Consider the following 55,844-nt stretch of genomic DNA (forward strand, 5'->3'; position numbering starts at 1 on the left):
GCTGTACGCAAGGGGTCGGGCCATGGCGGGCTTTGCGGAGCGCACCGCCCTCAGGCCCGTTACGCCATGCCCTTCAGGCGTTCCCGGATGCCGTCGAAGTGCCGGTGCATCGCCTCGACCGCACGGTCGCCGTCGCCCGTCTCCAGCGCGGTGACGATCTCCTGGTGCTGACGCCAGGTCACGTCGGGGTCCTGGCTGCTGTCGTCCAGGTCCTTGCGGACCCGGCGCAGCGCGTCCCAGAAGGCGTCCAGCACCTCGCTGAGCAGGTGGTTGCCGAGCGAGCGGTACAGCGCGAGGTGGAAGGCGCGGTCGGTGGCGCTCTCCACCCGGCCGGCCGCCGCCTCCTTCTCCATCCGGTCGACCAGGCCGCGCAGGACGGCCAGATCCTCGGCGGGCAGGCTGCGCGCGACCGACGCGACCAGCCCGGCCTCCAGCGCCTCCCGGACCTCCATCAGCTCGTACAGGCTGGCCTCACCCTGGTGGTGGCGGACCGCGGCCCGGAAGGCGATGCCCTCCACGAGCGGGTCGAGGGTGAGCGATCCGACGTACGTGCCGAAGCCGTGCCGGATCTCGACGATGCGCATGGCCTGAAGCGCCTTGAGCGCTTCGCGGACGGAGTTGCGGCTGACGTCGAGCAGGTCGACCAGCTCGGCCTCGGTGGGCAGCGGGTCGCCGGGCACCAGCTTCCGCCGCAGGATGAGCCGCTTGATCTGCGCCTGGACGTCCTCGGACATCGTGCCGCGCGCCATGTTTCCGCCTCTCCGTCTCCCCGCGGGGACCGCGACCGGCCCCCGCTCCCGGACCGGCGGCGGGGCGGGTGACCTGCCCCCGCGACCTCTTGACCGATCCCTTCGCTGCGGGTCTATTGTGACCCAGACATAGGACATCCCATGTCCAACGTCCGATCACCTGCCGTTCCCGTTGTTCGCCGGCCGTTCTCCCGTTCGTCACCGGACCGCGGCCGGCGGTACCGCACCACACCGCCTGGAGCCCGTCATGGCACTGCCCACCCCGCTGACCGGTGTCGTACCGCCGGTCTGCACCCCCCTGGACCCGCGCGGCGAGGTCGACACCGGCTCCCTCGGGCGGCTGGTGGAGCACCTGGTCGACGGCGGCGTGCACGGTCTCTTCGCCCTCGGCTCCACCAGCGAGGTCGCCTACCTCACCGACGCGCAGCGGGCCACGGCGCTGGAAGCCGTGCTCAAGGCGGCGGACGGCCGGGTGCCGGTACTGGCCGGCGTCATCGACACCACCACAGCGCGGGTCGTCGAGCACGCCCGCACCGCCGCGGGCCTGGGCGCCGACGCGCTGGTGGCCACCGCGCCCTTCTACACCCGTACGCACCCGAAGGAGATCGCCGGGCACTTCCGCGCGCTCCGGGCCGCCGTCGACCTGCCGCTCTTCGCGTACGACATCCCGGTGGCGGTGCACAGCAAGCTCTCCCCCGCGCTGGTGCGGGAGCTGGCCGAGGACGGCACGCTGGCCGGGCTCAAGGACAGCAGCGGCGACGAGGGCGGGCTGCGCCGGCTCCTCGTCGAACTGGGCGGCCGGGACGGCCGGCGCACCGGCCCGGCGCCCGGCTTCGCGGTCCTCACCGGCTCCGAGCTGACCGTGGACGCGGCGCTGCTCGCCGGCGCCGACGGCGTGGTCCCGGGCATCGGCAACGTCGACCCCGCCGCGTACGTCCGCCTCTACGACGCCTGCCGCGCGGGCGACTGGGCGGCGGCAGCGGCCGAGCAGGAGCGGCTGGTCGCGCTCTTCGGCATGGTCGACGCCGGGCCCGAGGCCGAGATGGGCCGCAGCTCCTCCGCGCTGGGCTCCTTCAAGGCGGCCCTGCACCTGCTCGGCGTCATCGGCCACCCCGCCACCGCGGCGCCGCAGCTCCCCCTCGGCCCCGAGGCCGTCGCCGAGGTCGCCCGTCATCTGACCGCCGCCGGCCTGGAGCCGGTCCGATGACCGGCCCGGCGCGCCCGGCGGCCGAGGGCGCGGCCCTGCCCTGGTACCGGGAGGTCACCCCGGCCCGCTGGAAGGCGTTCTTCGCCGCCTGGATCGGTTACGTCCTCGACGGCTTCGACTTCGTACTGATCACCCTGGTCCTGACGGAGATCAGCGCCGAGTTCGAGCTGAGCACCGTGCAGGGCGCGAGCCTGATCTCCGGCGCCTTCATCACCCGCTGGCTCGGCGGCGCGGCCCTCGGCGCGCTCGGCGACCGCTTCGGCCGCAAGGCGTCGATGGTCGCGAGCATCCTGCTCTACTCACTCGGCACCTTCGCGTGCGGCTTCGCCTGGGACTACACCAGCCTCTTCGTGGCCCGGCTGCTGATCGGCATGGGCATGGCCGGCGAGTACAGCGCCAGCGCGACGTACGTGCTGGAGAGCTGGCCGTCCCGGGTCCGCGGGCGGGCCAGCGGCTTCCTGATCTCCGGCTTCTCCATGGGCTCGGTACTGGCCGCCGAGTGCTACAAGTGGGTCGTGCCGGCGCTCGGCTGGCGCTGGATGTTCTACATCGGCCTGGCACCGATCCTGATCGCGCTGTGGGTACGGCGGGCCCTGCCGGAGGCCGAGGAGTGGAGCGCGACGGTCGCCGAGCGGGAGACACGGCCGAACCCCTTCCGCCCGTTGTTCGCGACGCCGGTGCGCGCCACGGTCAACACCGTGCTCACCCTCGTCGCCACCCTCGCCCTCTTCGGCGTCTTCACGCCGGTGGGCGCGGGCGCGATACCGGTGCTCGCCGTGCTCGCGACGCTCGCCCTCGGCGGGCTCGCGGTCCAGCTCGGCGGGCGCCGCGGGTGGCTGCTGTACCTCTCCCTGATCGTCACCGTCTTCGTCGCCTTCCTCTACACCTGGCCCATCCAGGCGCTGCTGCCGACGTACCTGAAGACCGAACTGCACTACTCGCCCGGTGAGGTCACCAACGTCCTCTTCTTCGCCGGCTTCGGCACCATGGCCGGCTGCTGGCTGGCGGGGTTCGTCGGCGACTGGATCGGGGCGCAGAAGGCGTACGCGTTCACCCTGCTCGCCTCGCTGGTCTTCGTCTTCCCGGTCTTCGCCGCACGCGACAGCCTGCTGGTCCTCGGCGCCCTGCTCTTCGTGCTCCAGGCGCTCAGCTTCGGCATCTCCGGCCTGCTCCCCCGCTACATCGGCGGCCACTTCCCGACCGAGAGCCGGGCCGCGAGCCTGGGCTTCACGTACAACGTGGGAGCGCTGGGCGGCGCGGTGGCCCCGGTACTGGGCGCGAGCCTGGCCGAGGGCCGCTCCCTGGGCAGCTCACTGGCGCTGCTCACCTTCGCGGGCACGGTCCTGGTCGTCCTCCTGGTCGGCTTCGACATACCGGCCCGCCTGAACCGCCTCCTCGACCCCGAAGCCCCACGCGACCACCTGGCGGCGGAGGAGTCGGCGGTGGAGGGAGCGGGAGCGGGGGCGGCCGGCGACGTCCGGCAGAAGGCGTAGGGGCCCGCTGCCCCGCCCCGCGCGGGCATGCCTCGTACGAGTGACGGTGTTCGAACGGCGCGGTGGCGCGGCGCGTACGGCGGCAGGATGCCGGCATGGATGCCGTACGTGTCGCGCTGCTGCGTGAAGTGCTCGCCGGGACCGAGTGGATTCAGGCCACCCGCCGCTTCGCCGGGTCGCTGCGGGCTTCCGTCGCGCCGCACGGCGGTGGGCTGCTGCTGGTCGGCAGCGCGGAGTACGAGCCGTGGCATCTGGCGGCGCATCTGGACGACGAGGCCGCCTGGTCCGGGCTGCCGGAGCTCTCCCCGACGCTGGTGCGGCACCGGGTACCGCTGGGTGTCCCGGCGCATCTGTCGGTGGGGCTCGGGCGGCTGGAGACGGCGCGGCGGGGTGAGACGCTGCTGGTCGTGGCGCCGGACGCGCCGGGGGGCGGGCTGCTGGAGCGGGTGCACGACGCGCGGCGCAACGGTGCGACGGTGCTGGCGCTGGATTCGGGTGACCGGGAGCTGGAGGCGTTGGCACATGACGCGCTGTCCGTGCCGTTGGCGGCGGTGCCGGCCGATCTGGATCTGGACACCGTGCAGCATCTGGTGAGCGCGGCTGCCGGGGAGAACAGCCTGCCGGCTCCGCGGCGGCACCGGCGGTTCCGTGACCGGCTGTCGCGGCTTGCGGATCAGTTGACCGCGCCGCCGCCTGCGCGGTGGTGAGCGCCCCCGGCGGGGGTCCGTGAGCGGCTTGCGGTGGTGCGGGATGCCCCCTGACGTCGGTGTTGGCGGTGACGGTCCTCCGGTCGTGGACGACGTGACCGTTCGCTCTGGTCACGAGTTCCGCCCCACACGGTGAGCTGTCCGCTCCCCGTAGAATTCGTCAAATGCACGAAGAACTGCGCGGGGCCCTGGGCGGGCTTCTCGACGGGCTGCCTGCGAAGCAGGCCTCGGCGGCCGTCGAGCGGCTGATCGCCAATTACCGGGGGCGTACACCGACCGACGCGCCGGTGCTGCGGGACCGGGCGGACGTCGCCGCGTATGCCGCGTACCGGATGCCCGCGACGTTCGAGGCCGTACGGGCCGCGCTGACGGAGTTCGGGGCGCGGGTGCCCGGCTGGGTGCCCGGCTCGCATCTCGACATCGGCGGCGGTACGGGCGCGGCGGCCTGGGCGGCGGCCGATGTCTGGCCGGGGCTGCGGACGACCGTGTGGGACTGGGCCGAGCCGGCCCTCGCCCTCGGCCGGGAGCTGGCCGAGGGGCGGCTGTCGGAGACGCGCTGGGAGCGCCGGGTGATCGGCGCCGGGCTGGACATGCCCGAAGACATCGACCTGGTGACCGTTTCGTATGTGCTCGGCGAGCTGACCGCTGGGGACCGGGAAGCGGTCGTGGCGGCGGCGGCCACGGCGCGTACGGCCGTGCTGATCGAGCCGGGGACTCCGGACGGGTATGCGCGTATTCGTGCTGCCCGCGAGCAACTGGTGGCGGCGGGGATGCGGGTCGTGGCGCCGTGCCCGCACAGCGCGGAGTGTCCTATTACTCCCGGTGAGGACTGGTGTCACTTCTCGGCCCGGGTGAACCGGTCCTCGCTGCACCGGCAGGTGAAGGGCGGGTCGCTGCCGTACGAGGACGAGAAGTACGCGTACGTCGCGGCGACCCGCGTGGCGGCCGAGCCGGCCGCGGCCCGGATCGTGCGGAAGCCGCAGCTGCGCAAGGGGCAGGTGCTGCTGGACGTGTGCACGGCCGAGGGGCTGGGGCGGCATACGGTCACCAAGCGGCAGGGCACCGTCTACCGCGCGGCACGGGACGCCTCGTGGGGCGGCACCGTGCCGGGTGAGGAGTAGGCGTGGACAGGAAGGCCCCGGACGCCGCGCGCCGCAGTGAGCGCTCGCGGCGGGCGATCTTCGATGCCGCGCTGTCGCTGGTCGGGGAGGTCGGCTACCAGCGGCTCACGATCGAGGGGATCGCCGGCCGGGCGGGTGTCGGCAAACAGACGATCTACCGGTGGTGGCCGTCCAAGGCCGACGTGCTGCTGGACGCCTTCACCGCGGAGGCGGACGTGGAGGGGCACGCGACCGGGCTGCCGGACACCGGGGACCTCGCGGCGGATCTGAAGGCCGTGCTGCGGGCCACGGTGGACGAGTTCCGGGACCCGGCCTTCCAGGCCCCGTACCGCGCGCTGGCGGTCGCCGGAGCGGCCGACGAGCAGCTCTCGGCGCGCTTCGTCGAGCGGCTGCTGGAGCCCGGCGTGCGGGCCTACGTCGAGCGGCTGCGGGTGGCGCAGGAGGCCGGGGAGATCGCGGCCGGAGTGGATCTGCGGATCGCGGCGGAGATGGTGCTGAGTCCTTTCTCACAGCGCTGGCTGATGCGGACCGGCGAACTGACGTACGCGTTCACCGACAGCCTTGTCGATACGGCGCTCGCGGGCATCCGTCCGCGCCCCTCTTGAGCGCCGGGTGCGCCCCCTTTACAACCCGTCCCGTACACCCCGAATCTCCGCTCCGGTCACCCCCGGAGGAGGATGGTGGCAGCATTGATCCCAGACCACCGCTCGAAGTGAGGGGATAGATGGAACGCAAGAGCAGGTTCTCCCAGTGGCTGCGCCGGCCGAGGAGCGGTACGGACGGCGTCGATACGGACACGGGATCCGCGGCCGGCGGCGGCCGCGAGGACCTGCTGCTGGCAGCGGCCGACGCGGGATTCCCGTTGGCCCCGGCGGCGCACCCCTCCGGCTACGGCTGTTCCTGTGAACGCATCGGCTGTCCCACCCCGGGCCGGCACCCCATCTCCTTCGGCTGGCAGACGGTCGCCACGACCGACCGCGAGAAGGTCCAGCAGTGGCTGCGAAAACACCCGCAGGCCAATTTCGTCACCGCCACCGGCATCGCCCACGACGTGCTGGACGTGCCCCTGGACGCCGGCCGGGCAGCCCTGGAGCGGCTGGAGGGCGAGGGCGTCGAGGTCGGTCCGGTCGCGCTGAGCGGCGCCGGGTACGGACAGGGCCGGATGCTGTTCTTCACCGCCACCCGCGGCACCCCGGACGACGAGGACGAGTGGTGGCCGTGCGAACTGGACTGCCACCCGGAGACGATGGACGAGCATCCGGGCCTGCGCTGGCACTGCCGCGGCAGCTACGTCCTGCTGCCGCCCTCCCGGCTCGGCGGGGACCAGCCGCCGGTGTCCTGGCTGCGCGGCCCGGAGCGCCCGCTGCCGGACCCGCTGTCCCTCCTGGAGGCGCTGACCGACGCCTGCGCCACGTACGCGGGCGAGCACGAGCACGAGTCGGCGGCCTGGCCCATCGGCCGCTGATCCCCGGCCGGCGTCAGCCTTCGACGGCGCCGGGCTCGCGGTCCTCCCCGCCGCGGGCGCCCGGAACGGCGGCCTTCGCGGCACGGGGCGCTCCCCTGCCGGGGGCGAGGAAGAGGGCGAGCGTGGGGATCAGGTAGAGGCACCAGACGACGACCTGGACGACCGTGGGGTCGGGCTGGAAGTTGAAGACGCCCTTGAGCAGGGTCCCGTACCAGCTGTCGGCGGGGATCTGTGCGCTGATGTCGAACGCCTTGCTGCCCAGGCCCGGGATGAAGCGGGCCTCCTGGAGGTCGTGGAAGCCGTACGCGAGGACGCCGGCGGCGACCACGACGAGCATGCCGCCGGTCCAGGTGAAGAACTTCGCCAGGTTGATCCGCAGCGCGCCGCGGTAGAACAGCCAGCCCAGCAGTACGGCGGTGAGCAGGCCGAGCACGACGCCGATGAGCGGCTTGGGCGTACCGTCCGAACTCGCCTGCACCGCCGCCCAGACGAACAGGGCGGTCTCCAGGCCCTCGCGGCCCACCGCGAGGAAGGCGGTGAGGACGAGCGCCGCCGTGCCCATCGCGAGCGCCGCGTCCAGCTTGCCGTGCAGCTCGGCCTTGAGGTGCCGCGCGGTGCGTCGCATCCAGAAGACCATCCACGTCACCAGGCCGACCGCGATGATCGACAGGGAGCCGCCGAGCGCTTCCTGCGCCTCGAACGTCAGGGTCTGCGAGCCGAATTGGAGCGCGGAGCCGAAGGCGAGGGCCAGGACGACGGCGGCCGTGATGCCGAGCCAGATGGGCTTCAGCGCGTCGCGGCGGTCGGTCTTGACCAGGTAGGCGATGAGGATGCAGACGACGAGGCTGGCTTCCAGCCCCTCGCGCAGGCCGATCAGATAGTTGCCGAACACGTCGGTTCCCTCTCGTGTGCGACGGAAGTCAGGCGAAGAGCGTCCGGCCCCACCAGTCGTCCTTGTCCCGGACGCCCGGCGGGACGGCGAACACGGCCGAACCCACGTGCTGGATGTATTCGTTGAGCGCGTCGTGGCGCGCCAGATTCGTCTGCAGCGGCACGAAGCCGTCCCGTACGTCCCGCTGGTACGCGAGGAAGAACAGCCCCGCGTCCAGCCGGCCCAGGCCGTCCGTGCCGTCGGTGAAGGAGTAGCCGCGGCGCAGGATGCGGGTGCCGCTGTTGGAGTCGGGGTGCGCGAGCCGTACGTGTGCGGTCGGCAGCATCGACTTCAGGTGCGGCGCGTCGAACTCCCGCTGCCGGCCGACGGCGGCGCCCTCGCCCTTGCTGCGGCCGAAGACGTCCTCCTGCTCCTTGAGCGAGGTGCGGTCCCAGGTCTCGATGTGCATGCGGATGCGGCGCGCGACGAGGTACGAGCCGCCCGCCATCCAGGCCCCGGCTCCGCGGTCGTCCTCCTCCCCCACCCAGACGTGCTTGTCGAGCGCGGCGGTGTCCGTGCCCGCGATGTTCCGGGTGCCGTCCTTGAAGCCGAACATGTTGCGCGGGGTGTGCGCGTCCGGCGTCGTGGAGGAGGTCTTGCCGAAGCCGAGCTGCGACCAGCGCACCGCGACCTTGCCGAAGCCGATGCGCGCGAGGTTGCGGATCGCGTGCACCGCGACCTGCGGGTCGTCGGCGCAGGCCTGGACGCACAGGTCGCCGTCGCTGCGGGCGGCTTCGAGGTTGTCGCCGGGGAACCCCGGCAGGTCGATCAGGGCCGCGGGCCGCCGGTCCTTGAGGCCGAAGCGGTCCTTGCCCTTCTTCTCGAAGAGGGTGGGGCCGACGCCGAAGGTCAGGGTGAGCCGGGACGGCTTGAGGTCCAGCGCCTCGCCGGTGTCGTCCGGCGGTGCCTCGGCGAGGCCGCCGACCGCGCCCTCGCCGACCGGCCGTCCCGCGGTCATCTTCGCGGCGGCGGCCGTCCACTCCTTCAGGAGGTCGATCAGCGCCTCCCGGTCGTCGGTGGTGACGTCGAACGCGGCGAAGTGCAGGCGGTCCTGGACGGCGGTGGCGATGCCGGCCTGGTGGGCCCCGTGGAAGGGTACGGCGTTCCCGGCGGCCGGCGCGGGGCCGTCGCCGGTGTTCAGCGCCGCGGCCGTGCCACCGGCCGCGACCGCGCCGAGCGCCAGCCCGGCGCCGCCCCAGCCGAGCAGCGCGCGACGGGACGGGGTGCGCGGGGCCGTGTCCCGGGCCTCCTCCGTGTTCCGGGTGATCTCCTCGGATTCCGGTGCTGCCATGGGGTCCTCCTACTCGGCCACGGCGGCGGCGAGCTTCGACAGCGGCTCGGCCAGCGCGCTCACGCCGTCGGACAGGTCCTTGCGGTCGTCCTTGGAGACGGTGTCGTACGCGACGAAGCCATCGCCCTCGCGGTACTCGTCCAGCTGCTCCCCGATCGCCTCGAACTGCTTGTCCAGCTCCCTGACCAGGGCCGGGTCGTTCTTCTTCGCGACCGGCTTCAGCAGCTCGTACGCCTTCTGCGCGCCCTCGACGTTGGCCTGGAAGTCGACCAGATCGGTGTGGCTGTAGCGCTCCTCCTCACCGGTGACCTTGCCGGTGTAGACCTCGTCCAGCAGCTCCTTGGCGCCGTTGGCCATGCTGGTGGGGGTGATCTCGGCCTTGCCGACCCGCTGCTGCCAGTCCTTGAGGTCCTTGATCAGCTGGTCGGCCAGCTTCTTGTCGTCCGCGGAGATCTTCTTCGTCTGCCACAGGGACTGCTCCAGCTTGTGCCAGCCGGTCCACTTCTGGCCGTCCTCCAGGCCGTCCTCGCGGACGTCGACCTTGGGGTCGATGTCGCCGAAGGACTCCGCGACCGGCTCGGTGCGCTCCCAGCCGATGCGCGAGGGCGCGTACGCCTTCTTCGCGGCCTCCAGGTCGCCGCTCTTGACGGCGTCGGCGAACTCCTTCGCCTTCGGCAGCGTCTCGTCGGCCTGCTGCTGCACGTACTTGCGGTAGTCGGCCACCGCGGCGTCCAGCTTCGGGTTCCGCTTCGCGGCGGCGCCCTTGCCGGTGACGGTGATCTTCTGCCGGATGCCGTCGCCCTTCATGCCGGGCTTGCAGGCGATCTCGTACGAACCGGCCTTCACCTCGGCGGTGATGGCGGCCTTGGTGCCGGGGCCGATGTTCTCCCGCTCGGTGACGATGCGGTCGCCGGGCGCGTAGACGTACACCTCGGTGACCTTGCTGCCCTTGTTCTCGACGGCGAGCTGGACGTGCCCGGCCGGGAACTCCGTACGGGACACCTTGCACGCGTCGTCGGACGCCGTCACCTGCACGGCACCGGCTTTCCCGGATCCCGCGACATCGCTCTTCGCGGCGCAGCCGGCGGCGGTGAGGGCGGCGGCCGCGGCGATCGCGGCAACAGTGGCGGAGCGGAGTGCTCGCATGCGGGCTCCAGGCAGGTTCGGACGGCGCTCGGACGAGGGGGACGGGTCCGGCGCACGTCGGTCTTCAACTAAGGCGCGCCTAACTTATCTGAGGCTTACCTGAACGCAACCCGGCTGTCCAGTGATCCCTCTCTCATGGAGAACGGGGGCATAACAGGCCTCCCAGCAGGGGGCAATGGCTTGGCAATGCGCTGGTCAAGGTAAGGGTCAGTAGCCCCGATGATCTCGGACCCTCTTGAATGGGCCCATGACCGATCTTCATGTGGTGCGGGTGTTCTGCGGGCCGGACGGCGGGGGCGGGAATCCGCTGGGGGTGGTGCGGGACGGTGGCGCGGTGCCCGGGCGGGCGGCGCGGCAGGCGCTCGCCGGGGAGCTGGGGTTCAGCGAGACGGTGTTCGTCGACGACGCCGGGCGCGGCACCGTCGACATCTACACCCCCACGCTGCGGCTGCCGTTCGCGGGCCATCCGCTGGTCGGCACGGCCTGGCTGCTGCGGCACCTCGGGGAGCCGGTGGAAGTACTGCGCCCGGCGGCCGGGGAGGTCGCGGTGCGGTACGAGAAGGAGCGCGTTTGGGTGCGCGCCCGCGCGGAGTGGGCCACGGGGCGCACACCCCAGCAGTACGCCTCGGCCGCCGAGGTGGACGCGCTGCCCGCGCCGCCGCCGGGCGAGGGGTGGCTGTACGCGTGGGCCTGGGCCGACGAGGCGGCGGGGCGGGTGCGGGCGCGGGGGTTTCCGCGCCGTATCGGCAAGCGCGGCGTCAGCCGCTCCGGTGGAGCCGGTGCCTGCACCGGGAACATCGACGAAGACGAGGCGACCGGAGCCGCGGCGCTGCAGCTCACGCACGAACTGGGCCGCGCCCTGGACGTACGCCAGGGCAGCGGCTCGCAGATCGTCACGCGGCCGGCGGCCGGCGGGTGGATCGACCTCGGCGGGCGGGTGGCGCTCCGCGAGGTACGGCGGCTCGGCTAGCGGTGCCGCACGCGACTCAGGCGCTCAGCGGACTGCGGCCGTCGCCGCCGAACTCCTCGCCGAGCTCGCGGAAGACCGCGGTGTTCAGCGCGAACGCGCGCTTGCACTCGTCGACCACCCGCTGCTTCTCCAGGTCGTCGACGGGCAGCGCGTCGAGCAGCTCGCGGTACTCGCGCTTGAAGGCGGCAGGGTTGCCGATGCCCTCGAAGACGTAGAACCGGACGCCGTCGCCCTTGCGCGCGAAGCCCCAGGTCTTCTCGGCCGTACCACGGATGATCTGGCCACCGGAGAGGTCGCCGAGGTAGCGGGTGTAGTGGTGCGCGACGTAGCCGGCCGGCCAGTCGCGGGCGCACTCGGCGACCCGGGCCGCGTACGCCTCGGTGGCCGGCAGCGGCCGGGCGGCATCGCGCCAGCCGGACCCGGCCAGGTGCGCGAGGTCGCGCTCCAGCTCGGGGGTGCGGGTCAGCTCCGGGCGGATGAAGGGGCCCGCGACCGGGTCACCGGCGAGGGCGTCGGCGCTCCGCTCCAGGGCGCGGTAGACGAACCACAGCTGCTCCGTGTAGCGGCGGTACGCCGTGACGCCGAGGCGCCCGCCGAGCATGTCGCCCATGAACGAGGAGTTCTCCGCCTCGGTGTGGGCCTCGTGCGACGCCGTGCGGATCAGCGTCGAGAAGGGCGTGGGCGGGGCGGAGCTGTGCGCGTCCATGGCGGGCCTCCAAGGACCGATGGGTAGCGGCCGGGAACCGATTGTGACAACTTAGGCTTACCTAAGTCAATCAGTTCCCGACAGCCTGTCGGTAAGAGCCTACCCGTCACCGCGCCCGAGGACCCCTTGTTCCGGGCAGCCCGTGGATCTCCGTTCAGGGCAGCGTGAGGATCTCCGCGCCGCTGTCCGTGACGACGAGGGTGTGCTCGAACTGCGCGGTGCGCTTGCGGTCCTTCGTGACGACCGTCCAGCCGTCCTCCCACATGTCGTAGTCGTAGCTGCCCAGCGTCAGCATCGGCTCGATCGTGAAGGTCATGCCGGTCTTGATCTCGGTGGTGTGGTGCGGGCTGTCGTAGTGCGGCACGATCAGGCCGGAGTGGAAGGACGTGTTCACGCCGTGGCCCGTGAAGTCGCGGACGACGCCGTAGCCGAAGCGCTTGGCGTAGGACTCGATGACCCGGCCGATGATGTTGATCTGCCGGCCCGGCTTCACGGCCTTGATGGCGCGGTTCAGCGACTCGCGGGTCCGCTCGACCAGGAGCTTGGACTCCTCGTCGACGTTGCCGCAGAGGTAGGTGGCGTTGTTGTCACCGTGCACGCCGTGGATGAACGCGGTGACGTCGAGGTTCACGATGTCGCCGTCCTGCAGGACGGTGGAGTCCGGGATCCCGTGGCAGATGACCTCGTTGACGGAGGAGCACAGCGACTTGGGGAATCCGCGGTAGCCGAGCGTGGAGGGGTAGGCACCGTGGTCGCACATGTACTCGTGCGCGACGCGGTCCAGTTCGTCGGTGGTCACACCCGGCTCGATGAGCTTGGCCGCCTCCTCCATCGCCTGGGCCGCGATCCGGCCCGCGACGCGCATCCGCTCGATGGTGTCGGCGTCCTGCACCTCGGGGCCCGTGTACGGGGTGGGCCCGGGCTTGCCGACGTACTCGGGGCGCGGGATGGAGGCGGGAACGGGGCGCTGCGGGGAGATGGTCCCCGGGACAAGAAGAGACTGGCCAGACATGCCAGCGAGTGTATCCGCGAGCCATCGGGCAGGATGGCGTCAGGCAAGGCGCCCACTGGCGGAGGAGGCCGGGATGGCACTGTTCAAGCGGGGTACGGCGGGAAAGCCCGGTGAGTGGTACTACTGCCTCAAGCACGGCACCGTCGAGGAGGGCCCCGAATGCCGGGCCGCCGACCGAATGGGCCCGTACGCGAGCCGCGAGGAGGCCTCGCACGCGATGGAGACGGCCCGGGAACGGAATGCCGAGTGGGAGAACGACTCCCGCTGGACCGACAAGAAGGCCGGGGACGGCGGTTCCTGAGCGCCCCGGCGGTCAGCCCGCCGACGCCCGCGCCAGATAGGTCGCGAGCCGGGCGCGGGGCACCGGCTCGCCGCCGCGGCGCGGGTGCACCGCGTTCGTCAGCAGCACGAAGAACGTGTCCGAGGCCCGGTCCAGCACCAGGCTCGTGCCGGTGAAGCCGGTGTGCCCCGCCGCGCCGCGCTCCGCCAGCTCGCCCATGAAGCCGGGCTGCGCGACGCGGAAGCCCAGGCCCGGCGGGGTGAGCATCAGGTCCACGGTCTCCGGGCGCAGGACCGGCCCGCCCCCGGTGAGCAGCGCCCGGCAGAGCACCGCGAGGTCCTGGGCCGTGGCGAAGAGCCCCGCCTGACCGGCGACACCGCCTACGGCGTAGGCGTTCTCGTCGTGCACCTCGCCGCGCACCACACCGCCCGTACAGGAGGGCCGCCGGGCCTTGAGCAGTGCCTCGGCCTCGGTGGCGGCCACCCCGGCCGGCGCCAGCGGCCCGTACGAGGTGCTGATCATGCCGAGCGGGCCGGTGATCCCGTCCCGGACGAGGGCGTCCAGCGGCTCCCCCTCGACCGCTTCCAGCAGCAGCTGGAGCGTGATGAAGCCGAGGTCGGAGTAGCGGAACGGGCCCGGTACGGCGCCGGCGGCCTCGGCCCACAGCGGCCCGAACCGGTCGTCCCCGGTGAGCGGCCCGTCGTACAGCGGCAGCTCGGCCGCCAGCCCGGAGGTGTGGGTGAGCAGGTGGCGGATCGTTACGGCGGGAGCGAAGGACGGCAGGTGGCGGGCCACCGGGTCGTCCAGCCCGAGCGCCCCGCGCTCCACCCGCTGGAGCACCGCGATGGCCGTGAACAGCTTCGACAGCGACGCGAGGTCGAAGACCGTGCCGGCCCGCACCGGCTCCCACCGCTCGCGGGCCAGCGGCACCCCGCGCCCCCGGTCCACGTCGTACGACCCGTACCGCAGCGCCCACCCCGCGGCCTCCTCGACCGCGACGACGGGGCCGCGCCCGGCCACCGCCACGACGCCCGCGCAGCACGGAGCGGGCCCTTCGGGGAGCGCGCGGATCTCCGCGACGAGCCGCCGGGTCCAGGCCGGATCGAGCCCCGCCTGAGCGGGGGTGCCGTGGCGCAGTGGTGCGGGTGCCTTCAGAGCCGGTTCCCTTCGCGGTGCGTACCGTCCTCCGTGGACTCCTCCCTACGCTGCCACGGACGGCACAGTCCCAGGAAGCACACGACCGCCAGAAGTGCGCAGGAACACTGGACGACGGCCATCGGCACGGCCGTCCCCTCACCCGCGATGCCGACCAGCGGGGAGGCCACCGCGCCCATGAGGAAGGTGGAGGTGCCCAGCAGGGCGGAGGCGGAGCCGGCCGCGTGCGAGGTACGGAGCAGCGCCTGGGTGTTGGTGCTCGGCATGACCAGGCCCATCGAGGCCATCAGCACGAACAGCCCGGCGGCCATCGGCACCAGGCCGACGTGCCCGAAGACGCCGGTGGACATCAGCAGCAGCGCGACGGCGGCGAGCGTGATCAGGCCCAGCCCGACCGCCAGCACCTTGTCCAGCGAGACCCGTCCGACCAGCACCTTGCCGTTGATCTGGCCGAGCAGGACCAGTCCGATGGAGTTGATGCCGAAGAGCATGCTGTAGGTCTGCGCGGAGGCGCCGTAGATCTCCTGGATCACGAACGGGGAGGCGCTGATGTACGCGAAGAGCGCGGCGAAGGCGAAGGCGGAGACCAGCAGGTAACCGGCGAAGACCCGGTCGGTGATGAGTCCGCGCATGGTGTGCAGCGCGGCGCCCAGGCCGCCCGCGTGCCGCCGCTCCGGCGGCAGGGTCTCGTGCAGCTTGCGCCAGACAACGAGGGTGAGCAGCACCCCGATGACGGTGAGCACGACGAAGACGCCGCGCCAGTCGGTGACCCGGAGGATCTGCCCGCCCAGGAGCGGGGCGACGACCGGTGCGACGCCGGATATCAGCATCAGCGTGGAGAAGAAGCGGGCCATCGCGACGCCGTCGTACATGTCGCGGACCACGGCGCGGGCGATGACGATGCCGGCGGCACCGGCCAGGCCCTGGACGAGCCGGGCCGCGATCAGGAACTCGGCGTTGGGGGCGACCGCGCACACGGCGGTGGCCAGGATGTAGACGACCATGCCGATGAGCAGCGGGCGGCGGCGTCCCCACTTGTCGCTCATCGGGCCGACGACCATCTGCCCGAGGGCCATGCCGGCGAGGCAGGTGGTGAGGGTCAGCTGGACGGTGGCGGCGGGGCTGTGCAGGGACTGGGTGACCGCCGGCAGGGCCGGCAGGTACATGTCCATGGAGAGCGGCGGTACCGCGGTGAGGCCGCCCAGGATGAGGGTGACGAGGAGGCCGGTGCGGCGGGCGGCGGCAGGAGCGGGAGAGGGCGCTGGGCCGCCGCTCGCGACGGGTATTCGGGGACTGGGGCGGCTCTGATGGCTCTCGGCCGTGGCGGGGCCGGGGTCCGACATGAGTGTCTCCATGGTTTGTAGATGTACGCACCATGGTGTCATGTCCGCGCGGACTCCGGCCCCTTTTTGCACGCCGGTCCCTTTCCTGCGGGCCTTCGTACGGCCTCGGTCAGTCGTATTCGTACGGCCCGGGTCAGGCGGACTTCAGCCCCGGGTCGCCCGCCTCGGAGACGAAGGACGCAGCGGTCGTCACGGGCGCGCCCTGCGTGGTCACGGCGGACACGGTCCGGTAGTCGGCACGTGCCGCGTCCTGCCCCAGCTCCACCCGCACATAGCCGCGACGACCGTTGTAGAACTTCATGTGCGGATTGGCGGACATATAGGCGTCCCAGTTGGCGGGCTTGTCGGCGCCGTCCTTGCCGCTGGCTATGGAGGTGGTCACGAACTCCACGCCCTGCGTCCGCGAGTCCTGGTCGGCGAAGTCCTTCTTGATGTCGAGCGCGTAGTGCACGTGCACATCGCCCGTGAGGACCACGAGGTTGTCCACACCCGCGGACTCGGCGCCGGCCAGCACCCGTTCCCGGGACGCGGTGTAGCCGTCCCAGGAGTCCATGCTGACCTTGTAGGCATCGCCGGGAACGGAGCGCCGCTCGGCGAAAGTGACCTGCTGCGGCACGACGTTCCACACCGCGCTGGAGCCGCGCCAGCCATCGATCAGCCAGCGCTCCTGCGTCGCGCCGGTCAGCGTACGGGCCGGGTCCGTGGACTCCGGGCCCGGCGCGTGCCAGCCGTCGCCGTACGCCTGGTCGGAGCGGTACTGCCGGGTGTCGAGGATGTCGAACTGGGCGAGCCGGCCGTAGTGCACCCGGCGGTAGAGCTGCATGTCGGAGCCGCTGGGCCGCTGCGGGCTGCGCAGCGGCTGGTTCTCCCAGTACGCGCGGTAGCCGGCGGCACGGCGGGCCAGGAACTCGGCCGGCGGCAGCTCGTCCTCGCTGACGTCGGACGCGTAGTTGTTCTCGACCTCGTGGTCGTCCCAGGTGACGATGAACGGGTGCGCCGCGTGGGCCGCCCGGAGGTCCGGGTCGGACTTGTAGAGCGCGTACCGCAGCCGGTAGTCCTCCAGCGTGACCGTCTCCTTGTTGAAGAGCGCGGGCAGCGTGCGGTCGGTGTAGTTGCGGGCGCCGCCGACGGAGTTCACCGGGTACTCGTACAGGTAGTCCCCGAGATGGAAGACGACGTCCAGGTCCTCCTCCGCCAGATGCCGGTAAGCGGTGAAGTAACCATCGTGGTACGCCTGGCAGGAGACGGCCGCCAGCCGCAGGCTCTGCGGCTGGGCACCGCGCGCCGGGGCTGTACGGGTACGGCCGACCGGGCTGATCCAGTCACCGGCGCGGAACCGGTAGTAGTACACCCGGTCCGGACCGAGACCGGTCGCCTCGATGTGCACGGAGTGGTTGAACTCGGGGTGCGCGTCGGCCTTGCCACGGCTCGCGATCCGCTGGAACTTCTCGTCGTGCGCGATCTCCCAGCGGACCGCGACCCGCGCGTCCGGCATGCCGTTGCCCGGCTCGTACGGGCGGGGCGCCAGCCGCGTCCACAGGACGACCGAGCCGGGGAGCGGGTCGCCGGAGGCGACGCCGAGCGTGAAGGGGTCCTCGCCGATCCGCTTCGCGTCCACCTCGGCGGCGTGCGCCACGCCACCGCCCGGCAGATTGGTCGCGAAGGCGAGCGTCGCGGCGGCACCGGCGGCGGTGAGAAAACGACGGCGGCCGAGGTGCTCGGCCGCGGCCCGCAACTGCTGGTCGTGCTGGGAGTGCTGAGTCATCTGCCCCTGCCCTGCCTGAAGTGTTCCCGGACTTCTCGTTGTCAGCAGTGATTGCAGAGGCAGGGAACGGCGCCGTGGCATCCGATGTACGACGCAACGATGACGGCGGGATGAGGACTGCGCCCGCAACGGACAATTCCCGTCCGTCCGGATGTAGGGGACGAAGAGCGGCTGGACGGGCCCGGCGGAACCGGGAGCACCCACGAAAGGGCAGGTCGCTGCGGGTGCGGCGAAGCCCGCGTCCTACGCTGCCGCCATGACAGACACCGAGAATCCGAAGGTGGCCGTGGTGACGGGTGCCGGATCCGGCATCGGACGCGCGGTGGCGCTGACGCTGGCGGCCGCCGGCTGGTCGGTGGCGCTGGCGGGACGGCGCGCGCAGCCCCTGGACGAGACGGCCGCCCTGGCCGGCGACGGCGCGGAGATCCTCACCACCCCCACCGACGTCGCCGACCCCGACGAGGTCGCCGCGCTCTTCTCCGCCGTACGCGACCGCTTCGGCCGGGTGGACCTGCTCTTCAACAACGCCGGCACGTTCGGCCCGCCCGTAGCGCTGGAGGACCTCTCCTACGAGGACTGGCGGTCGGTCGTCGACGTCAACCTCAACGGCGCGTTCCTCTGCGCCCAGGCGGCGTTCCGGGCGATGAAGGAACAGTCGCCGCGGGGCGGCCGCATCATCAACAACGGCTCCGTCTCCGCGCACGTGCCGCGCCCGAACTCCATCGCCTACACCGCGACCAAGCACGCCATGACGGGCCTCACCAAGTCCCTCTCCCTGGACGGCCGTCCGTACAACATCGCCTGCGGCCAGCTGGACATCGGCAACGCGGCAACCGAGATGACGGGCCGCATGCAGACCGGCATCCGCCAGGCCAACGGTGAACTGGCCGTCGAACCGGTCATGGACGCAGCAGACGTCGCCCGCACGGTCCTCCACATGGCCGCCCTCCCCCTGGAGGCAAACATCCAGTTCGCAACGGTCATGGCCACGACCATGCCTTACATCGGGAGGGGGTGAGGGGGCAGGGGGCAGGGGGTAGGGGGTAGGGGGTAGGGGGTAGGGGGACCAAAAGGCGGGAGGGCCGCCGGGGAACGGGGCATGGGCGGGCGCACCGGGGCACGGTGCCCGCCGGCCGCCCCGACGTGCACTCACACCCCCGTCACACGTCCCCCACACCCCGCCCCGACAACCTCCACCGCCCCTTTCGCGCCGGGCCCCAGATCCGCCGACCGCTCGGTACGATCCCGCGCATGCCTCCCCACAACGACCTGGACGACCAAGGGACCGCGCTCCTTCTGGAGTCCGCCACGACGCCCCGGGAGCGGCGCGCGGTACTGCGCCGCCGTCGCCACCGGCCGTCGACCCCGCGCGAGGCCCGCATCACCCAGCTCGTGGTCTCGCTGCTCTTCCTGGCAGGCGGCATCGGCGCCCTCGTCGAACACGTGGACGCACACACCTCGACCCGCACCATCGCGGCCTACCTCGCCCTGATCACCCTGTGCGTCGTCTCCGCCGAACTCAGCCGCCGCGGCCGCACCCGCATCAGCTTCTGGCTCCTGTGCACAGGAATGATCGCCCTGGGCCTCTCCACCCCGTTCCTCCTCTGACACACCGACCCCCAGCACCCCCGCCGCCCCACGTTTTTCGTGCAGTTGTGGAGACGGGTTTGTAACGAAGATCGGGCGACGCTGTGCGGATCCCCGCCACTCGGACACCCTCCCCGGCGTCAGCCCACGGGCCCCCATCGCTGCGTGCCGACGGTGCCGTCATGCCCGTGCGCTGCATTGAGCACGGACATCCCGCTGCGAAGCCGAAAGCCGCGGCGAGTCGACACCACGCCGTCCCCGTAGATGTCGCCCACGTACCAGACCTGCGCCCGCCCGGCCGGCGGCCGGCGGAGAGCGAGCTGCGTACGCAGGGCCTCGTTACCGGTGACCAGCACGAGAGCCCGACCACGGTGCCGTATCTCCACATCCATCGTCCGCCAGGGCGTGGCTCTGCCGCGTAGCTTCCGCCACAGGGTGAAGCTGGTCCGCACCCGCAGGAAGGCCGGAATCACGGTGATGGCCAGTACGACTCCGAGCCCCTTGCCGGCGTGAAATCCCTGATGCCCACCCGGGAGGAGCAGGAGGAAGGGGGCCGGCGAGATTGCCAGAAGAACCGCCCCTCGGAGCAGCCGCAGCCGCACCGAGCGACACGTGGCCGGAAACGAGCAGGCCGGGCCCGACGGCGGCGCAGGGGCCGGCGTCATCGTGGCGCGGCCCGACTCCACGGCCGGAATAGCAAGTTCCGGCAGGCGAACACCTGCCTTGGCGGCCCGGGTCAGCGCTACGGGAGAGGCACTGGCAAGCCCCTCGCCCCGCGATTCTCCCGCCGGGAGCTCCAGCATGCGGCGCGGCCCGCGCTTGCCCGGCACCGCGAGGATCGCACGGAAACGCGGATCGCCGACGACCCACACCGTCCGGATCTCCGCCTTGGCCTCGCGACCGGCGTCCGAAGGCATCCGCTCCAGCCACCAACGGCTGCGCCGAGTCCGGTCCACGTGACACCGCACCCAGGAATTCGGAGTGTCCGGACTCGGAACTTTGACCCATGCCCTGCCCCCATGGGCGGAGCGCGCACCGGCCGAGTGCGGAAGGCCGCTCTCATAGACCTGCCACGGATAGGCCCGCAGGATTCGGCGAAGCCGGAACACCTCCTTGAGCAGACCGACTTGGATGCACAGGCCGTAAATCAAAGCGGCAAAGGATCCCACTACCAGGAAGGCACTCAACCACACGGGGATGACGTGCACAGCGGCGAAAACCGCGCCGCCGTACGCCAGGCCGAGCGGGATTCCGAGCAGGCGCATCAGGAAAGACATCGTCCAGGCGCGCCGGGTGCCCTGGGCTCGCCAGGCGACGTCTCGTGTGGTTGCGCACGCCGAGGTCGAGCGCAGCGAAGCGGAAGACGCCGAGTGCACGCGACGCCCGGTGGAAGGGCTCACCCTGTTCTCCAATCAGCTCCATACCGACCGCGAACCCGCCGCCTGAGGCGCAGCATTCCGGGAGTGAACTCATCCCACGGCTCGACCGCACCCTCGGGGGCGCGCCGAACGCGCGCAACTAGCGCACCTGGCACCCCCGTGGAGTTTCCGGATGGGACGCCTGCCAATTTTCCGGGAGACGCAAGGTTGAACCTCAACCCACCGGCACATTCACCATGAATGCCGCCCTGTTCCCCAGGTACAGCAGCCCCTTGCCCGGGGTGACCGGGCAAAGGCCTGCTCAGGCGCCCGTCGGTGTCGCCGGCGATGACGACGTTGATGCCGCGGTCGGCGCCCGTCGAGATCAGCCTCTCGTACGCGTCGTCGCGACAGACGCCCACCGGGCCGCGCCACAGCGGCCGGGCGGGCGTCCCCGGGCGCGAAGCGCCCGGGGATTGCTATGCGGCGCTGTACTCGCGGTCCCGTCGGGCCATGCGTGTGCTGCCCCACGTGCCGAATGCGACGAAGACCGCTGCCAGGCCGGCGATCGCGGCTCCGTAGGAGGTCGGCTTCCAGGAGCCGTTCACCGGGTTGGCTGCGCCCTCGGGGTCGTAGCGGATCCGGAGCGTGTCGCCTCGCTCGACGCCGTTGTTGCAGCCGTCGCCCTCCTTGAGGTCCAGGGGGATCTCCTGGCCGTTCGGCCGCTGCAAAGTGCACCGGTCGGTCTTGCCCTTGTCCACCGCCACGACCTTGGCGTCGGTCACACGGCCGCGATCCTGCAGCGCGGCGTCCTGCCCCGCGAAGAGCGACAGAACACCCAGCCCTGCGGCCGCGACGACCATCGGAAGGAGCTGCCACGTCCCCCGCTTGTTCCGGGGCATGCGGCGAAGCGCGAAGAACGGCGTCAGCACGGAGGCGAGCGGCAGGAGGATCACTCCCAGTACGAAGCCTGTGCCCCTCATCCACGCGCTCAGCGGGACCGCAGGCCCCGCCCACGGGAGTCCGGCAATCCCGGCCGCGCACACGAGGTAGAACAGCAGCCATCGTAGGAGTGCCGGTCGATCCCCGCCGGCTTGCGTCTCAGCAGCACCCCGTACGCCGACGGCGAACTCTTCCTCTTTCCGAGTCATTTACCGATCCCATTCCTGGATTTCGCTGTCCCGCTGGTCTCGTACGCCTTGCCGTCAATCAACGACGATGTCGCTCGGATCAACCACCTTCAGGTTGCGAGCGAATTCGTCGAATGCTTCGATATTCGCGGACACCCAGCCGAGGTCGTCGCTGATGGTGCGCATGGACAGATCGATGCCGTGAGATTCCACGCGCCACCCGTAGTTGACCGACATGCAGAGGGCTTCGGCACCCTTCGGCACGAAGTGGCGGATGGAGCGCAGCCCCTTGCCGAGGTTGTCGGTGGTGAAATCCACGATCTGCGGGTCCTGCGCGGCTCCGGGCTCATTACGCTGCACCAGCGTGTCCAGGGCCTGGTCCACCGGCCCTTGCGAATCGGCCGCGTAGAAGAAGAACGGCACGAGGTCCCTGCGGAGATCCGGAGCGTACGCGAACAGGTGCTGCATGGGGATCCGCTGCGGGAACTGTTCGGAGAAGCCTTCGAGCATGCGCGCCAGTTCCTTCTCCTGCGACTTGTCGCGCGGGCCCCCGTCCCCGACGAGGGCACAGTGCAGCTCGGCGCTCTTCTTCGCCCACTTCCGCCGCTGCCGGTCGGCGCCCCTCCCCTCAAGAATCGGGACGGCAATCCACCCGTCCGCCGGGGCTTCGGTGAAGTCGAGTGCGTACGGAATGCTCATGCTGCGCTCCAGCGGAAGGTGGTCATGACGGCGTCGAAGAGTTCGGTAAGGATCTCGAGAAACTCCTGCGGAGTACCTTCGGGCGTGAGTGTGGTGAACGAGACGATGAGCCATTCGCTCACCTCACCAGGATCCGGCACCGGCACCACGTAGTTGACCTGCCGACTGGGCACCGAATCTTCGTTTTTCGGGTTGGCGGGGACGGATCGTTGGCAGCGCACGCCGGGCACTTCGTCCAGCGTGATGTCCTCCGACGGCCCGAAGTCCTTGGTCAGGTGGCTCATCGTCTCGCTCGGCGATATCTGTGCGGCGAGACCTGGGGAAACCTTGGAGACCAGGAAGGATGCGGGCGCGACGAATCCGTGGATCGGCTCCACGGGGAGGTAGATGTCGACGCCGTTCCGGCGCCTGGCGTCGGCGACGGCCCGGTTGAGCCGACCGTGCAGCTCAAGTCGGGCCTGCGTCACCTTGTCCTTGGGGGTCGCCGGGTCCAGGTATTTGACAGCGTGATCCACGATCCCCTTGATCGCGTCCTGTGTCTCGGACTTCGACCTCAAGGGGATGCGGTCCCATCCCGGCGGCATCAGGATCGTGTAGCCGCCAACCGCCGTACTGGGGATTTGCACGGTGCTCATTCCTCGCGTTTCGAAGGGAGCCGGTTACCAGGCCGACGAGGCCGGCACCTTCCAGGTGTTGCCCTTAAAATCGTTGTAGGCGTCCCAGCTGTCCTTCTTCCAGCCGCCCGTCGCGTCGCCGATGGCATTCAATGTGTCGTTGTCACCGAGCGCTTTGTCGCCGACGTCCGCGGCGAAACCGGTCCACTGCATTCCGGCCGCTCCGGCGTACGCCGCATGTCCGCCGAAGACTGTCGCGCCGGACACGGCATCCGGGTGTGCAGCAGCATTCGATTTGAGCCCCTGAAGGACGCCGATGGCTTCGTCGTCACCCTGGTTCAGAACCTTGCCGAGCTTCCCGATATCGGCGGTGTCGTCCGCCACCTTCCCGGCGTCCCTGGAGATCAGCTTCCGCAGGGTGTTCATCTCCGACCTGATTGCTGACTTCGAGGCGTCGTCCGTCGCGTTGGCGAGCGCGCGGGAGAGCTGGTTGCGCATGCCCTTGGTGGCGGCCAGCCCTTCCTTGAGACCCGCGGTGCGACTCGTGGCAGCCGCGGCACGCGCGCTCGAACCCGCTGCCTTCAGTCCCTTCACCGCGAGACCACCGGCGGCGAACGTGACCAGACCTATGCAGTCGAACGCCACGTCCATCCAGCTTGCCTTTCCGGCGGCAACCAGCATCATTCGACCGGCGACCACCGCAAGACCGATGGCGAGGCCGATGCCGACCAGCAGGTTCACACCGGGAATGAACATCGCCACGATGGCGAGTGCCGTCCCGATCCAGCCGAGGATGTCGAGGAACAGCTTGAACCCATCGGCATGCTCGGCCACCCAGCCGACGGCGTCGTCCCAGAGGCTGTCCTCGATGTCGTCGTCGAGTGCGTCCTCGATATCGCCGGCGATCTTGTTGCCGAGTCGGAGGTAGTGGCTCACCGCATCGGACATGCGGCCCTTGGCCTCGTCGACCTTGTCCTCGTCCTTCTCGTCGACCTTGGCCTGGCTGAGCGCCTTGCGCGTCTCCTCCTGCGCGTACTCCAGCTCCTTGGCCCACTCGCGCAGCAGGCCGCTCACCTTGGTGTACCGGCCCTCGACCTTGCTGAGCTTGTCGGCGAGGTCGCCGGAGCCCTCCTTGAGCTTGTCCGCGTACTTGCCCTTGAGGTTCTGGTTGTTCCCGGCTTGGCGGAGCAGTCGCGCCTGGTCCTTGATGGTGGTGGCGATGTTCTCGAGGCGGCGCGCCTCCTCACGGATGTCGTGCGGGTCGCCCGGCGTCGGATCGCCGTCGGAGATAGGAGACCAATCGACAGGTCGGTTGCCCATGTGTCTTCGCTCCTACTCGCTGTCGATCTTCTCGAAGCCCCGGATGACCTTCTTCACGTGGTCCTCCGTGCCCTTCATCTGCTCCATGAGCTCTTTGCGGTGGTCATCCCAGTTGTCCGCGAACTCCTCCATGGCGCTGATGATGCGGGTATGGCCGTAAGCGTCCGACATCGCCCCTTGATTCGCCCCGCAGTTGTTGAACTCTTTGCTGAGCCTGCCGAAGTGGCTCTTCATTGTGTTGAGCTCGTCGTAGTCGACAATGACGTCGCTCAATTCGCTCACCCTCCCCGTTGTTTGATCTTGTATGAGACCGCCTGCCGCCCCGCGGACCCGCGGGATGGCAGGCGTCGTGCTTGATCGAGAGTCTTAGCCCACCGGCACAGTCACACTGAACGCATCCCCGCTCCCCAGGTGGAGGAGGCCCTTGCCCGGGGTTACCGGGCCGCCTACCGAGCTGCGGCTCAGGCGGACGCCGATGAGTTCGCCGCTGGAGGTGTCCTGGGGGGAGAGCAGGAGGCCGCGCTTGGACTTCTTCAGGTCGACCTGCCAGCCGCTGAAGCCCGAGCAGACGTCGTCCTCGTCGCCGGCGATGACGATGCCGATGCCGCGTTCGGAGCCCCTGGAGATCAGGCGCTTGAACTCGTCCTCGGCGTCGCAGTCCTCCAGGAGTTCGCCGTCGTCGATGAGGATGACGATCGGGTGGTCGACGGATGCCGTCGCCACGGCCTCCTGCAGCTCGTCCTCCTCGATGTCGCTGCCCGTGAAGACCGCGAGGACGCCCCCCAGGCCCTTCAGTTCGCGCAGCGGGGAGGTTCGCGGGGCGGCGACGACCAGGCGGATGCCGCGGCCGGCGTACGTACGTGCCAGGTTCATCAGCACCGTGGAGCGGCCCGACTTCGCCGGGCCCGCGATCACGAAGGAGCCCGTTGCCAGGTCCGGGCCGAAGGCCGTCAGGTCGTCGCCGCCGACGCCCACCAGGCCCCACAGCGGCGAGGCGAACGCCACCGGGTCGATGTGCTGCCACGCCTGGTCGAAGGTCATACGGCTGGGCAGCGAGTCCACCCGGAACGGGCGCAGGGTGCGCGGCACCGCCGCGTCCCGGCGGGTCGCCCCCTCCCCGATCGCCGCGAGGGCCGCGTTCTGGCCCTGGCCGGTGGCGTCCTCGCTCAGCAGCGCGAACTGGACCTCGGTGCCCGTCTCGTTGCGGAAGGCGCGGCCCGGCGGGATCTCGTCCGGCACCTTGCGGCTGTTGATGCCCAGCATCGAGAAGTCGGTACGGTCCGCGAGGCGCAGGCCGTACTTGTCCTCCGTCAGCGAGGAGATCCGGCCGGTCAGCAGCGTCCGGTCACCCGTGATCACCAGGTGGATGCCGACGCTCGCGCCCTCACGCATCAGGGTCAGCAGCTCGTCGGTCAGCTCGCCGTGTTCCAGCTCGCCCAGCGAAGTGGCCCAGCCCTCCCAGCGGTCGAGCAGCACCACGATGTGCGGCAGCCGCTGGTCCTCCGGCGTCCCGGCGCGCTGCTCTCCGATGTCCGCGAAGCCGTACTCCGCGAGCAGCTCCTGCCGCTTGCTCGCCTCCGCCGACAGCCGGCGGACCAGGCGGACGGCCCGCTCGCTCTGGTTGCGGCCCACCACGGCGCCGCAGTGCGGCAGCTTGGTCAGCGCGTTGAGCGCGCCGTTGCCGCAGTCGATGCCGTACAGGTGGACGTCGGCGCAGGAGAGGGTACGGGCCAGCGAGCCCGCGATCGTCCGCAGCACCTGGGAGCGGCCGCTGCGCGGCGCTCCCGCGATGAGCAGGTGGCCGAAGGTGGCGAAGTCGACCGCGGCGGCTCGGCGGGCCTGGCTCGACGGCAGGTCCTCGATGCCGTACGGCGCCGGGGGCAATGCGCCCTGGCCCCGCACCGGCGGCAGGTCCTCCGGGAGCAGCTTCTCCGTCAGGGCAGGCAACCACGGGCTGTGCTGCTGCGGGATGCGCAGGTGGGCGTTGGCCTCCCGGACGGCGTCGACCAGGACCTTCAGGTCGGTGATCTCCTCTTCCTCGCTCTTGGCGGCGGCGGGCTTCGCCAGCGCGGCGCGGCCCAGGCCCGCCCAGTCCAGCTCCCCGGTCCACGGGGCGATGGCCATCGGGTCCACGGTGCCGGGGCGACGGCCGCCGACACGGCCGGACTGGAAGGGGATGAGCGAGGCGGCGCCGGTACGCACGTAGGCGCGGCCCGGGGTGTTCTTGGAGATGTTGCCGGCCTCGGGCGAGTCGATGACGTCCGAGGACTCGCCGCCGTCGGTGACGCGCAGGGCGATACGGAGGTTGGTGTTGGCCCGGATCTCCGGCGAGACCACGCCGGACGGCCGCTGGGTGGCCAGCATCAGGTGGATACCGAGGGAACGGCCACGCTGGGCGATGTTGACCAGGCCGGTGACGAAGTCGGGAAGGTCGCGGACCATGGACGCGAACTCGTCGATGACGAGCAGCAGTCGGGGCAGCGGTGCCATGCCCGGGTTGCGGCGCACCAGGTCCTGGTAGTCCTCGATGTCCTTCGCACCGACCTGGGCCAGGATGTGCTCGCGGCGGTGCAGTTCGGCGCCGAGGGACTCCAGGGCGCGCTCGACGAGGTGGGCGTCGAGGTCGGTGACCATGCCGACGGTGTGCGGCAGGTGGACACAGTCCTTGAACGCGCTGCCGCCCTTGTAGTCGACGAGCACGAAGGTCATGTTCTCCGGCGTGTTCGCCACCGCCAGCGCGGCGACGATCGTCTGGAGCAGCTCGGACTTGCCGGAGCCCGTCGTACCGGCGATGAGGCCGTGCGGTCCGTCCTTGCGGATGTCGATGCCGAACGGTCCGTCGTACGACTCACCGACCATCGCCAGCGTGGACTGCCCGCCGGTCTGCCAGCGGGCGGCCACCGCGTTGGCCGTCGGCGGCTCCATCCCGATGACGTCGAGGAGCCGGCTGGCGTCCGGCAGCGCGCTGTCCGTCGTCTCGCCGCTGATGTCGCGCAGCGGGGCGAGGGACCGGGCCACCCGGGCGCACCAGGCCGGCGACACGAAGTCGGGCCGTACGCCGAGAATCTTGGCCGCGCCCTCCTGCTGCACGCGCAGCCGCAGCACGGAGGGGTCGATCTGCTCCGCGGCCGTCGGCACGGCGGCGATGGGGGCGCCGCTCTGGTTGTCGAGGGAGAGCATCACGGCGGCGGTGTTGGTCAGCGCCGGCGAGGTGGCCGCGGCCGACTTCTTCTTCCGCTTGCCCTTGCCCTTGCGGCGCGACCGGCCGGCCTCGGCCGCCTTCTTCCGCTGCTCGTCCTCGGCGGCCCGGCGCAGCGCTTCGTACGCGTCGCTCGCGCCGCCGCCGACCTGCCGCTCGTGCCGGGCGTGCCGGGCGTTGCGCGGCTCCGCGATCACGACGCCCTTGCACTCGCCGGGCAGGAAGCGCTCCTCGGCGTCCAGGCAGATCGCGTACATCGATACGGCCGGGCCCTCCTGGAGCAGCCGTACGACGCCGGGCATCGAACGCAGCCGGCGCGAGCCGTCCCAGACCACGACGATGTCGGGGTCGGAGAAGCCCACCTGGCCGCGGTTCTCCTGGGCGGCCTTCTGCCGGGCGTCGAGGATCTGGGTGAGTTCACCGATCCGGGCGCCGACGGTCTCGGCGTCGTTGCCGATGAGGACGTTGGCGTCCTGCGCCGTCGGACGGGCGTGCGGCAGCCAGCGGACCCAGTCCCAGCCGGCCTGCGCGTGCGCGTCGGTGAGTACGTAGAACTGCACGTCCAGCGGGCTGTGCAGGACCGCCGCCTGCGCCACTGCCCACCGCGCCAGGCTGCGCGCGGTCTCGTCGGGGCCCGCGAAGCCGATCACGCCGAGCTTGCCCAGGTGCAGGGCGACGGGGGTGTCGGCGATGTCCCAGGTGACCTGGCGGCGGTGGTCGTCCTGCTCGGGGTCGTCGAGGACGACGGCGGAGGGCAGCCGGCCGGTGCCCACCCGCAGCAGCAGGTGGTCGGCGTCGCTGCGGCGGCGCTCCCACAGCCGGGTGCGGGGGCCGGTGGCGCCGGCCCAGATCGTGCCGGGGTCCGGGTGGTCGAGGCGGCGGTCGCCGCGCTCCAGGACCAGCGCCTCCTGCGCGTCGCGCTCGATCCGGGCCTTGTGCTCCTCGTACTCCTCGACCTGCTTGGCGTGGGACTTGCGGCCGTGCTTCTTGTCCCAGAAGTAGTTGCCGATCATGATCAGCGGGCTGAATACCGCCATCACCAGGTACGTCGCGCGCCCCATCACCATCGCCATGGTGATGGCCATGACGAGGGGGGACGCCGCCATCAGCCAGGGCAGCGGCCGGGCCTCGTACTCCTTGGGCGGCGAGGGCAGCCGGAACTTGGTGGTGCGCTCCGGCGGGCGCAGCCGCGGCGGGCGGTTGTAGTCGAGCGCGGAACCGTCGTCGGACCACTTCAGGGCCGCGTCCGGCGGCAGGTAATGGGCCACGTCGAGCAGGGTGTTGCCGAGGGCGAGCTGGGAGCCGACGGGCAGCTGCTGCCCGTCGAACGGCTTGCCGTCGACGCGCACCTCCAGCTTGGGCTCCGCGTTCTCGGGCACCGGCGCCGCCGCGCCGGGCTGCCCTTCCGGCTGCTCGCCGCCGTGCACGACCAGGCGGAGGTCGTCGGCGGAGACCACGTAGAGCGTCATCGCGCGCTGCGGCAGTTCCGGGTCGTTGACGACCAGTTGGCAGTTCGGGTGGGAGCCGATGTCGTACCGGCCGATGCCGAGCCGGTGCACGGCGCCCGAGTCGGGACCGCCGGCCACCCGGATCTCGATGAGACCGGACTGCTCGCCGGGCAGGGAGCCGGAGGGGTCGTCCAGGCTCACCACCGCGCCGTCGCGCAGCGGGGAGGTGGTGACGGTGTGTGCCGGATCCAGTGGGTAGTTGTCGACGTAGAGCACGGGGACGGGCTGCCCCGCACCGGCCCCGCCCCGTACACGACGCGCCAACTCCCAGGCGACGGCGTCGATTCGGGTCTCCGGGTCGGCGTCGAGGACGAGGTCTGTGCTGGCCTGCGCATAGGGGTCGACAACGGTCAGCTTCAAACGCACTTACGCTCCTCCTCGAAATGCCTCTCTACGCCGAAGAGAATATCGTCCCGGGAACTCGGCCGCGCACCTGCAGCATGTCTCAATAACGTCCCGATTTACCGGGATTCATTGGGCGTTGCGACTGCGCTTATGTGCGCCCATGAAGGTCAGCGACTAGGGTGCCCAACGGCGCGTACCGAAGCGGGTGCGCGCCGAGCGCATGCCGGGAGGGGGACCTCGCGGTCAACGGAGGGAAGGGGAACGTCATGGCTAAAGACCTTGATGTCACATATGAGGACATGCGGGCCGCGGCGAAGAAGATGAACCGCGAGAAGGAGCGCATCGAGGAGAAGCTCCACGACCTCAAGAGCTACATCGACGGCCTCCTGGAGAAGGGCTTCGTCACCCGCCAGGCCTCGAAGAAGTTCGGTCACGACTTCGAGGAGTTCAAGACGGGTATGTCGAAGACCAACGAGGGTCTCGACGGCCTGGCGCAGTACCTGGAGAAGGCTGCGGACTCCTTCGAGAACCTCGACCTGGAGCTGGGCAAGTAAGTCGGCGACAGCCGCGTTCGAGCCTGCTGCGCACAGCGCTGGGGGTGAGGGGGGGTCGGCCCGTACGGGCCGGCGTCACCCTCACCCCTTTTTTGTTTTCGGGGGCGCCGAAAAGCTCTCCACTATCGTCACATCCCGTACGGTGCATTCACAGAGTATTCACATGCGTCAACCATTGGCGGGCCGGCGGTAGTACGCGGAATCGAAAACGCATCACGACAGGGGAAGAGAAGGCCACGGATATCGGTCACTGTCCTGATTGATGACGCTTCTGCCCCTTGTGGCCGAAGTCGTCAGGAATCTGGTGACGGGGTGGCGGCATTGCGGGTTTCCGGCGCTCGTGAGCTCGGTCACAGAAACGCCGAATTACGTCGCACAAAGAATTCTTCGCCGGGCTTGAGCCACGCGGCGAGAGGGCGGCGGACGAGTCGGCCTGTACGCCGGGTTCTGTCTCCCGGGGCCCTTGCGGGCCGCGGGGAGGCGGCCATCCATCTAGGGCTGCCGTTGCCGGCAGCCTCGTGCGGTCCACCCGCGGACTCGGGCGGGCAGCCCTCGAACATCCGCGCAGGGCCGTCCGAAGACGGCCCCTCTTGACCTTGCTCCAGGTGGGGTTTACCTAGCCCTCCGAGTCACCTCGGAGGCTGGTGGTCTCTTACACCACCGTTTCACCCTTACCGGCGCCTTGCGGCACCGGCGGTCTGCTTTCTGTGGCACTGTCCCGCGGGTCACCCCGGGTGGGCGTTACCCACCACCCTGCCCTGTGGAGCCCGGACGTTCCTCGGGGAGGTCCGAAGACCCCCACGCGACCGCCCGGCCGGCTCGTCCGCCGTGCCGACCATGCTACCCGTCCGGCACGGCGCTCCGTCCCCGGCCACGGCCACGGCCCGCACCGGTTCCTTGACCTTGCCGCAACGTCAACGTTTCTACTGGTCGCCATGGAGACGGGAAGAAGCACACTCACCGGACGGCCGGCATGAGGATCGGCGAGCTGGCGGCGCTGGCCGGCGTCAGCACCCGGACCGTGCGCCACTACCACCACCTGGGGCTGCTGCCCGAGCCCGAGCGCCGGGCCAACGGCTACCGGGAGTACGGGCTGCGCGACGCCGTCCTGCTGTCCCGGGTACGTCGCCTCACGGAGCTGGGGCTGGGCCTGGACGAGGTGCGCGACGTACTGGCCGAGGACGCCGGGCGCGACCTGCACGAGGTACTGACCGAGCTGGACGCGGACCTGGCCCGGCAGGAGGCGGACATCCGCGAGCGGCGGGAGCGGCTGCGCACGCTGCTGCGCCGGGCCGAGGAGCACGGCGGCCTGCCCGCCGAGGGCCCGGTGTCGGAGGAACTGGCGGACGTCTTCGGGCGCATGGCCCGGGCCTCGGCCGCCCGGCCGGGCCCGGAGCCCGCGATGGCCGCCCAGGAACGGGAGCTGATGGCCATGTTCGAGTCGATGGGCACGGCGACGGCGGAGGTGTCGACGCTGCTCGGCTCGGCACTGGACGACCCCGAGGCGGTGGACCGCGCGTACGAGGTGTACGCGCTGCTGGACGAACTGGCGGAGGCGGATGTGGACGACCCCCGAGTGGCACAGGCCGCACAGGCGATCCGCGACTCCCTGCCGGACCACGTGGCCGCCGAGCTGGCCGCCGGCGCGCGGGAGGCGCTGGCCGCCGAGGAGGCCCGGCCGGGGGACGCGGCCGGGGCCCAGGCCCTGATGGAGGCCTTCTACGCGCACTTCGCCCCGGCCCAGGCCGCCGCGGTCCGGCAGGCCATCCGGCTCTTCACGGAGCGTGCGCGATGAACCGGGGGCACGCACTGCGCCTGCTGCTCGCGCACGAGGGCCGCTGGCTGGCGAGCCTGGGGCTGTGGGCGGCACGGCGGCAGGACGGAGCCGGGCCGGGGGTACGCGCCTTCGGATACTCACGGCCGCAGGCCCCGCTGGTGCTGGGCTTCGCCTTCGTGTGCCTGGTCGAGACGGTCGGGGTGTCCTTCCTGCTCGCCGACTACCCCACCCTCCACTGGATCCTGCTGGTCCTGGACGTCTACACGGTCCTGATGGCGCTCGGGATGCACACCGCCGCGGTCACCCGACCGCATCTGCTGGGCCCCGAGGTGCTGCGCGTACGGAACGGCGCGCGGCTCGACGCCGCGATTCCCCTGGCGCTGATCACCACCGTCCGGCGCGACCTCCGCTTCCCCCACGGGAAGCCGCCCGCCGGCGTCCTCGAAGCGGCCATCGCCGGGCAGACGACGGTGACGGTGGAGCTGTCCGCACCGGTCACGGTCGTACGGCGGTTCCTCGCGCCGCCCGAGGAGGTCCGTACGGTCCGGTTCCACGCGGACGACTCACGGGCGGCGGTGACGGCCCTGCGCGAGGCGGCCGAGGCCGCCCGGGAAGCGGCCGAGGCCGTGCGAGAGGCGCGTACCCCGGAACCGGAGCCGGCTGGCTCCTGAAGGCACCCGGTGCTGTCCTCAGGCCGGTACGAAGCGGACGGGCTCGCGGCCCGGATCGGCGGCGGTGAGGCGGACGCGCAGGGGGCGGCCGAGGGGCAGCGGCGGGGCGTCGGGGGCGGCGTCCACCCGGCCGACGACCGCCGGGGCACAGAGGTGGACGGTGCCCCGGCGGGGCCGGTCCGGGTGGACGTCGACGACGTACCCGTCGAAGAGGTCGCCGACCCGGTCCCGCAGGACGGCCGCCTCGACCAGGTCCACGCACTCCCGCTCGACGCGGTGGGCGCGCCGCCCGCCCGCCGCCGTCTCCTCCGGCAGTGCGGGCAGCGCGGCGCGCACCCACTCCGGCGGGTCCTCCCCCGCCGCCGCCGACAGACACAGCTCGGCGGCGTACCGGTCGACGAGACGGCGCAGCGGCGCCGTGGCGTGGGCGTACGGCGCGGCGATGGCGGAGTGCAGGACGTCGCCGGGTGCGGGCGGCGCGCCGTCGAAGGCCGTGTAGCCCGCGCCCCGCAGCAGGGAGGTGCACTCCTGGAGGAACGCGGCGTGTGTGGGGAGGTGCGGGTCGAGGCCCCGGATCAGCTCCGCGTACGAGGTGTGGTGCGGCCAGTCGATGCCCAGGGCCCGGGCGGTGCGGCGCAGCCGGCCGACCGCGCCGTCCGAGGGCGGGGCCTCCTCCCGCGCGAACGGGGTGGCGAGGTTCGGGGAGGGCAGGGTGCGGAGGATGCCGGTGCCTGCGTCGAGCATCAGGCCGGCCGCCGCCATGCCGGTGAGCAGCGAGAGCTGTGCGTTCCAGCCGTCGGCGGGCAGCGGGGCCCGGTAGTCGAGGCGGTAGCCGCCGTCCTGGGCCACGATCTCCTGCTCGGGGACGTTGAGCGAGATGCCGCCGCGGTCCCGCTCGCGCTCCTCGCGCAGCTGGCCGATGTCGCGGAGGAGGGAGAGCGGTTCGGCGGCCGTGCCGGACTCGATGGCGCGCTGCACGCCCTCGTAGTCGAGCCGGGCGCGGGAGCGGACCACGGCCCGGCGTACGTCGGTGCCGACCAGCGCGCCGTACTCGTCCAGGTCGAGCCGCCAGAGGACCGCGGGCCGGTCCTGGTCGGGCAGCAGGCTCGCGGCGCCCTCGCCGAGGACGGGCGGGTGCAGGGGCACGCGCCCGTCGGGGAAGTACAGGGTGGTCACGCGGCGGTGCGCCTCGGCGTCCAGCGCGCTCCCGGGGGCGACGAACGCGGCGACGTCGGCGATGGCGTAGTGCACGCGGAAGCCGCCCGGTTCCCGGCGGGCGAGGTACATCGCCTGGTCGAGGTCGGTGGAGCCGGGCGGGTCGATGGTGAAGAGCGGGAGGCCGGTGGCGTCCTCGGCCGGCATCCGGGGGCTCCGTGCGGCGCGGTCGGCCTCCGCCGTGACCTCGGGCGGGAAGTCCGCCGGGACCTCCAGACGCGTCCGCAGCTCCCGCAGCGCGTCGCACAGCGGCGCGTTGCCCTCCAGGGATTCGTCGGTCACACGCATCGGGCGGCGGGGCATGGCACGAGACTAGGACAAATCCCCTCCGGGCACCGTCAAGCGACGGCGCGGTGACGGCATAGGGTTCACGGGGGCCGCCCCTCCGGCGCGGCCCGCTCTCGTGCCCGTACCGCCGTAAGGAGACCGACCGTGCTCACGCTGCTGCCGCCGTCCGAGGGCAAGGCCGACGGACAGGACGGCACGGCCCCGCTGGACGTGGCCGCGCTGTCGCTGCCGGGCCTCGCGCCCGCCCGGGAGGCCGTGCTGACCGAGCTGGTCGAGCTGTGCGCGGCGGACGCGGGCAAGGCGCAGGAGGTACTGGGCCTGAGCGAGGGCCTGAAGGGCGAGGTGGCGAAGAACGCCGGGCTGCGCACCGCAGGCGCCCGCCCGGCGGGCGAGATCTACACCGGCGTGCTGTACGACGCGCTCGGCCTGGCGACGCTCGACGCGAAGGCGCGGCAGCTGGCGGCGCGGTCGCTGCTGGTCTTCTCGGGGCTGTGGGGCGCGGTGGGCATCGCCGACCGCATCCCGTCCTACCGTTGCTCCATGGGCGTGAAGCTGCCCGGACTGGGCGCGCTCGGGGCGTACTGGCGCGGCCCCATGGCCGAGGTCATGCCCGCTGCGGCCGGGGACGGCCTGGTCCTGGACCTGCGCTCGTCGGCGTACGCGGCGGCCTGGAAGCCCAAGGGCGAGGTCGCCGAGCGGACGGCGACGGTGCGGGTGCTCCAGTCGAAGATCGTGAACGGGGTGGAGAAGCGCTCCGTGGTCAGCCACTTCAACAAGGCGACCAAGGGCCGGATGGTCCGCGACCTGCTCTCCGCCGGGCTGGCGCCGGCCACCCCCGAGGAGCTGGTGGAGGCGCTGCGCGGGCTGGACTACGCGGTCGAGGCGCAGGCCCCGGCGAAGGCCGGCAAGCCGTGGTCGCTGGACGTCATCGTCACCGAGCTCTGACCGGGGCCCGCGGAAGCGGCCCCGCGCATTGCAACATGCGCAACGTGCGTTGCGAAGAGTGCGGTCGGGGCGCACTATGAACCCGTGACTAGTGCTGCCTCTGCCTCCGCCGTTCCCGAGCGTTCCGTCCTCGGGCTCGCCCCCGTCGTCCCCGTCGTCGTCCTGGAGGACGCCGCCGACGCCGTACCGCTCGCCCGCGCGCTCGTCGCGGGCGGTCTGCCCGCGATCGAGGTGACGCTGCGCACCCCGGCGGCGCTGGACTCCATCCGGGCGATCGCGGCCGAGGTCCCGGACGCGGTGGTCGGCGCGGGCACGGTGATCACGCCCGCGCAGGTCACCGGGACCGTCGCGGCCGGCGCCCGCTTCCTGGTGAGCCCGGGCTGGTCACCGCGGCTGCTCGGCGCGATGCGGGATTCCGGCGTGCCGTTCCTGCCCGGCGTCTCCACGACGTCGGAGGTCGTGACGCTGCTGGAGGAGGGCATCACGGAGATGAAGTTCTTCCCGGCGGAGGCCGCGGGCGGCACCCCGTACCTGAAGTCGCTGGCCTCGCCGCTCCCCCAGGCCCGCTTCTGCCCCACCGGCGGCATCAAGGCGGCCAACGCTCCGGAGTACCTCGCCCTGCCCAACGTCGCCTGCGTGGGCGGCACATGGATGCTCCCGGCGGACGCCCTGGCGGCCAAGGACTGGAACCAGGTCGAACGCCTGGCGCGCGAGGCAGCCGCACTCGGCGCCTGAGGGGCGCCGCTCAGAGGCGCGGGGAACTGCGCGCCCGGCCACGACGGCGCCGCAGCCGGCAGTCGGGCGCGGCGCCGTCCCCCGTAGCCGTATCGGCTCAGCTCACCGCAGGTGAGAGGTGTCGTTCAGCAGCCGCAGCGACGCGTTCCCGTCCGCGTAGTACGCGATCGCCGACAGCGACGCCGCGGAGAGTTCCATGCGGAACAGCGACTCCGGCGGGGCGCCCAGCGCCAGCCGTACCAGGGTCTTGACCGGCGTCACGTGGGTGACCAGCAGGACCGTCTTCCCGGCGTACCGGGCCCTGAGCTTGTCACGGGTGAGCTCGACCCGGCGGGCCACGGCCGCGAACGACTCGCCGCCGCCGGTCGGTTCCGCCTTGTCGGAGGCCAGCCAGGCGTTCAGGTCGGCCGGATGGCGCTCGCGCACCTCGGAGAAGGTCAGGCCCTCCCACGCGCCGAAGTCCGTCTCGCGCAGCCCGTCCTCGACCCGCACGTCCAGGCCCAGCCGGGCCGCGATCGTCTCGGCGGTCTCCCGGCAGCGGCGCAGCGGGGAGCTGACGATCGCCTGGACGGTGCCGCGTACGGCGAGCGCGGCGGCCGCCTCGCGGGCCTGCAGGCGGCCCGCGGCGGAGAGTTCGGGGTCCGAGCCGCCGCTGCCGGAGAACCGCTTCTCCGGGGTCAGCGGGGTCTCACCGTGCCGCAGCAGTACGAAGGTGGTCGGCGCGCCCAGGTCGGCGGGCACGGCCCAGCCGGACGGCGGGGTGGCCGTGGCGGTGCCGGCGTCCCGCGGCTCGGCGGTCGCCCCCGAGGCGGCGGGGGCGGCACCCGTGGCGTCGTCGATCTCCGCGTCCGCGACCGCGGTGTCCGCGGCCGTCGCGCCCGCGGCCGGCCGCGATCCGGAAGCGAGCGCCGCCTTCGACATGCCCGGCTCCCACTGACGGCCGGCGGCGCCCGCGTCCATCGCCTCGTTGGCGAGGCGGTCGGCGTGCTTGTTCTCCTTGCGCGGGATCCACTCGTACGTGACCCGGTCCGGCGGGAACACGGCCTTGGCGGTGGCCGCGAGCGGCTGCATGTCCGGGTGCTTGATCTGCCAGCGGCCGGACATCTGCTCGACGACCAGCTTGGAGTCCATCCGGACCCGGATCTCCGCCTCCGGGTCGAGCGCGTGGGCGGCGCGCAACCCGGCCACCAGCCCCTTGTACTCGGCGACGTTGTTCGTGGCCGTACCGAGGAACTCTGCTACCTCGGCCAGCGTCTCGCCGGTCTCGGGGTCGATGACGACGGCGCCGTACCCGGCGGGCCCGGGATTGCCCCGCGACCCGCCGTCCGCCTCGACGATGAACGTACGCGCCATCGCGGCTTACAGGCCCGAGTCGGGCGTACGGACCAGGATGCGGCTGCAGTTCTCGCAGCGCACGACCTTGTCGGCAGCGGCGGCCCGCACGTCGTTCAGCTCGGTGATGTCCAGCTCCAGGCGGCAGCCCTCGCAGCGGCGCTGGTAGAGGCGGGCGGCACCGACGCCACCCTGCTTCTCGCGCAGCCGGTCGTAGAGCTTGAGCAGGTCCGCCGGGATGTCGGCGACGGTCAGCTCCCGCTCCTTGGTGACGCTGGCGGCCTCGCCGTCGATCTCGGCGAACGCGGCGTCCCGGCGCGCGACGGCGTCGGCGACCTTGGCCTGGATGGCGTCGACCCGCTCGGACAGCTCGGCGACGCGCTCCTGCGCGGACTCGCGGCGCTCCATGACCTCCAGGACGACCTCTTCCAGGTCGCCCTGGCGCTTGGCCAGCGAGGCGATCTCGCGCTGGAGGTTCTCCAGGTCCTTCGGCGAGGTGATCGCGCCGGAGTCGAGCCGCTGCTGGTCGCGGGCGGCGCGCTGGCGCACCTGGTCCACGTCCTGCTCGGCCTTGGTCTGCTCGCGGGCGGTGTCGCTCTCCTCGGTCTGCGCGGCGACGAGCAGGTCGCGCTGCTGCGTGAGGTCGCCCTCCAGGGTCTGGAGCTCGGCCAGCTCGGGGAGGTTGTTGCGCTTGTGCGCGAGCTGGGTGAGGCGGAGGTCCAGGGACTGGACGTCCAGGAGGCGGATCTGGTCTGCGGGCGCGGCGTTCAGTTGGGGGCTCCAAGGTGGTGATCGGGGGTGACGGATGCCGCGTGGGCGGTCCAGGGGTCGGTGACCGTACGGGAGACGTGCGTGCGCAGGTCCCAGCCGTGCCGGTCGGAGGTCTCGTCGAGCTGCGCGGCCGCCTGCTCGCACCACGGCCACTCGGTGGCCCAGTGCGCGGCGTCCAGCAGCCCGAGCGGGCTCTTCTGGGTGGCCTCGGAGGCCGGGTGGTGGCGCAGGTCGGCGGTGAGGAAGGCGTCCACGCCCGCCGCGCGCACGTCGTCGAAGAGGCTGTCGCCGGAGCCGCCGGAGACCGCGACCGTACGGACGGTGCGGTCCGGGTCGCCGGCGACGCGGATGCCCTGCGCGGTGGCCGGCAGCCGCTCGGCGGCGTACCGGGCGAAGTCGCCCAGCGGCATCGGGTGGCCGAGCTCGCAGATCCGGCCGAGGCCGCGGCGGCCCGCGGGGTCGCTCGCGTCCGGCACGAGGGGGCGCAGCACACGCAGGCCGAGGGCGCCGGCGAGGGCGTCGGAGACGCCGGGGTCCGCGGTGTCGGCATTGGTGTGCGCGACGTGCAGGGCGATGTCGTTCTTGATCAGCGTGTGCACGACCTTGCCCTTGAAGGTGGACGCCGCGACCGTCGTGGTCCCCCGCAGGTACAGCGGGTGGTGGGTGACGAGCAGGTCGGCGCCGAGCCGCACGGCCTCGTCGGCGATCTCCTGCACCGGGTCGACGGCGAAGAGCACGCGCTGGACGGGGGCTTCGGGGTCGCCGCAGACGGTGCCGACGGCGTCCCACGCCTCTGCCCGCTCGGCGGGCCACAGGGCGTCGAGGGCGGAGAGGACTTCAGACAGTGCGGGCACGGGGGGAAGGTTACCTCCCACCCGCCGCCGAACGCCCAGCCGCGGTGGCCGCGGACCACCGGCCGGACCCGCGGACGGACCGCGGACGGCGCGCGCGGCCCCGGCCCGGTGGCACCCGTCGGCACACGCGTCGCACTGTTCGCAGGCGAATCAGACACACGCCACTCATACGCGTGAAGTGACCCAACACTCGTTGATCGGCAGGAAGTGCGAAAACTAGCTTCTTTCGTGACTGGAGGTGACCATTCGATGACAGCCTGTGCCACCGAGCGGGTCAGGACCGACGGAAAAAGCGTCCGGACCAGCGGGAACACCGCCGGAACCGGCGGCCACACCGAGGAGTTCACTGTCACGGAGAGTGCCACTCCCGGCGCGCCGGGACACCCCGGCCTCAGGAGCCTCACCGGACTGCCCCACCGCCCCGCCCCGCTGACCCTCGCCGCCGACGGCTCGTACGCCGCGCGGCTCGTTCCCGCGCCGGGCGGCGGCTGGTTCCCCGAGCGCTGGACGCTGGACGGCTGCGAGCCGTACGCCGTACCGCTCCCCGGCCGCCGGCCCGAGCGTCCGGACAGCGCGCTGCTGCCGCTCGCGGACGGCCGAGTGCTGATCGTGCGCCGCGCGGAAGGCCACAGCACGGTCGCCCTCCTCTACCCCACCGGCCCGGGCACCGGCGAAATCCCACTGGGCGGCGTGGAGACCGAGGAGCTGACGCTGCTGCCGCCCGCCCCCTGCGGCACGCTGGCGCACGCCCTCGCCCCCGTGGGCGGCGACGGCGCGCGCCGGGCCACCGCGGTCTGGCTGCTGCACGGCGGCGACGGGCCGCAGCGGATCGCCCTGGTGCCGGGGCGCTGCACCGGCGGCGCCTGGCTGGACCGCGAGGGCCGGCTGCTCGCCCTGGACCGCGAACTGGACGGGCTGACCAAAACCGTCGTGGTCGACCTCGGCCGGGGCGGCGGGGTCGGCCCGCTGCTGGAGATCACCGAGCGCAGCAACGACCGGCTGCTGCTGGCCGCCCCCGACAGCGGCCTGGTGCTGCTGCGGTCGGACGCGCCCGGGTACGACCGGATGGGCTGGGGCGTACTGGGCAGCACGCTCCCGGTGCGGTTCCCCGAGGCGCTGCACGCCGCGGACGCCGCGCTCACCCCCTTCGCCGTGCAGCCGGGTCAACAGCTGGCCCCGGAGAGCTGCGCGGTCGCCTTCCGGGTGGACTCGGCGGCCGGCACCTGGCTCGCCGCATGGCGGCCTGCGGAGCGGCGGCTGCGGCAGCCGGCCGCGCCGGCGGGCTGGCTGCCCGGCACGGGCCACTGGACGCCGGCGGGCGAGCTCCGCCTGCCGTACGCGACGCCGGGCGTCCCGTGCGGTGTCGCGCGGGCCGGGGTGCCGTGGGACGCGGCGGCCGGCGCCCCGCCGACGGACCCCGCGGACGCGCCGGGGACCTCGTCGGCCGCCCTCCCCGTACCGGCCGGGGCGCGGGCCCCCGAATCGCACTCGCAACGGCTGAGACGGTCCTCCTGGACCACCTCGGCCGGGCTTCCGCCCACCGCCGGAATCCGCACTTCCCCCTTGGGACATCCGAACGGCCGCACAACATCCACACATTCGAGCCCGGCGGGGACGGAACCGTACGAAAGCGCGGCGCATCCTCAACCCTGCAGGCCAGTGCCGCTGCAGCAGGCGCCGCTCGCGGCCCGGGAGGCCCGGTAGAGCGAGAAAGAGCACCCGTTAGAATTTGCAAGGGGCTACGCAGCCGGTTGACCCGGCCACCGACGGTGATGCCCGGGGGCATCCCCGGCGGAGCTGGGGGAGGTCCCGACGCGTACACCTGTAAGCGATCTGACGGAGTGACACTTTCCATGTCCGAAGCCCGAACCGAAACGACCGAGGCGCGCCCGCACCAGGGTTCCGCCCAGGCCGCCCCGGCCGCAGGCTCCGGCAAGCACCGTGGCCCGGCGGCGAGCGAGGACGCGGCGGCGTCCAGCGCCGGGCGGCACCGCCGGCCTTCGAACTCCCGGAACTCCTGAGCGGAAGCCCGGGCAGTACCGAGACGGCCGTGGCCGCCACGAGAGAGGTCTCCCGTGGCGGCCACGGCCGTCGTGCGTCACGGACCGCGGCCCCCGAAGGGCAGGCGGCTCAGCCCTTCTTGAGGCCCAGCACCTCCGCAGCCGCGAAGTTCTCCCCCGGCACCAGGCCGGCGAAGTACGGGGACAGCGCCGCGTCCAGCTCCTCGTACGTGAAGACGTCCTTGGCGGTGTCGAACTGCGCCGCCACCCGTGGCCGCTCGACGAGCGCGACCATGCCGCCGTGCACGACGAAGACCTGGCCGTTGACGCCGCCCGCCGAGGGCCCGGCGAGATAGCCGACGAGCGGTGACACATGCTCGGGTGCCAGCGCGTCCAGGTCGCCCTCGTCCGGCTCCCCGAAGCCCGCGAAGACGTCCTCGGTCATCCGGGTGCGGGCCCGCGGGCAGATCGCGTTGGCGGTCACCCCGTACTTGGCCAGCGCCGCCGCCGTTGAGGTGGTCAGGCCCACGATGCCGCCCTTGGCCGCCGCGTAGTTGGGCTGCCCGGCGGAACCGGCGAGGAACGCCTCGGAGGAGGTGTTGACGATCCGGCCGTACACGGGGGCGCCGGCCGCCTTGGACCGCGCGCGCCAGTGGGCGGCGGCGAAGCGCGTCGTATTGAAGTGCCCCTTGAGGTGCACCCGGATGACCGAGTCCCACTCGTCCTCGGTCATCGAGAAGACCATCCGGTCCCGCAGGATGCCCGCGTTGTTGACCAGGATGTCCATGGATCCGTAGGTGTCCACGGCCAGTTCCACGAGGGCACGCGCCGTCTCGAAGTCGGCGACGTCCCCGAGGTGCGCGGTGGCCTGCCCGCCCGCGGCCCGGATCTCGGCGGCCACTTCCTCGGCGGGTGCCGCCGAGGCTTCGCCCGAGCCGTCCCGCCCCGGCTGCCCGTAGTCGTTGACGATCACATTCGCGCCCAGCCGGGCGAGTTCGAGCGCCTCCGCCCGGCCCAGGCCACGGCCCGCGCCGGTGACGACGGCCGTCCTCCCGTGCAGCACCATCCGTGCCTCCCGTTGTCCGTGCCGCCCGCCGGCCCTGTCCCGGCCGGGCGGGCGCCTCACAGTTCGATGCAGGTACGCAGCGCGGTACCGGTACGCATCTGCTCCAGCGCGTCGTTGATGCCGGCGAGCGGCACCCGGTGGGTGATGAGGTTCTCCAGGTCGATGCGGCCGGCCCGCCAGAGGGCGATGGCGCGCTCGTACGACCGGACCACGTCGCCGCCCCCGTACAGCGAGGGCAGGATGCGCTTCTCGTCGAAGAACAGCTCGAACATGTTGACCTGGAAGAAGTCGTCCATCGCGCCCGCGCCGACGACGCAGAGCGTGCCGCCGCGCCGGGTCGTCTCGTACGCGGTGCGGGCGGTGGCGGACTTGCCCACGACCTCGAAGACGTAGTCGAAGCCCTCGCCGCCGGTGATCCGCTGCTTGGCGTCGGCCAGCTCATCGGGGGCCACCGCTTCGGTGGCCCCGAAGCGCAGCGCGGCCTCGCGGCGCGCCTCCACCGGGTCCACCGCGACGATCTGCGCGGCGCCGCTCGCCCGCGCGCCCTGGATGGTGGAGATGCCGACGCCGCCGCACCCGATGACGGCGACCGACGAACCGGCCTCGACCTCGGCGGTGTTCAGCGCCGCGCCGAGCCCGGTGGTCACACCGCACCCGATGAGCGCGGCGATGTCGTACGGCACGTCGTCGGGGACCGGCACCGCGCAGTTCGCCGCGACCACGACCTCCTCGGCGAACGTACCGGTGCCGGCGAAGCCGAAGACGTCCCCGCCGGGGCGCTTGAAATTGGGGGTACCGGCGTTCATGAAGCCGGCCAGGCACAGATGGGTCTGGCCGCGTCGGCAGGACGGACAGCCGCCGCAGGCGGGCAGCCAGCACATCAGCACCCGGTCGCCCTGCGAGAGCCCGGTGACGCCGTCCCCGACGTCCACGATCTCGCCCGCGCCCTCGTGCCCGGGGACGAACGGAGCGGGCTGCGGCAGCACGCCGTTCATCGCGGAGAGGTCGGAGTGGCACAGCCCGGTGGCTCTGATCCGGATCCGCACCTTCCCCGGCCCGAACCCCACGGCCTCCACGTCGTCGAGGACTTCGAGCTTGTCCTGCCCTGTCTCGTGCTGTACGGCTGCGCGCATCTGCGGCTCCTCTGCGTACGGTCGGTACGGAAGGTGCGGTGGTGCGGGTGGCTCGTGGGTGCGGGGCACGGACGGCCGGACAGCCGGGCGGCGGCAGTCGGCGGCCCCGGTCAGGCGTGCTCGACCACGGTGTCGGCCAGTACCGGCGCGTCGTCGCGGTCCGGCGCGGTGACCGACACCTGGACGCTCCCGGGGCCGGGGGTGTCGCGCCACATGCGGATGCGCAGCGGCTCGCCGGGGAAGACCACGCCGGCGAACCGGGTGGCGTAGCTGCGGACCCGGCCGACGTCCCCGTCCAGCACCGTGTCGACCACCGCCTTCAGCGTCACGCCGTACGAGCAGAGGCCGTGCAGGATCGGCTTGTCGAAGCCGGCGAGCGCGGCGAACCCGGGGTCGGCGTGGAGCGGGTTCCAGTCGCCGGAGAGCCGGTACAGCAGCGCCTGGTCGGGCCGGATCAGCCGGGTCACCGTGCGGTCCGGCGCGCGCCCGGGCAGCTCCAGACGGCTGGACGGGCCGCGGTCGCCGCCCCAGCCGCCCTCGCCGCGGACGAAGATCTGGGTGTCGCTGGTCCAGAACGGGCCGTCCTCGTCGGCGGTCTCCGAACGCAGCACGATGACCGCGGCCTTGCCCTTGTCGTAGACGGCCGGGACGGTCGCGGTCTGGCGGGCCGCGCCCTTGAGGGGGATCGGCCGGTGCAGGGTGATCTTCTGGGCACCGTGCAGGACGGCCGCGAGGTCCACGTCGATGCCGGGGGACGAGAGCCCGCCGACGACGGCCATGCCGGCGCCCGCGACGGTGGCGAAGCTGGGCAGGACGTGCAGCCGGCTCTCCAGGGTGTAACGCAGCTCGTCGGGGTCGGTGGCCGCGTCGGGCCGCTCCTCCGTGGCGGCGCCCGCGCCGATGCCGAGGTGGTAGAGCTGGACGTCCTTGTGGTCCCAGGCGATCTCGGAGGTGCGCGGCTCGGCGGCAACGGCCTTGTCGGCGTCGATGGGCATGGTGCGGGGCTCCTTCGCCGTGGTGCGGGTGTACGGGGTGGCGTGCGGAGGGCGGGGACGGCGGACGGCGAGACCCCGGCCGGGCGTCCGCACCGTCGGCCGGCCGGGGTCGTCAGCGGTCGGTGACGCGCCGGCGAGGCGGGACGCGTGGCACGTCGCGACCCCGCACAGCGCACTAGAACGCGTTCTACCGATGGGCCATGTATAGCCCATCCCGGCTCAGCCCGGAACCCCCTGACGCATCGTCAGGTGCAACCCTCGCGCGCCCCGGCCGCCGCACCCGTGACATTTGTCCTTCCCGGCCGAAGACATTCCCTTCTACCGGGACCACCCTCGTCTCCGTAGATTCATGGGCATGAGAACAACGGGGACAACGGGGAGCGCCCGGGACGCCACAGCGGTGGCGTTCTCGGGCGTGGTGAAGACCTACGGCGAGGTGCGGGCCGTCGACGGGCTGGACCTCGCCGTCCACCGCGGCGAGACCGTCGCGCTGCTGGGGCGGAACGGCGCCGGCAAGTCGACCACGATCAGCATGCTGCTCGGGCTGCTGCCGCCCACGTCGGGCGAGGTGCGCCTGTTCGGCGGCACGCCGGAGCGGGCGGTGCGCCAGGGGCGGATCGGCGCGATGCTGCAGGACGGCCGGCCGATACCGCGGGTGACGGTGCGGGAACTGGTCGCCTTCGTGGCGGCCACGTATCCCAAGCCGATGGCGGTGGCCGAGGCGCTGGCGCTGGCCGGTCTGGAGGAGCTGGCCGGGCAGCGGGTGGACAAGCTCTCCGGGGGCCAGGCGCAGCGGGTGCGCTTCGCGGTGGCACTGGCGGGCGATCCGGACCTGGTCGTGCTCGACGAGCCGACCACCGCGCTGGATGTCGAGGGCCGCCGGGACTTCTGGCGGGCGATGCGGGCGTACGCGCGCCGCGGCAACACCGTGGTGTTCTCCACGCATTACCTCACCGAGGCCGACGAGAACGCCGACCGGATCGTGGTGGTGGACCGCGGCCGGGTGGTGGCCGACGGCAGCGGCGAGGCGATCAAGCGCACCGTCGGCGGCGCGCTGGTCTCCTTCGACCTGGCGGGCGCGCCCACCGACGGGCTGACCGAACTGCCGGGGGTGACGTCCCTGGAGATACGGGGCGACCGGGCGCTGCTGCGGTCCGGCGACTCCGACGCGACGGTGCTCGCGCTGGCCCGGCTGGACCTCGTACGGGGCCTCCAGGTGGCCCCGGCAAGCCTGGAGGACGCGTTCCTCTCCCTCACTTCCTCCCGCACGGACGCCCGGGACGGCGGCCCGGCGGACAGTGGCACCGGTGCCCCGGAAGGCGCCGCGGCGGTAGGCGAAGGAGCCCTGCGATGATCGACTACATCCGGCTGGAGATCCGCCGGACCCTCCGCGACAAGGGCTTCGTCATCTTCGGCATCGGCATGCCGGTGGTGATGTACCTCCTGCTGACCAACATCGGCGGGGGCACGGGCAAGGGCGCCGACGCCTGGAAGGTCACCGCCATGGTCGGCATGGCGTCGTACGGTGCGCTGGGCGCGGCGCTCGGCACCGGCAACGGCGTCGCCGAGGACAAGAAGCTCGGCTGGCTGCGGCAGCTGCGGATCACGCCGCTGTCCCCGGCCCGGGTGGTGGTGGGCCGCGGACTGAGCGCCTCGGTGACCGTACTGCCCGCGATCGTCGTGGTGCTGCTGCTGGGCGCGCTGGTCAACGGCGTACGGCTGTCGGCCGCGCAGTGGGCCGCGCTGGTGCTGCTGCTGTGGCTGGGCACCACGCCGTTCACCCTGCTCGGCCTGGGCAACGGGTACCGCCTCTCGTCGCAGGCCGCGGGCATGGTGAACGCCGGGATGATGATGGTGCTGGCGATCATCGGCGGGCTGTGGTTCCCGGCCGCGGCGTTCCCCGGCTGGCTGGCGGAAATATCCCGCTGGACCCCGTCGAACCGCTTCGCGGACCTCGGCTGGAGCGTCACCGCGGGACACGGCCCGTCGGCGGGTACGGTCCTGGTGCTGGTGGCGTGGCTGGCGGCCTTCGGCGGCTACGCGGTGTACGCGTACCGGCGCGCGGCCCGCACCGCCTGAGGTGGGACGAGGCGGTGCCCCGGCGGTGCGCGTCCCGGAGTTCGAGGACGAGATGGCGGAACAGGACGGCAGAGCCCGGAAGAAGGGCTGCGGCACAGGACCCTCCTGGATGTCCTGGGGGACGCGGAACGACGAACGCATGGTCTTCCGCAAGGGCCCCACGTCCGCCACGTTCATGCCCTGGCTGGTCATGGGCGTGGGCGCGATCTCCAACACGATCAACGGGAAGGCCGGCAATCCCTGGGTGGCCGGGGCCGGCCTGCTGGCCTTCAACTCGCTCTACGTCGGAGTGGTGCGTACCGCCTTCAACCCCCGGGCGCGCGAGACCTGGGTGCCGTACGGCCTGCTGGCCGCGCTGGCCGCCGTGACCTACGCGCTGGCGATCCGTTACGGCGGGGCCTGGACGCTGTTCTTCCCGCTGATGACGCTGGCCGCCGGCACCCTGCTGCGCGGGCGGCCGCTGTTCGTCGCGCTCTTCATCGCCAGCGCCTCGGCCGGCTCGCTCGCCGGCCACGGCAGCGGCGATCCGTGGGACGCCTCCACCATCGGCTACGGCACCTTCATCTCCGGCATGGTCACCTCGGCCGTCCTCGGCCTCTTCGAGGCCAACCGGCGGCTGCGGGCCACCGAGGGCGAACTGGCGCGTACGGCGGTGGAGAAGGAACGGCTGCGGTTCTCCCGCGACCTGCACGACCTGCTGGGGCACACCCTCTCGGTGGTCGTGGTGAAGGCCGAGGCGGTGCGCCGGCTGGCGCCGCGGGACGTGGACGCGGCGCTGGCCCAGGCCGCCGACATCGAGGCGGTGGGCCGGCAGGCGCTCACCGAGATCCGGGAGGCGGTGACCGGGTACCGCCAGGGCAGTTTGGCCACCGAGCTGGACCGGGCCCGCTCGGCGCTGGAGGCGGGCGGCATCGAGCCGGTCGTACGCCAGTCGGGCCCGCCGCTGTCACCGCAGGCCGGGGCGCTGCTGGGCTGGGTCGTGCGGGAGGGGGTCACCAACGCCGTACGGCACAGCGGCGCGACCCGCTGCGAGATCGAGGTGCGCGTCGACAGCGACCGGGCCCGGCTGACGATCACCGACGACGGCCGCGGTCCCGTAAGCTCCGAGGCGCTCGCCGGGGGCAGCGGTGGCACGGGCCTGACCGGGCTCGCCGAGCGGCTGGCCGCTGCGGGCGGCACGCTGGACGCGGGGCCCGACGGCCGGCGCGGCTTCCGGCTGGTGGCCGAGCTGCCCGAGGACGCGGGCGTACTGGCGGACGCGGAGGAGGGACCCGAGTGATCAAGGTCCTGCTGGCCGAGGACCAGGGCATGATGCGCGGCGCGCTGGCGCTGCTGCTGAACCTGGAAACGGACATGGAGGTGGTGGCCCAGGTGCCGGCCGGGGACCGGATCGTCGACGCCGCGCTGGAGACCTCCCCGGACATCGCGCTGCTGGACATCGAGCTGCCCGGGCGCAGCGGCCTGGACGCGGCGGCGGACCTGCGGGAGGCGCTGCCGGAGTGCAAGGTGCTGATCGTGACCACCTTCGGGCGGCCGGGGTACCTGCGCCGCGCGATGGAGGCCGGGGCCTGCGGATTCCTGGTGAAGGACGGGCCGGTGGAGGAGCTGGCCGCGGCGATCCGGCGGGTGCTGGCCGGGGAGCGGGTCATCGACCCCGGGCTGGCCGCCGCCGCGCTGAGCGCCGGGCCGAATCCGCTGACGCCGCGCGAGCAGGAGGTGCTGACCGCCGCGGTGGACGGCGCGACGGTGGCCGACATCGCGGGCAGGCTGCATCTCTCGCAGGCGACCGTGCGCAACTACCTCTCGGCGGCCATCGGCAAGACCGGTACGCGCAACCGCATGGAGGCGGTACGGGCGGCCCGGCGGAACGGCTGGCTGTAGCGCGGCCGCTACTCCTTTGCCTCCTCCCGCAGGTAGGCCTCGTACTCCTCCGCGCTGAGCAGCTCGGCGGTGCTGCCGCTGAACCGGCAGACGAGCAGCCAGCCCTCGCCGTAGGGATCTTCGTTGATCTGCTCGGGGGAGTCGGCGAGCGAGTCGTTGACCGTCAGCACCGTGCCCGCCAGCGGCAGGTAGACCTCGCTGACGGCCTTGACCGACTCCAGCGAGCCGAAGGGGTCGCCGGCATCGAAACGCTCGCCCGCCTTGGGCAGTTCGACGTAGACGATGTCGCCGAGCTGCCGCTGCGCGTAGTCGGTGATGCCGATCGTGGCCCGGTCGCCCTCCAGGCGGAGCCACTCGTGGTCCTTGCTGTACGACAGGTCCGCGGGGATTTTCACCATGCCGATGACGGTGGCACTGCCGCCGCGGGGCCGACAAGGCGGAAACCGGGCTGCCGGCGCCCGCCCTGGAGGGGCCGCGCTCCGGTGCTCAATGCGCAGGTGGTCAGGTACGCAGGTAGGAGGCGCCGTTGACGTCGAGCACGGTGCCCGAACTCCACTGCGCCTCCGGGGAGGCGAGCCAGCGGACCGCGGCCGCGACCTCGGCCGGCTCGGCGACCCGGCCGAACGGGCTCTGGGCGCGGATCGCCGCGCCCTGCTCGCCGGCCAGCCGGCCGCCGACCCGCTCGGTGTCGATGAAGCCGGGCGCCACGGATGCCACCGCGATGCCGTGCGGCGCGAGCGCGACCGCGAGGGACTGGCCGAGAGCGTGCACCGCGGCCTTCGTCGCGCCGTACGCGGGGTGGTCCGGCTCGCCGCGGAAGGCGCCGCGCGAGCCGACGTTGACGATGCGCCCGCCGGTGCCCTGCTCGATCATGCGCTGTGCCGCGCCGTGGCTCAGGTGCGCGGTGCCGAGCAGGTTGACCGCGACGTGGCTCTGCCAGGCGGCGGTCCAGTCGGCGTAGGAGGTGGTGGCGGGCGGGTGCGGGGTGTTGACCGCGGCGTTGTTCACCAGCACGTCGATGCCGCCGAGTGCGGCGTCCGCCGCGGCCACCAGCCCTGCGGCGCCCTCGGGGCCGGCGATGTCGGCGTGCAGCAGGGCGTGGCCGTCGCCGGGCAGCGCGGCCAGCGTCGCCTCGGCATCGGCCCGGCGCGAGCCGTAGTGCACGGCGACCCGGTCACCGTTCTCCGCGAAGGCGAGGGCGACGGCCCGGCCCAGGCCGCGGGAGGCCCCGCTGACCAGGACACGGCGGCCGGTGGCGGGAAACCCCGTGGCGGGAGAGGCGATCGATGCGGTGTCAGCCATGATCGCATCCTCTCGCACGGCCCCGGGCGACAGCGGACCGGGCGCGGGACGGACGGCCACCTGCCGCCCGCCGCGCGCAGGCGTCAGCCGCGCACGGACGTCAGGCGCGGGCGCCGTCCGTCGCGCCGTCCCCCTTCGTGCGGCCCGGCAAGGAGAAGAGCATCAGCAGGACGCCGGCCAGGAGGACCACAGCGGCGACGCGGAAGGCGAGCGCGTACCCGTCGGCCAGAGCCGTTCGGCCGCTGCCCGCGACCCCGGCCGCCGCCGTCGAGAGGATCGACAGGCCGAGCGCGCCGCCCATCTGCCGCGAGGTGTTGATCAGCCCGGAGACCAGCCCGGCGTCGCCGGCCGCCGCGCCCGCCGTGCAGATCGCGGCGATCGGGGTGGCCGAGAGACCCGCGCCCAGCGCCATCGTGATGCCGGGCCCGAGGATCGTGCCGAGGTACGTCCCGTGCGCGTCCATCGTCGACTGCCAGGCCATGCCGGCGGTGGCGAGCAGCACGCCCGCCACGGCCACGGTCTTGGCACCGATCCGGGGCAGCGCCATCAGCCGGGGCGCGGCCTTGGAGCCGATGACGATCGAGAAGGAGTGCGGGAGGAAGGACAGCCCCGCCTGGAGCGCGCTGTAGCCGAGGACGTTCTGCGTGTAGAGCGAGAGGAAGTACCACATGGAGAACATCCCGGCGCCGACCACGACCATCGCCGAGGTCGTCGCCCAGACCGAGCGCGGCCGGAAGACGCCGAGCGGCATCAGCGGCGCCGCCGAGCGGGCCTCGACCGCCACGAAGGCACCGAGCACGACCAGCCCGGCGAGCAGCGGCAGCAGCGCGCCCGCGGCCGTCCAGCCGCGCTCGCCGGTCTGCACGATGCCGTAGGCGACGAGCGCGAGACCGCCGGTGACCAGCAGCGCGCCGGGCACGTCCAGCCGGCGGCGTCCCTCCTGCCGGCTCTCGGTCAGGCAGTACGCGGCACCGGCCAGTACCAGCGCGCCGATCGGCACATTGATCAGCAGCACCCAGCGCCAGGACAGGAACTGGGTGAGCAGCCCGCCGACCAGGCCGCCCGCCGCGCCGCCGCCCGCGCCGACCGCGGTCCAGGTGGCCACGGCCCGGGTGCGGGCCGGGCCCTGCGGGAAGGAGGTGGTGAGGATGGTGAGGGTGGCCGGGGCGAGCACCGCGGCGCCGATGCCCTGGACCGTCCGGGCGGCGATCAGCTGCCAGGACTCCTGGGCGAGCCCGCCGCCCAGGCTGGCCGCGGTGAACAGCGCGAGGCCGATGAGGAAGACCCGCTTGCGCCCGAAGAGGTCGGCGGCGCGGCCGCCCAGCATCAGGAACCCGGCAAAGGTGATCACGTACGCGTTGACCACCCACTGCAGGCCCAGCTCGCTCAGGCCGAGCGAGGACCGCATCGAGGGCATCGCGACGTTCACCACGGAGACGTCGAGCACCACGAGGAACTGCCCCGCGCAGACCGCGAGCATCACCGCCCAGGCGGGCGGGGCCGTGCGGGCGGTGGTTCCGGACGACTGCGGGTCGGTGGTCATGAGCGGGGGCATGCTGGCCATCGTGTCATCCGATGGATGCCCTGGGCATCGGATTATCGGCCCAACGGTCCCGGACCGGAGGTCCTAGGACCACGGGCACCGGGACCGGGCCGCACGTCCCGGGGCCGGTTCGCCGGGACCGTACGAGGCAGGCCCGCCCCCTACGCCCGGCGCAACAGCGTCACCACCGCCGCGCCGCCCAGTCCGATGTTGTGCGCCAGCCCCACCCCGGCGCCCGGCACCTGCCGGGCACCCGCCTCGCCGCGCAGTTGCCAGGTCAGCTCGGCGCACTGGGCCAGCCCGGTGGCGCCGAGCGGGTGGCCCTTGGAGATCAGGCCGCCGGAGGGGTTCACCACCCACCGCCCGCCGTGCGTGGTCGCGCCCTCCTCGACGAGCTTGCCGGACTCGCCGTCCGCGCACATGCCCAGCGCCTCGTAGGTGAGCAGTTCGTTGACGGAGAAGCAGTCGTGCAGCTCGACGACATCGACGTCCTCGATGCCGAGCCCGCTCGCCTCGTACGCCTGCCGGGCCGCGGCGCGCGACATCGGCCTGCCGACGACATCGATGCAGGAGCCGGACGCGAAGGACTCCTCGGTGTCGGTGGTCATGGCCTGCGCGGCGATCTCCACGGCACGGTCCCCGAGGCCGTGCTCCCGGACGAAGCGTTCGGAGACGACGACGGCCGCGGCGGCACCGTCGGAGGTCGGCGAGCACTGGAGCTTGGTGAGGGGCCGGTGGATCGTCTTGGCGGCGAGGATCTCCTCGACGGTGTACGCGTCCTGGAACTGGGCGTACGGGTTGTCCGCCGAGTGCCGGTGGTTCTTCGCGCCGACCGCGGCGAGCTGGCGGGCCGTGGTGCCGTACCGCTCCATGTGCTCGCGGGCCGCGTTGCCGAAGATCTGGGCGGTGGGCGGGGTCATCTCGAAGCCGTGCCGAGCCGCCATCACGCCGTAGTGCCGGGCCACCGGGGACGTACTGAAGTGTTCACCAGTGGCTCCGCCACGGGCACCGCTGTCCGCGCCGCCGCCGAGCGCGCCGCGCTTCATCTTCTCGAAGCCCAGCGCCAGCACGCAGTCGTTGAGCCCCGAGGCGACGAACTGCCGCGCCATCATCAGGGCCGTCGAGCCGGTCGCGCAGTTGTTGTTGACGTTGTAGACGGGGACGCCGGTCAGGCCCAGCTCGTACGCGGCCCGCTGCCCGGCGGTGGACGCCTGGTAGCAGTAGCCCACGGGCACCTGCTCGACCTGCTCGTAGGCGACACCGGCGTCCGCGAGCGCCGCGCCGCCCGCCTCCTTCGCCATGTCCCAGTACTGCCACTCCCGCGTCTCGGGCTTCTCGAACTTCGTCATGCCGACGCCGACGATGTACGCCTTGCCAGTCATACGTGTTCCTCCGGGGGCTCAGATGATCGGGCGGGGCTCCGGGTCCCTGGGCAGCCCGAGCAGCCGCTCCGCGACGACGTTGAGCTGTACCTGCGTGGTACCGCCCGCGATGGTCAGGCAGCGGGACATCAGGAAGCCGTGCAGCGCCCGCTCCCCCGCGCCCTCGCGCACCGCGCCCGCCGGGCCGAGCAGTTCGAGCGCCAGCTCGGCGACGGCCTGCTGGTGGCGGGTCTGGACGAGCTTGCGGACGCTGGCCCCGGCGCCCGGCTCCAGCCCGTCGACCTGCTGCAGGGTGGTGCGCAGCCCGATGCAGCCGAGCGCGTGCGCCTCGGCCGCGAGCTCGCCGACGCGGGCGTGCAGCGCGCCGTCAGCATCCTCCGCGCCCGCCCGTGCGAGCAGCGCTTCGAGGCCGGTGTCGAAGGTCACCTGGTCGGCCATGTGCACGCGTTCGTTGCCGAGGGTGTGCCGGGCGACCCGCCAGCCGTCCCCGGCCTCCCCCACCACCGCGTCCGCGGGCAGCAGCACGTCGTCGAAGTACACCTCGTTGAAGAGCGCGTCTCCGGTGATCTCCGTCAGCGGCCTGACCTCGATGCCCGGTGTCCGCATGTCGACGAGGAAGTAGGTGAGGCCCTTGTGCTTGGGCGCGTCCGGATCGGTACGGGCGAGCAGGATGCCGTACCGCGCCCACTGCGCCGCCGACGTCCACACCTTCTGCCCGTTGACCCGCCAGCCGCCGTCCCCGGTCCGCTCGGCCCGGGTCCGCAGCGACGCCAGGTCGGACCCGGCCTCCGGCTCGGAGAACAGCTGGCACCACAGCTGGTCGCCCCGGAGGGTGGGCAGCAGGTGGCGCTCCCGCTGCTCCGACATGCCGTGGCTGATCAGGGACGGCACCACCCACGTCGCGATGCCCAGGTCGCTCACCCGCACCCCGGCGGCGCGCAGTTCCTCCTGCACGGCGAGCTGCCGCAGCGGACCGGCGCCGAGACCGTACGGCTCGGGGAGGTGCGGCGCCGCGTACCCGGTGGGCGCCAGGGCCCTGCGCGCGGCGGCCGGGCCGAGCCCCACGGCCGGCGCGATCGCCTCCCGGGCCTCGGCGCGGTGGGCGTCCGCCGCGGCCGGCAGCTCCATGCGCAGCTCGCGCCGGGCGCCCGCTGCGCCGTACCGGGCCGCGCGTTGCCGGTGCCCCGCCGGGCCGCCCAGCAGCTGCCGTGCCACGATCGCCCGGCGCAGGTACAGGTGCGCGTCGTGTTCCCAGGTGAAGCCGATGCCGCCGAGTATCTGGATGCAGTCCTTGGCGCAGCCGACGGCGGTCTCCAGGGCGGTCGCGGTGGCCAGCGCGCTCACCAGGCCGCGCACCTCGGCGGGTTCGTCCATGGCCCGCGCGGCGTCCCAGGCGAGCGCCCTGGCCTGTTCGAGCCGTACGAGCATCTCCGCGCACAGGTGCTTGACCGCCTGGAACTGCCCGATGGGCCGCCCGAACTGCTCGCGGACCCCGGCGTGCTCCGTGGCGGTGTGCAGCGCCCAGGCGGCGGTGCCGCACGCCTCGGCGGCGAAGAGGGCCCCGGCCAGGTCCCGGACCAGCTCGGCGTCGAGCGCGAGCAGCCGGCCGGCGGGGACGCGGGCCCCGGCGGCGGTGACCTCGGCGGCCGGGCGGGTCGGATCGGCCCCGGTCGGCACCCGGATCTCCAGCGCTTCGGCGTCCACCGCGAGCCACACCGTCCCGGTCTCCGCGGCGGCCCCCAGCACCAGCACCTCGGCGTCCCCGCCGCCGAGGACCGGTGGGGCCGTGCCGTTCAGGACGTAGCCGTCGCCGGTCGCGACCGCGGTCAGTCCGCCGGGCGTCAGCGCCACGGCCCCGATGCGCTCGCCCGCGGCGAGTTCCCGTACGAGGGCGCTTACCGCTTCGTCGCGGGCGCCGCGCCGCAGCAGTTCGGCGGCGAGCACGCCGGGCAGGTACGGGCCTGGGAGCGCGGCGCGGCCGGTCTCTTCCAGGACGACCGCGAGGTCCAGCAGTTCCCCGCCCCCTCCGCCGTACTCCGCCGGCAGCTGCGGGCCGAGCAGTCCCTGCGCGGCGGCCTCCTCCCACCAGCCGGGCCGGCCGGCCCGTCCCGGCGCCGCGTCGAGCAGTTTCCGCCGGTCTTCGGGCGGCACGGCGCGGGTCGCCCACCCGCGCACCGCAGCGGCCAGCTCTCGGTGGTCCCGCGTGATTCCGATGCCCATGCCGGGCACGGTAGAACAGGTTCCAGTCGGACGGAAGAGCAGAACTGACGCTCTGTCAGTTTTTCGGCGGCGGCCCCACGGCGACCCCAGGCGCGTCGAGGAGGGCGGCGTGCGCCACGATGAGCGGGATGTACGCGCCGGTAACGGGTCTCCGGCGCCCGCCACCAGGAGGTAACCGATGACCGCCGCTCCCCAGCCGGAGACGCTCGCCGCGTTCGAGGCGGCGAAGGGTTTCATGCCCGTGGACGAGGGGCTGGCGCTGTACGCGGCGGCCGCCGAGGCGGGCGCGCTCGGGCTGCCGCTGATCGAGATCGGCACGTACTGCGGGCGCTCCACGCTGCTGCTGGCCGACGCGGCGCGGGCGGCCGGGGTCGTCGCGGTCACCGTGGACCACCACCGCGGCAGCGAGGAGCAGCAGCCGGGCTGGGACTACCACGACCCGGAGGTCGTCGACCCGGTCGTCGGGCGGATGGACACGCTGCCCGCCTTCCGCCGGACACTGCACGCGGCCGGGCTGGAGGAGCACGTCCTCGCGCTCGTCGGGCGGTCCCCGCAGGCCGCGGCCCTCTGGCGGGCCCCGGCGGGCCTGGTCTTCATCGACGGCGGCCACACCGACGAGCACGCCACGGCGGACTACGAGGGCTGGGCGCCGCACGTGGCGCCGGGCGGCCTGCTGGTGATCCACGACGTGTTCCCCGACCCGGTGGACGAGTGGACGGGCCAGGCTCCGTACCGCATCTACCTGCGCGCGCTGGAGTCCGGCGCCTTCACGGAGGTCTCGGCGCACCGGTCGCTGCGCGTCCTGCGGCGGACGGGCGACGGCATCTGAGGGACGGCCGGCCAAAAGAGCGAGGCGGACGGGACCGATCGGGCCCGGTGCCGGACGCGCCACGGGCAGGAGCGCCGGCTTCCGGCCGGCTGACGTTACGATCGCGCTGTGTCGAACGGCAGTACTCCCCCCACGTCCCGCCGCTACGCCCGCACCTTCTTCCTGGTGCCGGCCGTACTGGCCGCCCTGGGCTGCGCCGGCTGCGGCGCCACCGGCGGCGGTACGGCGTCCGAGGGCAGGCCGGGCCCGGACCGGCCCGCCGCTGCGGGCCAGCACTCCCCCGGCTCACGGCCGGACGACGACGGCACGGCACACAAGGACGGCAAGGCGCAGAAGGACGGCAAGGACGCGGGCCGGGAGCGCGGTCCGGCGGCCGGCGGCGGCCCGCTCAAGGGCAAGGTCGTGGTGATCGACCCCGGCCACAACCCCACCAACCGCGACCACACGGCGGAGATCGCGCGCCAGGTCGATGTCGGCAACGCCCGCAAGGAGTGCGACACGACCGGCACCTCCACCAACGCCGGATACGCGGAGGCGTCCTTCACCCTCGACGTGGCGCGCCGCGCCCGCACACTGCTGCGGAAGGAAGGCGTGCGGGTCGTCTTCACCCAGGACGGCGACCGTCCGTACGGGCCGTGCGTGGACGAGCGCGCCGAGATCGGCAACAAGGCCCACGCGGATGCCGCGATCTCGATCCACGCGGACGGCGCCGGGGCCGGGAACCGCGGCTTCCACGTGATCCGGCCCGGTGCGGTGCACGCCGGCGGCGCGGACACCCGGAAGATCACCGGTCCGTCGCGCGACCTCGCCGACCATGTCGTGGGCCGCTTCGTCGCGGCGACCGGCAGCGCACCGGCCAACTACATCGGTAACGGCAAGGGCCTGGACACCCGTACCGACCTCGGCGGGCTCAACCTCTCCCGGGTGCCGAAAGTCTTCCTGGAGTGCGGCAACATGCGCGACGCGCAGGACGCGGCGCGCCTGACCGACCCCGCGTGGCGCCAGAAGGCGGCCGCCGGCATCGCCGAGGGCATCACCGGTTTCCTGCGCCGCTGACGGCCGGCCGGCGCCACCGGCACCCACGCGAACCGGCCCGTCGGGCGCCCGGAGCCCCTCATAAGGGGACGAGACGACCCAGCGGATGGGGCGGTAGGTTCCCCCTTACGATGGG

Annotated in this window: 51 protein-coding genes and 1 other RNA gene; 23 read left to right on the forward strand and 29 right to left on the reverse strand. The window is 72.6% G+C overall.

Annotation, left to right across the window (positions count from 1 at the left end; translation table 11 throughout):
* Positions 1-59 precede the first annotated feature (59 nt).
* Complete coding sequence (locus ACIGQF_RS12025) at positions 60-749, reverse strand: FadR/GntR family transcriptional regulator (RefSeq protein WP_399708353.1); 690 nt, start codon at positions 747-749, stop codon at positions 60-62.
* Positions 750-996: 247 nt separating this feature from the next.
* Between ACIGQF_RS12025 and ACIGQF_RS12030 the strand changes: the two genes are divergently transcribed.
* From ACIGQF_RS12030 to ACIGQF_RS12055, 6 genes are all read left to right on the forward strand, one after another.
* Entirely contained in the window at positions 997-1,956 is a 960-nt protein-coding gene (locus ACIGQF_RS12030) for a dihydrodipicolinate synthase family protein (RefSeq protein WP_362207078.1), read from the forward strand.
* The gene (locus tag ACIGQF_RS12035; RefSeq protein WP_399708355.1) at positions 1,953-3,449 is read left to right on the forward strand and encodes a sialate:H+ symport family MFS transporter; all 1,497 of its coding nucleotides are present in this window, start codon (positions 1,953-1,955) and stop codon (positions 3,447-3,449) included. The genes ACIGQF_RS12030 and ACIGQF_RS12035 overlap by 4 nt, the downstream gene beginning before the upstream one ends.
* A gap of 95 nt (positions 3,450-3,544) precedes the next feature.
* Positions 3,545-4,156 carry a hypothetical protein gene (locus ACIGQF_RS12040; RefSeq protein WP_399708357.1) on the forward strand — a complete coding sequence of 204 codons (612 nt, stop codon included), beginning with the start codon at positions 3,545-3,547 and terminating at the stop codon, positions 4,154-4,156.
* A gap of 164 nt (positions 4,157-4,320) precedes the next feature.
* Complete coding sequence (locus ACIGQF_RS12045; protein WP_399708359.1) at positions 4,321-5,277, forward strand: small ribosomal subunit Rsm22 family protein; 957 nt, start codon at positions 4,321-4,323, stop codon at positions 5,275-5,277.
* 2 nt (positions 5,278-5,279) lie between these two features.
* Entirely contained in the window at positions 5,280-5,882 is a 603-nt protein-coding gene (locus ACIGQF_RS12050) for a TetR/AcrR family transcriptional regulator (RefSeq protein WP_399708361.1), read from the forward strand.
* A 119-nt stretch (positions 5,883-6,001) separates the two neighbouring features.
* Positions 6,002-6,742: a bifunctional DNA primase/polymerase gene (locus ACIGQF_RS12055; protein WP_399708364.1), complete on the forward strand. Its 741-nt coding sequence runs from the start codon at positions 6,002-6,004 to the stop codon at positions 6,740-6,742.
* A 13-nt stretch (positions 6,743-6,755) separates the two neighbouring features.
* Here ACIGQF_RS12055 and efeU read toward each other — a convergent pair whose 3' ends face one another.
* From efeU to efeO, 3 genes are read right to left on the reverse strand one after another with little or no spacing between them, the layout of a single operon-like run.
* On the reverse strand, positions 6,756-7,634 hold the full coding sequence (gene efeU, locus ACIGQF_RS12060) for an iron uptake transporter permease EfeU (protein WP_399708366.1): 879 nt from the start codon (positions 7,632-7,634) through the stop codon (positions 6,756-6,758).
* 28 nt (positions 7,635-7,662) lie between these two features.
* The gene (efeB, locus tag ACIGQF_RS12065; RefSeq protein ID WP_399708368.1) at positions 7,663-8,964 is read right to left on the reverse strand and encodes an iron uptake transporter deferrochelatase/peroxidase subunit; all 1,302 of its coding nucleotides are present in this window, start codon (positions 8,962-8,964) and stop codon (positions 7,663-7,665) included.
* A 9-nt stretch (positions 8,965-8,973) separates the two neighbouring features.
* Complete coding sequence (gene efeO, locus ACIGQF_RS12070) at positions 8,974-10,110, reverse strand: iron uptake system protein EfeO (protein WP_399708370.1); 1,137 nt, start codon at positions 10,108-10,110, stop codon at positions 8,974-8,976.
* 247 nt (positions 10,111-10,357) lie between these two features.
* On the opposite strand from efeO, the gene ACIGQF_RS12075 reads away from it, so the two are divergent.
* A complete protein-coding gene (locus tag ACIGQF_RS12075) occupies positions 10,358-11,080 on the forward strand; it encodes a PhzF family phenazine biosynthesis protein (RefSeq protein WP_399708372.1) in 723 nt (240 codons plus the stop codon).
* Positions 11,081-11,096: 16 nt separating this feature from the next.
* Here ACIGQF_RS12075 and ACIGQF_RS12080 read toward each other — a convergent pair whose 3' ends face one another.
* Positions 11,097-11,786: a heme oxygenase (biliverdin-producing) gene (locus ACIGQF_RS12080; protein WP_399708375.1), complete on the reverse strand. Its 690-nt coding sequence runs from the start codon at positions 11,784-11,786 to the stop codon at positions 11,097-11,099.
* Between the two features lie 154 nt (positions 11,787-11,940).
* Positions 11,941-12,798: a type I methionyl aminopeptidase gene (map, locus tag ACIGQF_RS12085; protein ID WP_399708377.1), complete on the reverse strand. Its 858-nt coding sequence runs from the start codon at positions 12,796-12,798 to the stop codon at positions 11,941-11,943.
* A 73-nt stretch (positions 12,799-12,871) separates the two neighbouring features.
* On the opposite strand from map, the gene ACIGQF_RS12090 reads away from it, so the two are divergent.
* The gene (locus ACIGQF_RS12090) at positions 12,872-13,099 is read left to right on the forward strand and encodes a hypothetical protein (protein ID WP_399708380.1); all 228 of its coding nucleotides are present in this window, start codon (positions 12,872-12,874) and stop codon (positions 13,097-13,099) included.
* 12 nt (positions 13,100-13,111) lie between these two features.
* Here the strand turns inward: ACIGQF_RS12090 and ACIGQF_RS12095 are convergent, their stop codons facing one another.
* From ACIGQF_RS12095 to ACIGQF_RS12105, 3 genes are all read right to left on the reverse strand, one after another.
* Positions 13,112-14,215 (reverse strand): serine hydrolase domain-containing protein, encoded by a 1,104-nt coding sequence (locus ACIGQF_RS12095; protein ID WP_399708659.1) that lies wholly within the window; start codon positions 14,213-14,215, stop codon positions 13,112-13,114.
* 14 nt (positions 14,216-14,229) lie between these two features.
* A complete protein-coding gene (locus ACIGQF_RS12100) occupies positions 14,230-15,576 on the reverse strand; it encodes a multidrug effflux MFS transporter (protein ID WP_399708383.1) in 1,347 nt (448 codons plus the stop codon).
* Between the two features lie 133 nt (positions 15,577-15,709).
* Complete coding sequence (locus tag ACIGQF_RS12105; protein ID WP_399708387.1) at positions 15,710-17,341, reverse strand: alkaline phosphatase D family protein; 1,632 nt, start codon at positions 17,339-17,341, stop codon at positions 15,710-15,712.
* A gap of 256 nt (positions 17,342-17,597) precedes the next feature.
* On the opposite strand from ACIGQF_RS12105, the gene ACIGQF_RS12110 reads away from it, so the two are divergent.
* Together ACIGQF_RS12110 and ACIGQF_RS12115 are read left to right on the forward strand one after the other, a co-directional pair.
* Positions 17,598-18,359: an SDR family oxidoreductase gene (locus ACIGQF_RS12110; RefSeq protein WP_399708390.1), complete on the forward strand. Its 762-nt coding sequence runs from the start codon at positions 17,598-17,600 to the stop codon at positions 18,357-18,359.
* A 233-nt stretch (positions 18,360-18,592) separates the two neighbouring features.
* A complete protein-coding gene (locus tag ACIGQF_RS12115; protein WP_399708393.1) occupies positions 18,593-18,949 on the forward strand; it encodes a hypothetical protein in 357 nt (118 codons plus the stop codon).
* 119 nt (positions 18,950-19,068) lie between these two features.
* Here the strand turns inward: ACIGQF_RS12115 and ACIGQF_RS12120 are convergent, their stop codons facing one another.
* The 7 genes from ACIGQF_RS12120 to ACIGQF_RS12150 all read right to left on the reverse strand — a co-directional run bounded on the left by ACIGQF_RS12120 (position 19,069) and on the right by ACIGQF_RS12150 (position 29,122).
* Positions 19,069-20,205, reverse strand: a complete 1,137-nt coding sequence (locus tag ACIGQF_RS12120) for a hypothetical protein (RefSeq protein ID WP_399708396.1) — start codon at positions 20,203-20,205, stop codon at positions 19,069-19,071.
* Between the two features lie 560 nt (positions 20,206-20,765).
* Entirely contained in the window at positions 20,766-21,269 is a 504-nt protein-coding gene (locus ACIGQF_RS12125) for a hypothetical protein (protein WP_399708399.1), read from the reverse strand.
* Between the two features lie 222 nt (positions 21,270-21,491).
* On the reverse strand, positions 21,492-22,115 hold the full coding sequence (locus ACIGQF_RS12130) for a hypothetical protein (protein WP_399708402.1): 624 nt from the start codon (positions 22,113-22,115) through the stop codon (positions 21,492-21,494).
* Positions 22,112-22,750: a hypothetical protein gene (locus tag ACIGQF_RS12135; protein WP_399708405.1), complete on the reverse strand. Its 639-nt coding sequence runs from the start codon at positions 22,748-22,750 to the stop codon at positions 22,112-22,114. The genes ACIGQF_RS12130 and ACIGQF_RS12135 overlap by 4 nt, the downstream gene beginning before the upstream one ends.
* Positions 22,751-22,774: 24 nt before the next feature.
* Positions 22,775-24,049 carry a hypothetical protein gene (locus tag ACIGQF_RS12140; protein ID WP_399708408.1) on the reverse strand — a complete coding sequence of 425 codons (1,275 nt, stop codon included), beginning with the start codon at positions 24,047-24,049 and terminating at the stop codon, positions 22,775-22,777.
* A 12-nt stretch (positions 24,050-24,061) separates the two neighbouring features.
* The gene (locus ACIGQF_RS12145; RefSeq protein WP_399708411.1) at positions 24,062-24,331 is read right to left on the reverse strand and encodes a hypothetical protein; all 270 of its coding nucleotides are present in this window, start codon (positions 24,329-24,331) and stop codon (positions 24,062-24,064) included.
* 84 nt (positions 24,332-24,415) lie between these two features.
* Positions 24,416-29,122 (reverse strand): FtsK/SpoIIIE domain-containing protein, encoded by a 4,707-nt coding sequence (locus tag ACIGQF_RS12150; protein ID WP_399708414.1) that lies wholly within the window; start codon positions 29,120-29,122, stop codon positions 24,416-24,418.
* A gap of 245 nt (positions 29,123-29,367) precedes the next feature.
* Between ACIGQF_RS12150 and ACIGQF_RS12155 the strand changes: the two genes are divergently transcribed.
* A complete protein-coding gene (locus tag ACIGQF_RS12155; RefSeq protein WP_361565817.1) occupies positions 29,368-29,655 on the forward strand; it encodes a WXG100 family type VII secretion target in 288 nt (95 codons plus the stop codon).
* A gap of 420 nt (positions 29,656-30,075) precedes the next feature.
* Here ACIGQF_RS12155 and rnpB read toward each other — a convergent pair.
* Positions 30,076-30,477: RNase P RNA component class A (rnpB, locus tag ACIGQF_RS12160), an RNA gene on the reverse strand.
* A gap of 151 nt (positions 30,478-30,628) precedes the next feature.
* Here rnpB and ACIGQF_RS12165 point away from each other — a divergent pair.
* Positions 30,629-31,450, forward strand: coding sequence for a MerR family transcriptional regulator (locus ACIGQF_RS12165; RefSeq protein WP_399708417.1), 822 nt, complete (start codon positions 30,629-30,631; stop codon positions 31,448-31,450).
* Positions 31,447-32,103 carry a hypothetical protein gene (locus tag ACIGQF_RS12170; RefSeq protein WP_399708420.1) on the forward strand — a complete coding sequence of 219 codons (657 nt, stop codon included), beginning with the start codon at positions 31,447-31,449 and terminating at the stop codon, positions 32,101-32,103. Before ACIGQF_RS12165 ends, ACIGQF_RS12170 begins: the two co-directional genes overlap by 4 nt.
* A gap of 18 nt (positions 32,104-32,121) precedes the next feature.
* On the opposite strand, the gene ACIGQF_RS12175 is transcribed toward ACIGQF_RS12170, so the two are convergent.
* The gene (locus ACIGQF_RS12175) at positions 32,122-33,621 is read right to left on the reverse strand and encodes an RNB domain-containing ribonuclease (protein ID WP_399708423.1); all 1,500 of its coding nucleotides are present in this window, start codon (positions 33,619-33,621) and stop codon (positions 32,122-32,124) included.
* A gap of 129 nt (positions 33,622-33,750) precedes the next feature.
* Here ACIGQF_RS12175 and yaaA point away from each other — a divergent pair, with 129 nt between their 5' ends.
* On the forward strand, positions 33,751-34,551 hold the full coding sequence (gene yaaA / locus ACIGQF_RS12180; protein WP_399708426.1) for a peroxide stress protein YaaA: 801 nt from the start codon (positions 33,751-33,753) through the stop codon (positions 34,549-34,551).
* 84 nt (positions 34,552-34,635) lie between these two features.
* Positions 34,636-35,286, forward strand: a complete 651-nt coding sequence (gene eda, locus ACIGQF_RS12185) for a bifunctional 4-hydroxy-2-oxoglutarate aldolase/2-dehydro-3-deoxy-phosphogluconate aldolase (RefSeq protein WP_399708429.1) — start codon at positions 34,636-34,638, stop codon at positions 35,284-35,286.
* 102 nt (positions 35,287-35,388) lie between these two features.
* Here the strand turns inward: eda and ACIGQF_RS12190 are convergent, their stop codons facing one another.
* From ACIGQF_RS12190 to ACIGQF_RS12200, 3 genes are read right to left on the reverse strand one after another with little or no spacing between them, the layout of a single operon-like run.
* Positions 35,389-36,639, reverse strand: coding sequence for a bifunctional RNase H/acid phosphatase (locus ACIGQF_RS12190; protein ID WP_399708432.1), 1,251 nt, complete (start codon positions 36,637-36,639; stop codon positions 35,389-35,391).
* A gap of 6 nt (positions 36,640-36,645) precedes the next feature.
* Positions 36,646-37,389 (reverse strand): zinc ribbon domain-containing protein, encoded by a 744-nt coding sequence (locus ACIGQF_RS12195; RefSeq protein ID WP_399708662.1) that lies wholly within the window; start codon positions 37,387-37,389, stop codon positions 36,646-36,648.
* Positions 37,386-38,243 carry a Nif3-like dinuclear metal center hexameric protein gene (locus ACIGQF_RS12200; RefSeq protein WP_399708434.1) on the reverse strand — a complete coding sequence of 286 codons (858 nt, stop codon included), beginning with the start codon at positions 38,241-38,243 and terminating at the stop codon, positions 37,386-37,388. Before ACIGQF_RS12200 ends, ACIGQF_RS12195 begins: the two co-directional genes overlap by 4 nt.
* A gap of 249 nt (positions 38,244-38,492) precedes the next feature.
* Between ACIGQF_RS12200 and ACIGQF_RS12205 the strand changes: the two genes are divergently transcribed.
* The gene (locus ACIGQF_RS12205; RefSeq protein WP_399708437.1) at positions 38,493-39,947 is read left to right on the forward strand and encodes a hypothetical protein; all 1,455 of its coding nucleotides are present in this window, start codon (positions 38,493-38,495) and stop codon (positions 39,945-39,947) included.
* A 149-nt stretch (positions 39,948-40,096) separates the two neighbouring features.
* Entirely contained in the window at positions 40,097-40,264 is a 168-nt protein-coding gene (locus tag ACIGQF_RS12210; protein WP_399708440.1) for a hypothetical protein, read from the forward strand.
* Between the two features lie 109 nt (positions 40,265-40,373).
* Here the strand turns inward: ACIGQF_RS12210 and ACIGQF_RS12215 are convergent, their stop codons facing one another.
* The 3 genes from ACIGQF_RS12215 to ACIGQF_RS12225 form a co-directional block, all read right to left on the reverse strand.
* Positions 40,374-41,309 carry a 3-oxoacyl-ACP reductase gene (locus ACIGQF_RS12215; protein WP_399708443.1) on the reverse strand — a complete coding sequence of 312 codons (936 nt, stop codon included), beginning with the start codon at positions 41,307-41,309 and terminating at the stop codon, positions 40,374-40,376.
* 56 nt (positions 41,310-41,365) lie between these two features.
* Entirely contained in the window at positions 41,366-42,442 is a 1,077-nt protein-coding gene (locus ACIGQF_RS12220; RefSeq protein ID WP_399708446.1) for a Zn-dependent alcohol dehydrogenase, read from the reverse strand.
* Between the two features lie 110 nt (positions 42,443-42,552).
* Entirely contained in the window at positions 42,553-43,437 is an 885-nt protein-coding gene (locus ACIGQF_RS12225; protein ID WP_399708449.1) for a MaoC/PaaZ C-terminal domain-containing protein, read from the reverse strand.
* Positions 43,438-43,792: 355 nt separating this feature from the next.
* Here ACIGQF_RS12225 and ACIGQF_RS12230 point away from each other — a divergent pair, with 355 nt between their 5' ends.
* The 4 genes from ACIGQF_RS12230 (at position 43,793) to ACIGQF_RS12245 (ending at position 47,397) form a co-directional block, all read left to right on the forward strand.
* The gene (locus ACIGQF_RS12230; RefSeq protein ID WP_399708452.1) at positions 43,793-44,791 is read left to right on the forward strand and encodes an ABC transporter ATP-binding protein; all 999 of its coding nucleotides are present in this window, start codon (positions 43,793-43,795) and stop codon (positions 44,789-44,791) included.
* Positions 44,788-45,516 (forward strand): ABC transporter permease, encoded by a 729-nt coding sequence (locus ACIGQF_RS12235; RefSeq protein WP_399708455.1) that lies wholly within the window; start codon positions 44,788-44,790, stop codon positions 45,514-45,516. Before ACIGQF_RS12230 ends, ACIGQF_RS12235 begins: the two co-directional genes overlap by 4 nt.
* A 109-nt stretch (positions 45,517-45,625) precedes the next feature.
* Entirely contained in the window at positions 45,626-46,795 is a 1,170-nt protein-coding gene (locus ACIGQF_RS12240) for a sensor histidine kinase (protein ID WP_399708666.1), read from the forward strand.
* The gene (locus ACIGQF_RS12245; protein ID WP_361556649.1) at positions 46,792-47,397 is read left to right on the forward strand and encodes a response regulator transcription factor; all 606 of its coding nucleotides are present in this window, start codon (positions 46,792-46,794) and stop codon (positions 47,395-47,397) included. The genes ACIGQF_RS12240 and ACIGQF_RS12245 overlap by 4 nt, the downstream gene beginning before the upstream one ends.
* An 8-nt stretch (positions 47,398-47,405) precedes the next feature.
* Here the strand turns inward: ACIGQF_RS12245 and gcvH are convergent, their stop codons facing one another.
* The 5 genes from gcvH to ACIGQF_RS12270 form a co-directional block, all read right to left on the reverse strand.
* On the reverse strand, positions 47,406-47,792 hold the full coding sequence (gene gcvH, locus ACIGQF_RS12250) for a glycine cleavage system protein GcvH (RefSeq protein ID WP_399708669.1): 387 nt from the start codon (positions 47,790-47,792) through the stop codon (positions 47,406-47,408).
* Positions 47,793-47,898: 106 nt separating this feature from the next.
* Positions 47,899-48,699, reverse strand: a complete 801-nt coding sequence (locus ACIGQF_RS12255; RefSeq protein ID WP_361556652.1) for an SDR family oxidoreductase — start codon at positions 48,697-48,699, stop codon at positions 47,899-47,901.
* A gap of 100 nt (positions 48,700-48,799) precedes the next feature.
* The gene (locus tag ACIGQF_RS12260) at positions 48,800-50,263 is read right to left on the reverse strand and encodes an MFS transporter (RefSeq protein ID WP_399708459.1); all 1,464 of its coding nucleotides are present in this window, start codon (positions 50,261-50,263) and stop codon (positions 48,800-48,802) included.
* Positions 50,264-50,403: 140 nt separating this feature from the next.
* A complete protein-coding gene (locus ACIGQF_RS12265) occupies positions 50,404-51,624 on the reverse strand; it encodes a lipid-transfer protein (RefSeq protein WP_399708462.1) in 1,221 nt (406 codons plus the stop codon).
* Positions 51,625-51,642: 18 nt separating this feature from the next.
* Positions 51,643-53,844 carry an acyl-CoA dehydrogenase gene (locus tag ACIGQF_RS12270; RefSeq protein WP_399708465.1) on the reverse strand — a complete coding sequence of 734 codons (2,202 nt, stop codon included), beginning with the start codon at positions 53,842-53,844 and terminating at the stop codon, positions 51,643-51,645.
* Positions 53,845-54,022: 178 nt separating this feature from the next.
* Between ACIGQF_RS12270 and ACIGQF_RS12275 the strand changes: the two genes are divergently transcribed.
* Positions 54,023-54,673, forward strand: coding sequence for a class I SAM-dependent methyltransferase (locus ACIGQF_RS12275; protein ID WP_399708468.1), 651 nt, complete (start codon positions 54,023-54,025; stop codon positions 54,671-54,673).
* A gap of 108 nt (positions 54,674-54,781) precedes the next feature.
* Positions 54,782-55,729, forward strand: a complete 948-nt coding sequence (locus ACIGQF_RS12280) for an N-acetylmuramoyl-L-alanine amidase (RefSeq protein ID WP_399708471.1) — start codon at positions 54,782-54,784, stop codon at positions 55,727-55,729.
* Positions 55,730-55,844: the final 115 nt, after the last annotated feature.

Source organism: Streptomyces sp. NPDC053560, from assembly GCF_044544605.1.
Taxonomy (GTDB): Bacteria; Actinomycetota; Actinomycetes; order Streptomycetales; family Streptomycetaceae; genus Streptomyces.

Bases quoted from the DNA above. Each gene is read 5' to 3' on its own strand.
- ACIGQF_RS12025 (WP_399708353.1), bottom strand. From the start codon at position 749: ATGGCGCGCGGCACGATGTCCGAGGACGTCCAGGCGCAGATCAAGCGG.
- ACIGQF_RS12030 (WP_362207078.1), top strand. From the start codon at position 997: ATGGCACTGCCCACCCCGCTGACCGGTGTCGTACCGCCGGTCTGCACC.
- ACIGQF_RS12035 (WP_399708355.1), top strand. From the start codon at position 1,953: ATGACCGGCCCGGCGCGCCCGGCGGCCGAGGGCGCGGCCCTGCCCTGG.
- ACIGQF_RS12040 (WP_399708357.1), top strand. From the start codon at position 3,545: ATGGATGCCGTACGTGTCGCGCTGCTGCGTGAAGTGCTCGCCGGGACC.
- ACIGQF_RS12045 (WP_399708359.1), top strand. From the start codon at position 4,321: ATGCACGAAGAACTGCGCGGGGCCCTGGGCGGGCTTCTCGACGGGCTG.
- ACIGQF_RS12055 (WP_399708364.1), top strand. From the start codon at position 6,002: ATGGAACGCAAGAGCAGGTTCTCCCAGTGGCTGCGCCGGCCGAGGAGC.
- efeB (WP_399708368.1), bottom strand. From the start codon at position 8,964: ATGGCAGCACCGGAATCCGAGGAGATCACCCGGAACACGGAGGAGGCC.
- efeO (WP_399708370.1), bottom strand. From the start codon at position 10,110: ATGCGAGCACTCCGCTCCGCCACTGTTGCCGCGATCGCCGCGGCCGCC.
- ACIGQF_RS12075 (WP_399708372.1), top strand. From the start codon at position 10,358: ATGACCGATCTTCATGTGGTGCGGGTGTTCTGCGGGCCGGACGGCGGG.
- ACIGQF_RS12080 (WP_399708375.1), bottom strand. From the start codon at position 11,786: ATGGACGCGCACAGCTCCGCCCCGCCCACGCCCTTCTCGACGCTGATC.
- map (WP_399708377.1), bottom strand. From the start codon at position 12,798: ATGTCTGGCCAGTCTCTTCTTGTCCCGGGGACCATCTCCCCGCAGCGC.
- ACIGQF_RS12090 (WP_399708380.1), top strand. From the start codon at position 12,872: ATGGCACTGTTCAAGCGGGGTACGGCGGGAAAGCCCGGTGAGTGGTAC.
- ACIGQF_RS12100 (WP_399708383.1), bottom strand. From the start codon at position 15,576: ATGTCGGACCCCGGCCCCGCCACGGCCGAGAGCCATCAGAGCCGCCCC.
- ACIGQF_RS12105 (WP_399708387.1), bottom strand. From the start codon at position 17,341: ATGACTCAGCACTCCCAGCACGACCAGCAGTTGCGGGCCGCGGCCGAG.
- ACIGQF_RS12110 (WP_399708390.1), top strand. From the start codon at position 17,598: ATGACAGACACCGAGAATCCGAAGGTGGCCGTGGTGACGGGTGCCGGA.
- ACIGQF_RS12115 (WP_399708393.1), top strand. From the start codon at position 18,593: ATGCCTCCCCACAACGACCTGGACGACCAAGGGACCGCGCTCCTTCTG.
- ACIGQF_RS12120 (WP_399708396.1), bottom strand. From the start codon at position 20,205: ATGTCTTTCCTGATGCGCCTGCTCGGAATCCCGCTCGGCCTGGCGTAC.
- ACIGQF_RS12125 (WP_399708399.1), bottom strand. From the start codon at position 21,269: ATGAGGGGCACAGGCTTCGTACTGGGAGTGATCCTCCTGCCGCTCGCC.
- ACIGQF_RS12130 (WP_399708402.1), bottom strand. From the start codon at position 22,115: ATGAGCATTCCGTACGCACTCGACTTCACCGAAGCCCCGGCGGACGGG.
- ACIGQF_RS12135 (WP_399708405.1), bottom strand. From the start codon at position 22,750: ATGAGCACCGTGCAAATCCCCAGTACGGCGGTTGGCGGCTACACGATC.
- ACIGQF_RS12140 (WP_399708408.1), bottom strand. From the start codon at position 24,049: ATGGGCAACCGACCTGTCGATTGGTCTCCTATCTCCGACGGCGATCCG.
- ACIGQF_RS12155 (WP_361565817.1), top strand. From the start codon at position 29,368: ATGGCTAAAGACCTTGATGTCACATATGAGGACATGCGGGCCGCGGCG.
- ACIGQF_RS12165 (WP_399708417.1), top strand. From the start codon at position 30,629: ATGAGGATCGGCGAGCTGGCGGCGCTGGCCGGCGTCAGCACCCGGACC.
- ACIGQF_RS12170 (WP_399708420.1), top strand. From the start codon at position 31,447: ATGAACCGGGGGCACGCACTGCGCCTGCTGCTCGCGCACGAGGGCCGC.
- ACIGQF_RS12175 (WP_399708423.1), bottom strand. From the start codon at position 33,621: ATGCCCCGCCGCCCGATGCGTGTGACCGACGAATCCCTGGAGGGCAAC.
- ACIGQF_RS12190 (WP_399708432.1), bottom strand. From the start codon at position 36,639: ATGGCGCGTACGTTCATCGTCGAGGCGGACGGCGGGTCGCGGGGCAAT.
- ACIGQF_RS12205 (WP_399708437.1), top strand. From the start codon at position 38,493: ATGACAGCCTGTGCCACCGAGCGGGTCAGGACCGACGGAAAAAGCGTC.
- ACIGQF_RS12210 (WP_399708440.1), top strand. From the start codon at position 40,097: ATGTCCGAAGCCCGAACCGAAACGACCGAGGCGCGCCCGCACCAGGGT.
- ACIGQF_RS12215 (WP_399708443.1), bottom strand. From the start codon at position 41,309: ATGGTGCTGCACGGGAGGACGGCCGTCGTCACCGGCGCGGGCCGTGGC.
- ACIGQF_RS12220 (WP_399708446.1), bottom strand. From the start codon at position 42,442: ATGCGCGCAGCCGTACAGCACGAGACAGGGCAGGACAAGCTCGAAGTC.
- ACIGQF_RS12225 (WP_399708449.1), bottom strand. From the start codon at position 43,437: ATGCCCATCGACGCCGACAAGGCCGTTGCCGCCGAGCCGCGCACCTCC.
- ACIGQF_RS12230 (WP_399708452.1), top strand. From the start codon at position 43,793: ATGAGAACAACGGGGACAACGGGGAGCGCCCGGGACGCCACAGCGGTG.
- ACIGQF_RS12235 (WP_399708455.1), top strand. From the start codon at position 44,788: ATGATCGACTACATCCGGCTGGAGATCCGCCGGACCCTCCGCGACAAG.
- ACIGQF_RS12240 (WP_399708666.1), top strand. From the start codon at position 45,626: ATGTCCTGGGGGACGCGGAACGACGAACGCATGGTCTTCCGCAAGGGC.
- ACIGQF_RS12255 (WP_361556652.1), bottom strand. From the start codon at position 48,699: ATGGCTGACACCGCATCGATCGCCTCTCCCGCCACGGGGTTTCCCGCC.
- ACIGQF_RS12260 (WP_399708459.1), bottom strand. From the start codon at position 50,263: ATGGCCAGCATGCCCCCGCTCATGACCACCGACCCGCAGTCGTCCGGA.
- ACIGQF_RS12265 (WP_399708462.1), bottom strand. From the start codon at position 51,624: ATGACTGGCAAGGCGTACATCGTCGGCGTCGGCATGACGAAGTTCGAG.
- ACIGQF_RS12270 (WP_399708465.1), bottom strand. From the start codon at position 53,844: ATGGGCATCGGAATCACGCGGGACCACCGAGAGCTGGCCGCTGCGGTG.
- ACIGQF_RS12275 (WP_399708468.1), top strand. From the start codon at position 54,023: ATGACCGCCGCTCCCCAGCCGGAGACGCTCGCCGCGTTCGAGGCGGCG.